At 67.0% G+C, this 56265-nt stretch carries 55 protein-coding genes (1 of these 55 only partly in view); 29 read left to right on the top strand and 26 right to left on the bottom strand.

All coding sequences use genetic code 11. The features are described 5' to 3' along the window. Positions 1-103: 103 nt before the first annotated feature. Positions 104-535, top strand: coding sequence for an RrF2 family transcriptional regulator (locus tag FHY50_RS12090; RefSeq protein WP_140231191.1), 432 nt, complete (start codon positions 104-106; stop codon positions 533-535). Between the two features lie 6 nt (positions 536-541). Here the strand turns inward: FHY50_RS12090 and mscL are convergent, their stop codons facing one another. Continuing rightward, on the bottom strand, positions 542-1009 hold the full coding sequence (mscL, locus tag FHY50_RS12095) for a large conductance mechanosensitive channel protein MscL (RefSeq protein ID WP_140231192.1): 468 nt from the start codon (positions 1007-1009) through the stop codon (positions 542-544). A 90-nt stretch (positions 1010-1099) separates the two neighbouring features. On the opposite strand from mscL, the gene FHY50_RS12100 reads away from it, so the two are divergent. The 5 genes from FHY50_RS12100 to FHY50_RS12120 are packed head-to-tail and all read left to right on the top strand — an operon-like array spanning position 1100 to position 5147. Next, positions 1100-1690 (top strand): LemA family protein, encoded by a 591-nt coding sequence (locus tag FHY50_RS12100; protein ID WP_140231193.1) that lies wholly within the window; start codon positions 1100-1102, stop codon positions 1688-1690. 1 nt (position 1691) lies between these two features. Beyond that, complete coding sequence (locus FHY50_RS12105) at positions 1692-2498, top strand: TPM domain-containing protein (protein WP_140231194.1); 807 nt, start codon at positions 1692-1694, stop codon at positions 2496-2498. Continuing rightward, the gene (locus FHY50_RS12110) at positions 2498-3169 is read left to right on the top strand and encodes a TPM domain-containing protein (protein ID WP_140231195.1); all 672 of its coding nucleotides are present in this window, start codon (positions 2498-2500) and stop codon (positions 3167-3169) included. The genes FHY50_RS12105 and FHY50_RS12110 overlap by 1 nt, the downstream gene beginning before the upstream one ends. 29 nt (positions 3170-3198) lie before the next feature. Then, positions 3199-3696, top strand: a complete 498-nt coding sequence (locus tag FHY50_RS12115; protein WP_140231441.1) for an NUDIX hydrolase — start codon at positions 3199-3201, stop codon at positions 3694-3696. Next, positions 3696-5147: a UdgX family uracil-DNA binding protein gene (locus FHY50_RS12120; protein WP_140231196.1), complete on the top strand. Its 1452-nt coding sequence runs from the start codon at positions 3696-3698 to the stop codon at positions 5145-5147. The genes FHY50_RS12115 and FHY50_RS12120 overlap by 1 nt, the downstream gene beginning before the upstream one ends. Before the next feature lie 94 nt (positions 5148-5241). On the opposite strand, the gene FHY50_RS12125 is transcribed toward FHY50_RS12120, so the two are convergent. The 5 genes from FHY50_RS12125 to FHY50_RS12145 form a co-directional block, all read right to left on the bottom strand. Continuing rightward, a complete protein-coding gene (locus FHY50_RS12125; RefSeq protein ID WP_140231197.1) occupies positions 5242-6048 on the bottom strand; it encodes an aldo/keto reductase in 807 nt (268 codons plus the stop codon). Between the two features lie 95 nt (positions 6049-6143). Then, on the bottom strand, positions 6144-7766 hold the full coding sequence (locus FHY50_RS12130; protein ID WP_140231198.1) for an alpha-amylase family glycosyl hydrolase: 1623 nt from the start codon (positions 7764-7766) through the stop codon (positions 6144-6146). Further along, on the bottom strand, positions 7763-9568 hold the full coding sequence (locus FHY50_RS12135) for an alpha-amylase family glycosyl hydrolase (RefSeq protein ID WP_140231199.1): 1806 nt from the start codon (positions 9566-9568) through the stop codon (positions 7763-7765). The genes FHY50_RS12130 and FHY50_RS12135 overlap by 4 nt, the downstream gene beginning before the upstream one ends. After that, positions 9565-11061: a tryptophan halogenase family protein gene (locus tag FHY50_RS12140; RefSeq protein ID WP_337250279.1), complete on the bottom strand. Its 1497-nt coding sequence runs from the start codon at positions 11059-11061 to the stop codon at positions 9565-9567. Before FHY50_RS12140 ends, FHY50_RS12135 begins: the two co-directional genes overlap by 4 nt. Before the next feature lie 67 nt (positions 11062-11128). Next, positions 11129-13852 carry a TonB-dependent receptor gene (locus tag FHY50_RS12145; RefSeq protein ID WP_243846639.1) on the bottom strand — a complete coding sequence of 908 codons (2724 nt, stop codon included), beginning with the start codon at positions 13850-13852 and terminating at the stop codon, positions 11129-11131. Between the two features lie 289 nt (positions 13853-14141). Here FHY50_RS12145 and FHY50_RS12150 point away from each other — a divergent pair, with 289 nt between their 5' ends. The 5 genes from FHY50_RS12150 to FHY50_RS12170 all read left to right on the top strand — a co-directional run bounded on the left by FHY50_RS12150 (position 14142) and on the right by FHY50_RS12170 (position 20659). Continuing rightward, the gene (locus FHY50_RS12150; RefSeq protein WP_140231201.1) at positions 14142-15188 is read left to right on the top strand and encodes a LacI family DNA-binding transcriptional regulator; all 1047 of its coding nucleotides are present in this window, start codon (positions 14142-14144) and stop codon (positions 15186-15188) included. 82 nt (positions 15189-15270) lie between these two features. Next, positions 15271-16752, top strand: a complete 1482-nt coding sequence (locus FHY50_RS12155; RefSeq protein ID WP_140231202.1) for an MFS transporter — start codon at positions 15271-15273, stop codon at positions 16750-16752. A gap of 439 nt (positions 16753-17191) precedes the next feature. Continuing rightward, entirely contained in the window at positions 17192-18175 is a 984-nt protein-coding gene (gene araD1 / locus FHY50_RS14295) for an AraD1 family protein (protein ID WP_140231203.1), read from the top strand. Next, on the top strand, positions 18172-19095 hold the full coding sequence (locus FHY50_RS12165; RefSeq protein ID WP_140231204.1) for a Gfo/Idh/MocA family protein: 924 nt from the start codon (positions 18172-18174) through the stop codon (positions 19093-19095). Before araD1 ends, FHY50_RS12165 begins: the two co-directional genes overlap by 4 nt. A 19-nt stretch (positions 19096-19114) precedes the next feature. Further along, complete coding sequence (locus tag FHY50_RS12170) at positions 19115-20659, top strand: alpha-N-arabinofuranosidase (protein WP_140231205.1); 1545 nt, start codon at positions 19115-19117, stop codon at positions 20657-20659. A 159-nt stretch (positions 20660-20818) separates the two neighbouring features. On the opposite strand, the gene era is transcribed toward FHY50_RS12170, so the two are convergent. The 3 genes from era to lepB are packed head-to-tail and all read right to left on the bottom strand — an operon-like array spanning position 20819 to position 23186. Further along, on the bottom strand, positions 20819-21721 hold the full coding sequence (gene era / locus FHY50_RS12175) for a GTPase Era (RefSeq protein ID WP_140231206.1): 903 nt from the start codon (positions 21719-21721) through the stop codon (positions 20819-20821). Next, positions 21718-22419 (bottom strand): ribonuclease III, encoded by a 702-nt coding sequence (gene rnc, locus FHY50_RS12180; protein ID WP_243846640.1) that lies wholly within the window; start codon positions 22417-22419, stop codon positions 21718-21720. The genes era and rnc overlap by 4 nt, the downstream gene beginning before the upstream one ends. Continuing rightward, positions 22392-23186 (bottom strand): signal peptidase I, encoded by a 795-nt coding sequence (lepB, locus tag FHY50_RS12185; RefSeq protein WP_140231207.1) that lies wholly within the window; start codon positions 23184-23186, stop codon positions 22392-22394. Before lepB ends, rnc begins: the two co-directional genes overlap by 28 nt. A 147-nt stretch (positions 23187-23333) precedes the next feature. Here lepB and pgi point away from each other — a divergent pair, with 147 nt between their 5' ends. Next, a complete protein-coding gene (gene pgi, locus FHY50_RS12190; protein WP_140231208.1) occupies positions 23334-24833 on the top strand; it encodes a glucose-6-phosphate isomerase in 1500 nt (499 codons plus the stop codon). 19 nt (positions 24834-24852) lie between these two features. Further along, a complete protein-coding gene (gorA, locus tag FHY50_RS12195) occupies positions 24853-26202 on the top strand; it encodes a glutathione-disulfide reductase (protein WP_140231209.1) in 1350 nt (449 codons plus the stop codon). A gap of 18 nt (positions 26203-26220) precedes the next feature. On the opposite strand, the gene FHY50_RS12200 is transcribed toward gorA, so the two are convergent. After that, entirely contained in the window at positions 26221-27486 is a 1266-nt protein-coding gene (locus FHY50_RS12200; protein WP_140231210.1) for a dicarboxylate/amino acid:cation symporter, read from the bottom strand. A gap of 72 nt (positions 27487-27558) precedes the next feature. Between FHY50_RS12200 and glmM the strand changes: the two genes are divergently transcribed. From glmM to FHY50_RS12215, 3 genes are all read left to right on the top strand, one after another. Then, positions 27559-28899, top strand: coding sequence for a phosphoglucosamine mutase (gene glmM, locus FHY50_RS12205; RefSeq protein ID WP_140231211.1), 1341 nt, complete (start codon positions 27559-27561; stop codon positions 28897-28899). Between the two features lie 383 nt (positions 28900-29282). Further along, positions 29283-30050 (top strand): bifunctional hydroxymethylpyrimidine kinase/phosphomethylpyrimidine kinase, encoded by a 768-nt coding sequence (thiD, locus tag FHY50_RS12210; protein WP_140231212.1) that lies wholly within the window; start codon positions 29283-29285, stop codon positions 30048-30050. Further along, a complete protein-coding gene (locus FHY50_RS12215) occupies positions 30043-30639 on the top strand; it encodes a ribonuclease HII (RefSeq protein ID WP_140231213.1) in 597 nt (198 codons plus the stop codon). Before thiD ends, FHY50_RS12215 begins: the two co-directional genes overlap by 8 nt. A gap of 1 nt (position 30640) precedes the next feature. Here FHY50_RS12215 and FHY50_RS12220 read toward each other — a convergent pair whose 3' ends face one another. Together FHY50_RS12220 and FHY50_RS12225 are read right to left on the bottom strand one after the other, a co-directional pair. Next, positions 30641-31330 carry an NnrU family protein gene (locus FHY50_RS12220; protein WP_140231214.1) on the bottom strand — a complete coding sequence of 230 codons (690 nt, stop codon included), beginning with the start codon at positions 31328-31330 and terminating at the stop codon, positions 30641-30643. Positions 31331-31344: 14 nt separating this feature from the next. Then, the gene (locus FHY50_RS12225; RefSeq protein ID WP_140231215.1) at positions 31345-32955 is read right to left on the bottom strand and encodes a peptide MFS transporter; all 1611 of its coding nucleotides are present in this window, start codon (positions 32953-32955) and stop codon (positions 31345-31347) included. A gap of 125 nt (positions 32956-33080) precedes the next feature. Here FHY50_RS12225 and FHY50_RS12230 point away from each other — a divergent pair, with 125 nt between their 5' ends. The 3 genes from FHY50_RS12230 (at position 33081) to FHY50_RS12240 (ending at position 34377) form a co-directional block, all read left to right on the top strand. Then, positions 33081-33662: a nitroreductase family protein gene (locus FHY50_RS12230; RefSeq protein WP_140231216.1), complete on the top strand. Its 582-nt coding sequence runs from the start codon at positions 33081-33083 to the stop codon at positions 33660-33662. A 35-nt stretch (positions 33663-33697) separates the two neighbouring features. Continuing rightward, positions 33698-34057, top strand: a complete 360-nt coding sequence (locus FHY50_RS12235; RefSeq protein ID WP_140231217.1) for a GntR family transcriptional regulator — start codon at positions 33698-33700, stop codon at positions 34055-34057. A gap of 92 nt (positions 34058-34149) precedes the next feature. Then, positions 34150-34377 (top strand): hypothetical protein, encoded by a 228-nt coding sequence (locus FHY50_RS12240; RefSeq protein ID WP_140231218.1) that lies wholly within the window; start codon positions 34150-34152, stop codon positions 34375-34377. A 120-nt stretch (positions 34378-34497) separates the two neighbouring features. Here the strand turns inward: FHY50_RS12240 and FHY50_RS12245 are convergent, their stop codons facing one another. Then, entirely contained in the window at positions 34498-36222 is a 1725-nt protein-coding gene (locus tag FHY50_RS12245; protein WP_140231219.1) for an acyl-CoA dehydrogenase family protein, read from the bottom strand. Between the two features lie 47 nt (positions 36223-36269). Here FHY50_RS12245 and FHY50_RS12250 point away from each other — a divergent pair, with 47 nt between their 5' ends. Beyond that, the gene (locus FHY50_RS12250; protein WP_140231220.1) at positions 36270-37205 is read left to right on the top strand and encodes an L-threonylcarbamoyladenylate synthase; all 936 of its coding nucleotides are present in this window, start codon (positions 36270-36272) and stop codon (positions 37203-37205) included. Here FHY50_RS12250 and FHY50_RS12255 read toward each other — a convergent pair. The 5 genes from FHY50_RS12255 to glyA form a co-directional block, all read right to left on the bottom strand. Then, positions 37202-37468 (bottom strand): hypothetical protein, encoded by a 267-nt coding sequence (locus tag FHY50_RS12255; RefSeq protein ID WP_140231221.1) that lies wholly within the window; start codon positions 37466-37468, stop codon positions 37202-37204. The genes FHY50_RS12250 and FHY50_RS12255 overlap by 4 nt on opposite strands. A 71-nt stretch (positions 37469-37539) precedes the next feature. After that, positions 37540-38616, bottom strand: coding sequence for a TrmH family RNA methyltransferase (locus FHY50_RS12260; RefSeq protein WP_140231444.1), 1077 nt, complete (start codon positions 38614-38616; stop codon positions 37540-37542). Positions 38617-38695: 79 nt separating this feature from the next. Beyond that, a complete protein-coding gene (nrdR, locus tag FHY50_RS12265) occupies positions 38696-39157 on the bottom strand; it encodes a transcriptional regulator NrdR (RefSeq protein ID WP_140231222.1) in 462 nt (153 codons plus the stop codon). Then, positions 39158-39331 (bottom strand): hypothetical protein, encoded by a 174-nt coding sequence (locus FHY50_RS14245; protein ID WP_166745438.1) that lies wholly within the window; start codon positions 39329-39331, stop codon positions 39158-39160. Positions 39332-39342: 11 nt separating this feature from the next. Then, on the bottom strand, positions 39343-40656 hold the full coding sequence (gene glyA, locus FHY50_RS12270; protein ID WP_140231223.1) for a serine hydroxymethyltransferase: 1314 nt from the start codon (positions 40654-40656) through the stop codon (positions 39343-39345). Positions 40657-40795: 139 nt separating this feature from the next. Between glyA and FHY50_RS12275 the strand changes: the two genes are divergently transcribed. Beyond that, the gene (locus tag FHY50_RS12275) at positions 40796-41245 is read left to right on the top strand and encodes a DUF3429 domain-containing protein (RefSeq protein ID WP_140231224.1); all 450 of its coding nucleotides are present in this window, start codon (positions 40796-40798) and stop codon (positions 41243-41245) included. 14 nt (positions 41246-41259) lie between these two features. Here the strand turns inward: FHY50_RS12275 and rpiB are convergent, their stop codons facing one another. Further along, positions 41260-41703, bottom strand: coding sequence for a ribose 5-phosphate isomerase B (rpiB, locus tag FHY50_RS12280; RefSeq protein WP_140231225.1), 444 nt, complete (start codon positions 41701-41703; stop codon positions 41260-41262). Between the two features lie 93 nt (positions 41704-41796). Here rpiB and FHY50_RS12285 point away from each other — a divergent pair, with 93 nt between their 5' ends. From FHY50_RS12285 to FHY50_RS12295, 3 genes are all read left to right on the top strand, one after another. Then, a complete protein-coding gene (locus tag FHY50_RS12285; protein WP_140231226.1) occupies positions 41797-42282 on the top strand; it encodes a hypothetical protein in 486 nt (161 codons plus the stop codon). A 102-nt stretch (positions 42283-42384) separates the two neighbouring features. Further along, positions 42385-43623 carry a BtaA family protein gene (locus FHY50_RS12290; RefSeq protein WP_180345148.1) on the top strand — a complete coding sequence of 413 codons (1239 nt, stop codon included), beginning with the start codon at positions 42385-42387 and terminating at the stop codon, positions 43621-43623. Next, the gene (locus FHY50_RS12295; RefSeq protein ID WP_243846641.1) at positions 43620-44273 is read left to right on the top strand and encodes a class I SAM-dependent methyltransferase; all 654 of its coding nucleotides are present in this window, start codon (positions 43620-43622) and stop codon (positions 44271-44273) included. Before FHY50_RS12290 ends, FHY50_RS12295 begins: the two co-directional genes overlap by 4 nt. Here FHY50_RS12295 and FHY50_RS12300 read toward each other — a convergent pair. Further along, entirely contained in the window at positions 44240-46090 is a 1851-nt protein-coding gene (locus FHY50_RS12300; protein ID WP_140231228.1) for a PDZ domain-containing protein, read from the bottom strand. The two genes, FHY50_RS12295 and FHY50_RS12300, sit on opposite strands and share 34 nt — an antisense overlap. Before the next feature lie 72 nt (positions 46091-46162). Beyond that, on the bottom strand, positions 46163-47407 hold the full coding sequence (hemA, locus tag FHY50_RS12305) for a 5-aminolevulinate synthase (protein ID WP_140231229.1): 1245 nt from the start codon (positions 47405-47407) through the stop codon (positions 46163-46165). A gap of 216 nt (positions 47408-47623) precedes the next feature. Here hemA and FHY50_RS14250 point away from each other — a divergent pair, with 216 nt between their 5' ends. Continuing rightward, complete coding sequence (locus FHY50_RS14250; protein ID WP_166745439.1) at positions 47624-47788, top strand: hypothetical protein; 165 nt, start codon at positions 47624-47626, stop codon at positions 47786-47788. A gap of 4 nt (positions 47789-47792) precedes the next feature. On the opposite strand, the gene murI is transcribed toward FHY50_RS14250, so the two are convergent. Continuing rightward, a complete protein-coding gene (gene murI, locus FHY50_RS12310; RefSeq protein ID WP_140231230.1) occupies positions 47793-48587 on the bottom strand; it encodes a glutamate racemase in 795 nt (264 codons plus the stop codon). A 96-nt stretch (positions 48588-48683) separates the two neighbouring features. Between murI and plsY the strand changes: the two genes are divergently transcribed. The 3 genes from plsY to FHY50_RS12325 are packed head-to-tail and all read left to right on the top strand — an operon-like array spanning position 48684 to position 50687. Beyond that, entirely contained in the window at positions 48684-49268 is a 585-nt protein-coding gene (plsY, locus tag FHY50_RS12315; RefSeq protein ID WP_243846642.1) for a glycerol-3-phosphate 1-O-acyltransferase PlsY, read from the top strand. A gap of 8 nt (positions 49269-49276) precedes the next feature. After that, a complete protein-coding gene (gene dprA / locus FHY50_RS12320; protein WP_140231232.1) occupies positions 49277-50359 on the top strand; it encodes a DNA-processing protein DprA in 1083 nt (360 codons plus the stop codon). Between the two features lie 49 nt (positions 50360-50408). Then, positions 50409-50687: a hypothetical protein gene (locus FHY50_RS12325; protein ID WP_140231233.1), complete on the top strand. Its 279-nt coding sequence runs from the start codon at positions 50409-50411 to the stop codon at positions 50685-50687. Here FHY50_RS12325 and FHY50_RS12330 read toward each other — a convergent pair. Both FHY50_RS12330 and FHY50_RS12335 read right to left on the bottom strand, forming a co-directional pair. Next, positions 50671-51435, bottom strand: coding sequence for an energy transducer TonB (locus FHY50_RS12330; protein ID WP_140231234.1), 765 nt, complete (start codon positions 51433-51435; stop codon positions 50671-50673). The two genes, FHY50_RS12325 and FHY50_RS12330, sit on opposite strands and share 17 nt — an antisense overlap. 39 nt (positions 51436-51474) lie before the next feature. Further along, positions 51475-51900 carry a hemerythrin domain-containing protein gene (locus FHY50_RS12335; protein WP_166745440.1) on the bottom strand — a complete coding sequence of 142 codons (426 nt, stop codon included), beginning with the start codon at positions 51898-51900 and terminating at the stop codon, positions 51475-51477. A 195-nt stretch (positions 51901-52095) separates the two neighbouring features. Here FHY50_RS12335 and topA point away from each other — a divergent pair, with 195 nt between their 5' ends. Continuing rightward, entirely contained in the window at positions 52096-54672 is a 2577-nt protein-coding gene (gene topA / locus FHY50_RS12340; RefSeq protein WP_140231236.1) for a type I DNA topoisomerase, read from the top strand. A gap of 25 nt (positions 54673-54697) precedes the next feature. Here the strand turns inward: topA and alr are convergent, their stop codons facing one another. Together alr and FHY50_RS12350 are read right to left on the bottom strand one after the other, a co-directional pair. Beyond that, entirely contained in the window at positions 54698-55735 is a 1038-nt protein-coding gene (gene alr, locus FHY50_RS12345) for an alanine racemase (protein WP_140231446.1), read from the bottom strand. Between the two features lie 47 nt (positions 55736-55782). Beyond that, positions 55783-56265, bottom strand: partial view of an MFS transporter gene (locus FHY50_RS12350; RefSeq protein ID WP_243846643.1) — the 3' portion only. Its footprint extends 1134 nt past the window's final position; 483 of the gene's 1617 nt are visible here — the last part of the coding sequence; its start codon lies off the right edge, out of view — the gene reads right to left on this strand; its stop codon occupies positions 55783-55785.

The raw sequence follows: 56265 nt of genomic DNA on the forward strand, positions 1-56265 counted from the left end.
GATATAGCGATCGTGCGGCGAAAGAAAAGGTGGGAGTCTTTGTAGAGAGCGGCACAAACACGCCTTTCCAGCGCCACAATGTCCCGCTAGGGACTAGGATATCATGTTGACGCAGCGTTCCCGTTACGCCCTTCGCGCGATGTTGTTTCTCGCCGAACATCCCGCTGGCGGCCCGCCGATCCCGATGAACCGGATCGCCGAGGCGGCGAACGTGCCGCGCAAGTTCCTCGAACTCATCCTGGCCGACCTGCGCGAAGCGATGCTGCTGCACAGTCATCGCGGCAAGATGGGGGGATATTGCCTGTCGAGGCCGACGCATCTGATCTCGCTCGGCGAGATCGTCCGCGTGATCGAGGGGCCGCTGGCGCTGGTGCCATGCGTCAGCCGCACCGCGTATCGCCCGTGCAAGGATTGCAAGGACGAGGCGAGCTGCGCGATCCGCATCGCGATGGCGCGGGTGCGCGACGAGACCGCCCGCATCCTCGACGGCACCAGCCTTGCCGACGCTGTAGCCGAGGATCTGGCTGCGGCCTGAATTGGTTCAAAGGGGTGGGTTCGTGCCCGGCCTCGCCTTCAGTTCGTCGCGGATCTCGCGCAGCAGCACAATGTCGGCGGCTTCGGCAGCCGGCGGCGCGGTGCCTTCGGCCTTTTCCTTTTCCATCTTCGCCAGCATGCGATTGACGCTGCGCACGAGCAGGAAGACGATGAAGGCGAGGATGACGAAATTGATCACGACCGTCAGGAACGCCCCGTATCCGAACAGCGGTACCCCGGCCTCCTTGAGCGCGGCATAGTTTTCCGGCGATCCCGTGTAGGTCGCCGGGATCGGCCCCAATCGCACGAAATAGCTGGTGAAATCGAACCCGCCGAAGATCGCGCCGATCACCGGCATGATGACGTCGTCGGTCAGCGATTTGGTGATCGTCCCGAACGCAGCGCCGATGATCACCCCAACTGCCAGGTCGAGGACATTGCCGCGGGCAATGAATGTCTTGAACTCGTTCAGCATGTCTCAAATGCTCCCATTGCTCGTACCGATTTCCCTTCGCACTGGCTTCGCTGCGTCTTATATACACCACACACCGAGGGGAGACCGATCATGTCGCTTCGTTCCAGCCTGTTGTTCGTGGCCGCATTGGCGCTGTCGGCGTGCGGCCTCAACAGCGTGCCGACCGCCGAGGAAAATGCCAAGGCCAAATGGGCCGAGGTGCAGAACCAGTATCAGCGGCGCGCTGACCTGATCCCCAACCTCGTCAATACCGTGAAGGGATTTGCCGGGCAGGAAGAGCGGGTGCTGACGCAGGTCACCGAAGCGCGATCGCGCGCGACCTCGATCAACGTCACCACCGACGACCTGTCCGATCCGGCGACGTTCGAACGCTTCAGCCAGGCGCAGAACCAGCTGACCCAGGCGCTCGGCCAGCTGCGCACCGTCGTCGAGAATTACCCAGAGCTGACGTCGAACCAGAATTTCCTGACGCTGCAGTCGCAGCTAGAGGGGACCGAGAACCGCATCGGTATCGCCCGTCGCGATTACAACGAGGCGGTGCAGGCTTACAACACGCGCATCCGGACCTTCCCCGACGCGATCGGCGCGCGCATCTTCCACGGTGCCGAGCCGATGACGCCGTTCGCCGCGCAGGCGGGAGCGGATACCGCGCCGACGGTCAATTTCGGTAATTCCAACTAAGGTGATCGCACGCCTGTTTCTCGCTCTGGCGCTGCTGCTCGCCCCCGGCGCGGCGGCGGCGCAGAGCTTTCCGCCGCTGTCGGGTCGGGTGGTCGATGCCGCCAACCTGCTCGATCCTGCGCAAGAGGCTCAGCTTTCGCGACTGAGCCAGGAGATCGAGGCGGCTTCGACGCGACAGTTCGTCGTTGCCACCGTCCCCGACCTGCAAGGCTATGAGATCGAGGAGTATGGCTATCGCCTCGGGCGCGAATGGAAGATCGGGCAGGGCGAGGCGAACAACGGCGTCATCCTGCTGGTCGCACCCAACGAACGCAAGGTACGGATCGAGGTCGGCTATGGCCTCGAGCCGATCATGACCGACGCATTGTCGAGCGTGATCGTCAACCAGACCATCCTGCCCGCGTTTCGTGACGGCGACATGGGCGGCGGCATCGTCGCCGGGGCCGTCCAGATCGGCGAGCAGCTGCGCCTGCCGCTCGAAGCCGCGGAGGAGCGCGCCCGCACCGTGGTCGCGGAAAATGCCGACCGCGGCGATGGAGCAGGAGTCGGCATCGCGATCTTCTGGGTAATCGTGATGCTGGTGATCTTCATCGCGTTGTTCGCCAACCGTGCCAAGGGCAAGCGTTATCGCGGCGGCCGCGGGCCGGTCATCCTGTGGGGTCCGGGGTTCGGGTCGGGCTGGGGCGGCGGCAGCAGCGGCGGATCGTCCTGGGGCGGCGGTGGCGGCGGTGGCGGCTGGGGGGGAGGCGGCGGCTTTTCGGGCGGCGGCGGATCGTTCGGCGGCGGCGGCGCGTCGGGGGGCTGGTGATGCACCTCACCCCACAGGATCATGGCCGCGTCACCGCAGCGGTGGCGCAGGCCGAACGCACGACCGATGCCGAGATCGTGACGATCGTCGCTGATCGGTCCGATGCCTATCATGATGTCGGGCTGCACTATGCCGTACTGGCGATGCTGCTGTTGCTCGGGCTGGCGGCATTGGTGCCCGGCGTGATCGAGGCCAAGCTGGCGCTGCTGAATCGCGGCTGGACCGGCGAGGTGTCGCCGCGCGCGGTGCTGCTGGTGGTGCTGGTGGCGCAGGCCACGTTGTTCCTCGTGGTGCGCTATGCGCTCGCATGGTTTCCGCTGCGCATGGCGGTGACGCCGCGGGCGACCAAGACCAGGCGGGTGCGGCGGCGCGCGGTGCAGCTGTTCCGGGCAAGTGCCGAGAAGCGCACGGCGACGCGCATCGGCGTGCTGCTGTATCTGAGCCTGTCCGAGCATGTCGCCGAGATCGTCGCCGACGAGGCGATCCACGCCAAGGTCCCTCCCGAGCGTTGGGGCGAGGCGATGGCGGCGCTGGTCGACCGGGTCAAGGCGGGCGACGTCGCGGGCGGGATGGTCGCCGCGGTCGAGGCGATCGGCGCGATCGTGGCGGAGCATTTCCCCAAGAGCGAGGGCGATCCCAACGAGCTGCCCGACCGGCTGATCGAACTGTGATCCCCGACCACGACGCTCCGGTCGAGACGATGTGGGCGGGAAACTACATTACCGCCAAGCGCCAGGGACGCTGGGAATATGTGTCGCGGGCACGCGGTATTCGCGCGGCCGTGATCGTCGCGATCGACGACGGCCATGTCCTACTGGTCGATCAGTATCGCGTCCCGCTCGGCCGCCGCTGCCTTGAGCTGCCGGCCGGGCTGGTCGGGGACGAGAATGCTGACGAGGCGCCCGAGCAGGCCGCTGCGCGCGAACTGGAGGAGGAAACCGGTTACCGCGCTGCGCGCATCGTCAATTGCGGCGATTTCTTCTCGTCGCCGGGCATGGTCAGCGAGAGTTTCACTCTGGTGCGCGCCTCCGGGCTGATGCGCGTGGGCACAGGCGGCGGCGTCGATAGTGAGGACATCGCGGTCCACCGCGTCGCGATCGGCGACGTGGCGACATTCGTCGCGCAGCAACGCGCCGCGGGCATGGCGATCGACGTCAAGTTGCTGCTGTTGCTCGGGTCGGGGATCCTGGCCAGCTGATGCGCGTCGCGGTGCTGGCGAGCGAGGATGATTTCGACGGCTGGCGCGACGCGGCGCGTACGCTCGCCGGTGCTCGGGTGCCGCCGGGCGAGATCGTCTGGCAGGTCGGCGACATGCCGGGCGATCTGTTCGGCGACGAAGCGGTGCGCGCCGCTGCGGCACCGGTCGCCTTCTCGGTCCCGCGCGGCTTCCTCGATCTTGCCAAGACGGTGGTACTCCACGCCGACCCGCAGCGGTTCGCGCTGCTCTATGCGCTGCTCGTCCGCCTGATCGATCAACCGCGGCTGATCGACGACCGTGCCGATCCGGCGCTGCGTGCGCTGGAGGAAATGGCCAAGGCCGTCCGCCGCGATATTCACAAGATGCGCGCGTTCCTGCGCTTCCGCGAACTGCCGCACCAGCCCGCTCCCCCACCCGGCCACCCACAAGATGATATGGGCGGTCGGGTGGAGGAGCGGGCTAATACGGTCGACCCCGAATATGTCGCCTGGTTCGAGCCCGAGCATCACATCGTCCGCGCCAACGCCCAGTTCTTCGTCAACCGTTTCACCGCGATGCGCTGGTCGATCCTGACACCCGCGCTGTCGATCCACTGGGACGGGGAGGTGGTCAGCGAAGCGCCGGGTGCGGTCAAGGCCGATGCGCCCGACGGCGATCCGACCGAGGAGGTGTGGAAGACCTACTACGCCTCGATCTTCAACCCCGCGCGGGTCAAGATCGGCGCGATGCTCAAGGAAATGCCGCGCAAATATTGGAAAAACATGCCCGAAACGGCGTTGGTACCGGGGCTGATCGCACAAGCGCAGCGGCGGGAGAGCGGCATGATCGAAACGGCACGGACCGCGCAGGGGGGCAATGTCACCGGGGCATGGGAGGCGCTGCGCGACGAGGCGATGGGGTGCCAGCGCTGCCCCTTGTGGAAGCCCGCGACGCAGACGGTATTCGGGGAAGGGCCGGTCGATGCGCGGATGATGTTCGTCGGCGAACAGCCCGGCGATCAGGAGGATCTCGCTGGGCGCCCGTTCGTCGGCCCGGCGGGACAGGTGTTCGACGCCGCGCTTGGCGAGGCGGGGATCGACCGCGCCACGGTGTACGTCACCAATGCGGTCAAGCATTTCAAATTCGAGCCGCGCGGCAAGCGTCGCATCCATTCCAAGCCGAATGCTGGCGAGATCGACGCCTGCCGCTGGTGGGTCGAGCAGGAGACGATGCTGGTCCAGCCCCGGCTGACCGTGGCGCTGGGGGCGACCGCCGCGCGTTCGCTGACCGGACGCACAGTGACGATCGGGCGCGAACGCGGGCGCGGGTTCGAGCTCCCCGGCGGCGGCACCGGCTTCATCACCGTCCACCCCAGCTTCCTGCTGCGCATCGACGACCCCGCCCGCGCCGAGGACGAGCGCGGGCGTTTCGTCGTGGATTTACGCGCAGCCGCGGCGTTGGTGGTGGAGTAGAGCTGCCCGTTCGTTTCGAGCGAAGTCGAGAAACTGGTCTTGGCACGTCAGGCACGTTCTCGACGACGCTCGAAACGAACGGCAACCAAGTGGTCTATATCTCCAGCGGGTCGGGACCGATCCGGCCGCTCGGCGTGTCGAGTGCGTCGATCGCCGCGATGTCAGCTTCGCCCAGCGACAGATCCTTGGCGGCGAAATTGTCGGCCATGTGCGCATGGCCCGACGCCTTGGGTATCGCCGAAAAACCGTGGTGCAGATGCCAGGCGAGGATGACTTGCGCCGGGGTGGCGCCATGCTCGCCCGCGATGCGTGCGATCACCGGGTCCTCGATGGTCTTGCCCTGTCCCAGCGGACTCCAGCTCTGGGTGACGATATCGTGCCGCGCATGAAATTCGCGCAGGCGGCGCTGCTGGAAGTGAGGGTGCAGTTCGATCTGGTTGAGCACCGGCAGCACCCCGGTCGCGTCGGCCAGCGCCTCGATATGTTCGGGCAGGAAGTTGGCGACGCCGATCGACCTGGTCTTGCCCGCGGCGCGCAGTTCGATCAGCGTGCGCCACGCTTGGACGAACTGGCCCCCCGACGGATGCGGCCAGTGGATCAGATAGCAATCGACCGAATCGCGGCCCAGCAGCGCCAAGCTCTCGTCGAGCGCCGCCTCGGCATCGTCGTGGCGATCGTGCCACAGCTTGGTGGTCAGGAAGACATCGGGCTGGTTGATCAGCCCCGATCCGGCGCCGCGCTCATTGTCGTACAGCGCCGCGGTATCGACCAGGCGATACCCGATATCGACGGCATCGCGCACCGCGCTCGGCGCATGCGTATCAGGAATCTTGTAGGTGCCGAGCCCGAGCGCCGGGATCGAGCGCCCGTCGTTGAGCGCGAGCGTGGGGATGTCGGTCATGCAAAACTCCGGTTGGTTCGCCAGCACAACCGCCCGAAGCCGCCAAGGGTTCATTCATTGCCGAGCAGATCATTGTGGGGCCGCGATGGCCTCGTTCAGGCGCGAAAGACCAGTGCCGCGAAGGGGCCGAGGCGGCCGGATGCGATATCGCCGGTCTGGAGCAGAATTTCACGTCCGGCCGGAAGCTGCGGCACCGTGACCGGTTCGGAGGCGAAGTTGAACGCGCAGACCACGATATCGCCTGCGTCGCTGCGACGTTCGAACACGAGCAATTGCGCATCGGCATGGGTCACGGTGATACTGCCCGAGCGCAGCGCGGGCTGGGCATGCCGCAGCGCGATGACGCGGCGAGTCCAGTGCAGCAGCGAATCGGGATCGTCGCCCTGCACATCGACCGCGAGCGCGTCATGCTCGCTGCCGTGCGGCAGCCACGGGTCGGTCGATCCAAATGCGCGGTCGTCCGCATCGGCGACCCACGGCATCGGCGTGCGGGCGCCGTCGCGCGACAGGGTCAGCGGCCAGTTGGCGATGGCCTCGGGATCGACCAGCCGGTCGAACGGGATATCGACCTGGGTCAGGCCAAGCTCCTCGCCCTGATAGAGGATGGCGTTGCCGCGCAGGCACAGCAGCAGCAGCATCTTGAGCCGTGCGAACGGTTCGCGATGCTCGGGCGCCGCCCAGCGCGACAGCGCGCGCGGCGCATCGTGGTTCTCGAACGCCCAGCTCGGCCAGCCGTGCCCCGGCGCATCGGGCCATGCCGCCACCGCCGCCGCGACGAGGCTGGGGGTCAGCGCATCGGCATAGAGGAAGTCGAAGCCATAGGCGCTGTCGAGCCGCTCGGAACCTTGCGTATAGAGCGCCATCTCGCGCGCCGAATGGTCGCCGCCGACTTCGGCCATCGCAAAGATCGCGCCGCGCGAATGGAGTTCGGCCGACAGCCGCTCGATGAAGCCGACAATGTCGGGGTGGCTCTGGTTATGGATCTTGTCCTGGAAATCGAACGGCCGCGTGCGCGGGCGGTTCGACGGCGGCAGCGGCGGATTGTCGCGCAATTGCGGATCATGCATCGCGAAATTGAGCGCGTCGAAGCGGAACCCGTCGACGCCGCGATCGAGCCAGAAGCGCGCGGTGGAAATCATCGCGTCCTGCACCGCTGGATGATGCAGGTTGAGGTCGGGCTGTTCCTCGAGGAAATTGTGGAGATAATATTGACTGCGGCGTGCGTCCCATTTCCACGCCGGCCCCCCGAACACCGATTGCCAGTTCGACGGCGGCGATCCGTCGGACTTGGCATCGGCCCAGACATACCAGTCGGCTTTGGCATTGTCGCGCGACGACCGGCTTTCGGTGAACCACGGATGCTGGTCCGACGAATGCGAATAGACCTGGTCGATCATCACCTTGAGCCCGAGCGCGTGCGCGCGCGCGACCAGCGCATCGAAATCGGCGAGCGTGCCGAACACCGGATCCACTCCGCAGAAATCGGCGACGTCATAGCCGAAGTCGCGCATCGGCGAGGTGAAGAACGGCGACACCCAGATCGCGTCGACGCCGAGGTCGGCGATATGCCCCAGTCGCGCGGTGATACCCGGCAGGTCGCCGATACCGTCGCCATTGGCATCGGCAAAGCTGCGCGGATAGATTTGATAGATCACCGCTCCCTTCCACCAGGGGTCGGCAACCTGCGCGGCGTGGCGGGGATGCGCGGCGAGGTTCATCGGGCTTGCGCGGCGCACACGATCGAGCCGAACGGGGCGATCCGTACCCGCACGCTGCCGGGCACGCTGACTGCTTCGGGGCAGTTGCCATGCAGGCGCTCGAACCGCGTCACGCCCGTTTCGACGACGACGTTGGCGGTGATTGCCTCCGGGCTGGTATTGAACGCGATCAGATATTCGCGATCGGTTTCCGGATCGAAGCGGCTGACCGCGAACAGCCCCGGGCCGTCGTCGCGATAGGCACGCGTGACCTGACGCCCGCGCGTCAGTGCCGGATGCTGCGTGCGCAGCCGGGCGAGCGCGGCGATCGAGCGGAACAGCGGATGACCCGGATCGAACTGGTCGGCGTCGTGGCCGCGCGTCGTTCCCACCAGATCGTCCTCGAGATAGGTCGCTGTCTTGCTGGCGAACATCGTCTGGCGTGCATCCTGATCGTTGCCCTTGCCCGCGAACCCCTGTTCGTCGCCGTAATAGATGGTCGGCACGCCGCGCAGCGTCAGCAGCATCTCGTGCCCCAGCCGGGTCCGCGCCAGCAGTTCGGCATCGTCCGCCTGCGGGTTGGCGCGCCTGACGAACATCGCGAACCGGCCCTGGTCGTGGTTGCCGATGAACGTCGGCAATTGCAGCGCGGTCGCCTCCCCCCCGGCATAGACGGCGTCGCCCCAGAACAGCTTGGCGAGCGCGGCGGTCGGCTTGCCCTCGGCGACGGTCTGCTGGACCGCGGTGGCGAAGGCGAAGTCGAGCACGCTCGGCAGCTTATCGACGATGGTGTGGCGCTGGAGCAGGCCGATCTCGAGTTCGCTCCATGCCGCTTCGCCGAAGATGTGGAAATTGGGGATGCCCTTCGCCTTGGCGCGCGCCAGCATCGCCGGGGTGAACGCGGCCCAGAATTCAGGGTTTACGTGCCGTGCGGTATCGATGCGAAAGCCGTCGATGCCGTAGCGGTCGATCCAGTCGCCATAGATATCGATCATCCCTGCGACCACTTCCGGGCTTTCGGTCGCCAGGTCGTCGAGCCCGACAAAATCGCCCATCGTCGAGCTTTCGTTGGAAAAGGTGGTGTTGCCGCGATTGTGATAATGGATCGGGTCGTTGAGCCACGCCGGCACCTTGATGTCGCGCTCCTCGGGCCGGACCTTGACCGTATAGGCGAAATTGGGATCGGTGAGCCTCGCGAAATTGTCCTCGGTCATCACCTGGTCGCCCGCAAAGCCGCGGTTGATCCGCCGTCCCTCGATGCCGCCGCGGGTCGCATAGGGAAAATCGGCGACGCTGCGATAGGGGCAGGCGTCCTTGCCTTCGCACTCCTCGAAATACAGCACGTCGGCGGTGTGGTTGGCGATGATGTCCATATAGACCTTCATGCCCCGGGCGTGCGCCGCGTCGACCAGCGCCTTGAAGTCCGCCTCGGTGCCCAGGTGCGGATCGACGGTGGTGAAGTCGGTGATCCAATAGCCGTGATAGCCCGCCGATTCCTGCCCCGTCCCGCCCTGCACCGCCTTGTTCTTGAACACCGGCGTCAGCCAGATCGCGGTCATGCCAAGCGACTGGATATAGGGGAGCTGCGCGATCAGTCCCTTCAAGTCGCCGCCCTGGAAGAAGCCCTTGTGCGCCGGATCGAAGCCGTGGGTGAGGCGATCGCCAGCGATGCCGCCGCGATCGTTCGCGCGATCGCCATTCTCGAACCGGTCGGGCAGCACGAAATAGATCACTTCGTCCTGCGGCAGACGCTGGCGCAGGTCCTGCGCGGCGGCGGGGGCGCTCGCGAGGGCCGCGGCGAGAAGGATGAGCGGTCGGATCATGCGAATACCCGTTGTGCGAGGGAGTCGAGAAAGGCGCGGTGCGGCGGCAGCGCGGCGGCTGTGCGCTGCGCGACGGAATGCGCGGCGCCCAGGAAGCCGGCGAGGTCATCGCGCGGCAGCGCGTCGGCGCTCGGGTGCCACGCCTGCGGGACGATCCCCTGGCCCAGCATCACCTGCAGCCAGCCGGGTTCGGCGAACAGCTCGTCGTCGCGCCGCGACAGCCGGGCGGAGCTTTTGAACAGCGCGATCTTGCGCGCCAGTTCGTCGGGCAGCGCCATGCTGCGTACCGCGTCCCATAGCGGTTCGCCGACCCGCTGGTTGGCGTGGTAATGCAGCATTAGGAAATCGCGGACCCGGTCATATTCGACATGCGTCAGCCGGTTATATTCGGCGCGATCGGCCTCGTGCATAGCCCCGCGCGGCAGGAACTGCAGGATGCGTGCGATCGCGGTCTGGACGAGGTGGATGCTGGTCGATTCGAGCGGCTCGAGGAATCCCGACGCGAGCCCGATCGCGACGCAGTTGCGGTCCCAGAACGCGTCGCGCTTGCCGGTGGCGAAGCGCAGCGGCTTGGGATCGGCAAGTGGCGCGCCGTCCAGATTGGCGAGCAAGGTCACCGCCGCTTCGTCGTCTGACAGATGCGCGCTGGAATAGACATAGCCGTTGCCGATGCGGTGCTGCAGCGGGATGCGCCATTGCCAGCCCGCCGAGCGTGCCGTGGCGCGGGTATAGGGCAATGGATTGCCCGCCCCCTCGCACGGCACCGCCAGTGCGCGGTCGCATGGCAGCCATTGCGTCCAGTCCTGATAGCCGACGCCAAGCGCGTCGCCGATCAGCAGCGCAGCGAAGCCGGTGGCATCGACGAACCAGTCGGCGGCGATGCGGCGCTCGCCGTCGAGCAGCAGCGCGGCGATGTCGCCGGTGTCGCTGCGTTCGACCGAGACGATCCGCCCCTCGTGCCGCACCGCACCATGCGCTTCGGAAAACCGGCGCAGGAAAGCGGCATAGAGCGCGGCGTCGAAGTGATAGGCATAGGGCATTGGCGGGATCGGCCCGCGCGGTTCGACCTGCGCGAAGCTGCCTGCCAGCGCGGCGGCGTTGTTGAGCGAATGGTCGTGATAGGGCGCGGCGATCCCCTCGGCTTGCCCGCGCAGCCAGTAATGATGGAAATCGACCAGCCCCATGCCGCGCCCGACACTGCCGAAGCCGTGAAGATAGCGTTCGCCCGGACGCGTCCAGCCGTCGAATTCGATGCCGAGCTTGATCGTGCCCTGCACCGCGCGCAGAAATTCGGCTTCGTCGATGCCGAGTGCCTGATTGAACAGGCGGATTTGCGGGATCGTCGCCTCGCCGACGCCGACCGTGCCGATCGCATCGGATTCGACGATCTGAATATTCCATCCGGGCAGCAGTTTCGAAAACGCCGCCGCGGCCATCCAGCCGGCGGTGCCGCCGCCGGCAATCAGGATGGTTCGGGGTAGAGGCGTGATCACCCGTTTGTCCTTTAGCGGGGAACCCGTGCCGGACGTCCCGGCAACGGGTTCCTGCGCCCCCTTTTTGCTAGAAGCGGAACGCTGCCCCGGCGAGGAAGCGGCGGCCATAGGTCTGGTAATCGATGATCGCCAGTTCGCCGCGCGGATCGACGGTCGCGAACGGCTCGTCGGTCAGGTTCTGGCCCTGGACGAAGATGGAGAAGCCCTGGAGCGCGCTGCCTTCCTGAAACTCATAGCCGATCTGCGCGTCGATGATCGTCTCGTCGAGGGCCCGGCGCCGGACGCGGTTGGCGCCAAAGCCCGACAGTTCGCCGACGAAGGTCGAGCGATAGCGCACCGACCCGCGCAGGTTGAACCCCCATTTCTCGAAATAGCCGGTGCCGTTGGCGACCCATTTCGAGTAGCCGGGAATGTCCTCCGGCGCCTGTCCCGGCGTCGGTGCGATCTCGGTCTCGGTATAGGACAGGCCGCCCGTCACGCCGAACCCGTCGAGCGCGCCGACGAATTCGCCGAACGGCAAGGTCCCGGCCAGTTCGACGCCATAGATGCTGCCCCCCGAACCGTTGATCGGAATGGTGGCAAGTCCGATCGCGGGGACGTCGACACCCGCAGGGATGTTCGACGGCGGCGGATAGCCGGTGTAATCGAACGGCTGTTCGAGGTTGTAGACGTAGCTCTTGAGGTCCTTGTAGAAACCCTGGACCGCGAGATAGCCGGCATTGCCGAAATATTTCTCGACCGTCAGGTCATAGCTGTTCGACCGGATCGGCCGCAGGAAGGGGTTGCCGCCACTGCCGTTGATCAGGCCCGCCGCGGTGTCGAAGCCATAGGACAGGGCGACGCGCATGTCGTCGAGGCGCGGCCGCTGCACCTGGCGCGCTGCCGCCGCGCGGATGACGAAATCGTTGGCAGTGCGAAGCGACAGGTTGATCGCCGGCATCACGTCCCAGTAATCGTCGCCCGTCGTGGTCGGCACCAGCGAACCGTTGGCAGTGACGAAACCCGACGAATGCTGTTCGGTCCAGATCGCCTGGACGCCGAAATTGCCGGTCAGCGTCGCGCTGCCCACTTCCTGCTCGATGTCCGCCTGTGCGTACATCGTCATCAAGTCCTCGGCGATGGTAAATGCCTTGGCCGGGATGTCGAGGCTGGTGTTGAACACCTGCGTGTAGATGCCCGCATCGAGCAACTCGCGCGGATCATAGCTCAGGATCGATCCCAGCCCGAGAAAGCCCTGATCGGTCGAACCGAGGATGAACTCGTCCGGGATGACCGCCTCAGTCGCACCGTTCGGGAGGACCAGCAGATACTCGTCGGGGACCAGCGACTTGTCGCGGTCGGTATAGTTCAACCCGACTTTGACGCCTTTCAGGAAGCCATCGAGTTCCTTCTCGATCTCGACGCGGTACTGCCAGATGCGATCCTCGACCTGCCGATCGTTGAGATAGCCGGCCTGGACATTGGCGCCGCCCCAACCGAGCGGATCGGTCAGGCGGATCAGGTCGGGATCGGAATAATCGAGCGTCGGCGAAAAGATCGTGCCCGTGTCGGTCGACACGAAGTCGATCGTGTCGGTGGCGCCGTTGCCCGCGCCATAGCCGGTGCCGGCATAGGTTTCGATGACGATTTCATTGCGGTCGGTCTTGGAATAGCTGACGTCGAGCATGGCGTTCCAGCCGTCGTCACCTTCCCACTTGTTGTTCCACCCAAACGAATACAACTTTGCCTTGCGCTGGAAGGAATCGTTGCGGATCACGCCTTCGACATTGGCGAAGCTGCCCGCGGTGACGAACCCGTTCTCACTAGCGGAGACGGTCAGCGGGCTGGCGCTGAACGCCAGCGGCAGTTCGATGCCGCGCTTGATCTGGTCGTCGTCGAAGTCCGAGAAGAACCCGTCGAACGTCGAGGTGAAATTGGGCGTGGGGCGCCACTGCAAGGTGCCCGACAGCCCGAGCCGCTTGAGCTGGGTCGAGGTGACATAGGATTTCGACCCGCCGATCACCCCGCCTTCGCCGCCGGGCGCATCGGCATAGCCCCAGGCATTGAACTCCTGGATTTGGTACGGTTCGTCGAGATAGTTGGCCGACAGCGCGATGCCGATCGTGTCGTTCGCGAACTGGTCGATATAGGTGCCCGACACGCGATAGCCGTACTCGGTCGATCCGGCGTTGAGCGCGCCTAGGTCGGCATAGGTGCCGCGTCCACCGATCGCGATCGCGCGGCGGCCGTAATCGAGCGGGCGCACCGTGCGCAGATCGACGGTGCCCGACAGACCCTGGCCGATCAGGCTGGGCTGCGCGGTCTTGTAGACCAGCACCTGGCTCATGATCTCGGCGGGATATTGGTCATATTCGACCGCGCGGTTGTCGCCGGTAGAGGTCTGTTCGCGACCGTTGAGCAATGTCGTCGAGAAATCGGGCGCGAAGCCGCGAATCGAGATGCTGTTCGACCGCCCAGAGACGCGTTGCGAGGTCAGTCCGGGCAGCCGCGCGATCGACTCGGCGATCGAAGCGTCGGGCAGCTTGCCGATATCCTCAGCCGAGATCGACTCGGCGACGATGTCCGATTCGCGCTTGGTCGCGACCGCGCTTTCCAGGGCCGCGCGAAATCCGGTGACGACGATTTCCTCGCCGGCATCGTCGGCAACCGGCTCGCTGGGCTCGGCGGTCTGGCCGGCAGGTGGCAGCGTCTGCTGGGCGTGGGCGGTTCCCGCCACGGCAAGTGCGGCGGCCATCGCCGCCAGGCTGGTGCCGCTGCGTCGCGCATCGGCAAAGGTCATCCGGATCATCATATTCCCCTCCTGAAAGGCTGACGCCGTCCCCGCGTCTCACCCTGGTGCTCGTCGAACATCTTCCCGCATCAGCCGTGCGGTGTTGCTGCTGTGACGCGATGTACCGCGCCCGGGCATCCGCCGAATAGAGCGCATACGTATGTCGCTGCGCGCGCGAACACGCCGCGATCGTTGCAGATCGGCCACAGTCGCTGTCGGCGCGACGCTTTACCGGCCGCGACGCGCACGATAGCATCGCGCAACTGCGGCCGCTGCCGGACCGCATGGCGTGGAGAGAGGTTGTGGAGGCGTGACCCGGACGGTGTCGCAACGGCCGACTTCCTTCGACATCGCCTATCTTGCGGGCGTGTCGCAGCCCACCGTGTCGCGTGCGCTGCGCGGCAGTGCTTCGGTCAGCAAGGCGACGCGCGAGCGGATCGAGCGGATCGCGCGCGAACTCAACTACAGCGTCGACAAGAACGCATCCAACCTGCGTTCGCAAAGCGCCAACACGCTGGCGCTGCTGTTCTTCGAAGACCCGACCGCCGACAGCTCGCTGATCAACCCGTTCTTCCTGTCGATCCTCGGTGCGATCACGCGCAGCGCCGCCAGGGCGGGGTACGACCTGCTGATCTCGTTCCAGCAGCTATCGGGCGACTGGCACACCAGTTACGAGGACAGCCGCAAGGCCGACGGCATCATCCTGCTCGGCTATGGCGATTACGAACTCTATCGCCCGCGGCTCGAACAACTGGTGCGTCAAGGCACGCATTTCGTGCGCTGGGGATCGCCCGGCGACGACGCCAACGGCACCACCATCGGCTGCGACAATCGCGCCGGGGGGCGGCTCGCGACCGAGCATCTGATCGCGCACGGGCGGCGCCGTGTTGCCTATCTCGGCGCAAGCGACGACCATTATCCCGAGTTCCGCGACCGCTGGCTCGGTTATCGCGAGGCGCTCGACGCGGCGGGCCTCCGCTACGATTCGGCGTTGCAATGCGATGCGATCACGCTGGAGGCGGCAGGCTATGACGCGGTGCGCGGCTTGCTTGCGCGCGGTGTTTCCTTTGATGCGATCTTCGCGGCCAGCGACCTCATCGCGATCGGCGCGATGCGTGCGCTGAACGACGCGGGCATCGCCGTGCCAGGTACCGTCGCCGTGATCGGCTATGACGACATCCCCGCAGCGCAGCAGGCGAGCCCGCCGCTGACGACGGTGCAGCAGGACGCGACGCTCGCGGGACAGGCGCTGGTTGCCGCGCTGCTCGCGCGGCTGGAAGATCGCGATCCGGCCAGCCGGTTGCTGCCGGTCAGCCTGCAGGTGCGGGCAAGCTGCGGGGCGCATACGAATGCATGAGCGCACCCTGCTTTCGCGGTCCCCGCTTCGCGCCTAGCATCGCGGCCAAGGATCGGGATGCACCCGGGGCAAGGGGACGAGGATGGACGAAGGCAAGCCGCGCCAGGGCTTTGGCGGTCTGTGGACGATCTCGTTCGGTTTCTTCGGCGTCCAGATCGGCTTTGCGCTGCAGAACGCTAATGCTAGCCGCATCTTCCAGGCGCTCGGCACGCCGATCGACGACCTTGCGATCATGTGGATGGCGGCGCCGCTGACCGGGCTGCTGGTGCAGCCGATCATCGGCCATTATTCGGATCGCACCTGGACGCGGCTGGGGCGGCGGCGGCCCTATTTCCTGGTCGGCGCGATCCTGTGCACGATCGCCTTGTGCTTCATGCCCAATTCCCCGGCAATCTGGGCAGCGGCGATCACCTTGTGGATCCTCGACGCGTCGCTCAACGTCACGATGGAACCGTTCCGCGCCTTCGTCGGCGACATGCTGCGCCGCGCCCAGCGCCCCGCGGGATATGCATTTCAGACCGCGTTCATCGGTGCGGGCGCGGTCGCCGCCAGCCTCGCGCCTGCGATCCTGACCTGGGCCGGCGTCTCCAACGTCGCTCCGCTGGGCAGCGTGCCCGACACGGTGCGGTACAGCTTCTACATCGGCGCCGCCGCACTGCTCGCGGCGGTGCTGTGGACCGTGCTCGGTACGCGTGAATATGCACCCGAGGAGATGGCCCGTTTCGCCGCGGCCGATGGCGAAGCGCCGCCGCCGCTCGACCGCGCGCCGCTGGTCGCGCCAGCCACCGGACCGTGGTGGTTGGTGGCGGGCGCGATCGCCGCGGCGGTGGCTTGGGCGCTCGGCCTGGCTAACGAAGCCTATCTGGTGGCGGGCGGGCTCGCCGCGTTCGGTATCGCGCAGATCGCGGCGCGGCGCATCGTCGCGCGCGGCGCCACCGACAATGTCCTCGCGCATGTCGTCAGCGACCTGGCGACCATGCCCGAGACGATGCGGCGGCTGGCGCTGGTCCAGTTCTTCACCTGGGGCGCGCTCATCATCATGTGGATCTACACCACGCCGGTGGTCGCACTGCAGGCGTTCGGGGCGAGCGATCCGGCATCCGCAGCCTATAACGAAGCAGGCAATTGGGTCGGCGTGCTGTTCGCGATCTATTCGGGCGTGGCGACGCTGGGTGCCTTTTTGCTGCCGAAACTGTCGCAGGCGATCGGCAAGGCGCGCACGCATATATTAGGCCTGCTGTGCGGCGCGGCCGGCTTTGTCGGGCTGTATGCGATCCACGATGCGAGCCTGCTGATCGCGCCGATGATCGGTATCGGCATCGCCTGGGCGTCGATCCTGACGATGCCGTACGTGATCCTCGCCGACGCGCTGCCGCAGCACAAGCTGGGCGTGTATATGGGCATCTTCAATTTTTTCGTGGTGCTGCCGCAATTGATCGTCGCCGCGCTGATGGGTGCGGCGATCACCGCGCTGTTTCCCGCCACGCCGCAAGTGACGATGCTGATTGCCGCCACGGTGATGACGATCGCTGCCGCCGCGATGCTGAGGGTCAAGGCGGAGTAGATCCTGTCCACGCAGGCGGATGCGGCACCGGCAAGCCTCGCAAGGGCTGCCGTTTCGTCACGGACCGGCCATCGTTTTCCGGCATATCTGCCCGGGAATGCGCATTTTCGCGCCGAGCGGCCAGACCCGCTGCATCCTGCGGGATTGAAAACCTAATTCGCCTTCGATATGTCTGAGTTAACGGCGCAGAGCAGGGGATGGTGTTGACGTTCGAGCCTTTCGTCGGTGCGCGGTGTGGCGGCGCTGCGGCATCCGGTTCAGGCGTGATCGCTGCGGCGTGCGCTGTCGTTCGCAAGGCCGAGCCGCCGACGATCTGGATAGCCCGTGCGCTGCCGACGCCGCATGCCTGGCTCCGCCATCGCCGCGACCGAAGATATCGCATCTGACAAATGGTACCGCCAGCGACCTGGCACACCGGGCGGCGACGAAGGGACGAGGAATGAAACTGGTACAGCTACGCGACGGTCGCGGCGGGCGATTCGTCGCCGGGGTGGACGATGCCGGGTCGGCAAGGCGCGTCGCTGCGGCCGACACCGTCTATGCGCTTGCGACGGAGGCGATCGCGCAGGGCGTCTCGCTCGCCGATCTCGCGCGAGATCGGCTTAACGAGACGATCGACCTCGCCGCCGCCTGTGCGGAGGGGCGCATGCTCGCCCCGATCGACCATCCCGATCCGGCGCATTTGTATCTCACCGGAACCGGTCTGACCCATCTCGGTTCGGCGGAGGGGCGCGACAAGATGCACCAGCCCGCCGCGGGCGACACGCCGACCGATTCGATGCGGATGTTTCGCATGGGCGTCGAGGGCGGCAAGCCAAGCGGCAGCGAACCGGGCGTTCAGCCCGAATGGTTCTACAAGGGCGACGGGTCATGTCTCGTCACCCCGGGCGCACCGCTCGCTTCGCCCGATTTCGCGCTCGACGGCAGCGAGGAGCCGGAGATCGCGGGCATCTACCTGATTGATGGCGACGGCAATCCGCGCCGCCTGGGCTTCGCGCTCGGCAACGAGTTCTCCGACCATGTCGTCGAACGCGGCAATTATCTGTGGCTGGCACATTCCAAACTGCGCCCCGCCAGCCTGGGCCCGGAACTGCTGACCGGCGAATTGCCCCGGGACGTGCGCGGCACCAGCCGTATCGTGCGGGGCGGCGAAACCCTATGGGAAAAGCCGTTCCTGTCGGGAGAAGCCAATATGTCGCACAGCATCGCCAACCTCGAGCATCACCACTTCAAATATGCGCTGTTCCGCCGTCCCGGCGACGTCCACGTCCATTTCTTTGGCACTGCCACGCTGTCGTTCGCCGACGGCATCGAGACGCGCGAAGGCGATGTGTTCGAAGTCGAGGCCGCGCCGTTCACGCTGCCGGTGCGCAATCCGCTCGCCAAGGCCGATGCGGCCCCGGTCGCGGTGCGGCCGCTGTGAGCGCGACGCGTATCGCGCTGGTCGGGATCGGCAAGATCGCCCGCGACCAGCATGTCCCGCACATCGCCGCCTCGCCCCATTTCGAACTGGCCGCGACCGTCAGCCGCAGTAACGGCATCGACGGCGTTCCCGGCTTCACCTCGATCGCCGAGATGATGGCGGCGGTCCCCGACGTGCAGGCGGTGTCGATCTGCACCCCGCCGCGCGGACGCCTCGCCATCGTCGAGGAAGCCGTCGCGCACGGCCTCGACGTCATGCTCGAAAAGCCGCCCGCCGCGACCTTCAGCGAGGCGCAGGCGATCGTCCGTACCGTCGCCGAAGCGGGGCGCGTGCTGCATGTCACCTGGCATTCGCGCGAGGCCGCCGCGGTGGAACCTGCGCGGCAATGGCTTGCCACGCGGACGATCGAGCGAGTCGAGGTCAACTGGAAGGAAGACGTGCGCGTCTGGCATCCCGGACAGGAATGGATCTGGGAGCCGGGCATCGGCGTGTTCGATCCCGGCATCAACGCCCTGTCGGTCCTCACACAGATTCTGCCGCGCCCGCTGCTGCTCGGGGCCGCGCAACTGCGCTTTCCGTCGAACCGCGCCGCGCCGATCGCCGCCGATCTGACGTTCGCGGACACGCAGGGCGTCCCCGTCTCGGTCGCCTTCGACTTCGACCAGCGCGGTCCGCAGCGGTGGGACATCGACGTCGAGACCGATGCCGGCCACCTCACGCTCGGCATGGGCGCATCGCAGATGGCGATCGACGGCGCGCCGGTCGATGTCGGAGACGAAGCCGAATATGCGCGCCTGTACAGACGCTTTGCCGAATGCCTGGCGACCCGCACCAGCGACACCGATCTGACTCCGTTCGCGCATGTCGCCGATGCCTATCTGCTCGGTCGCCGCGCGGTGGTCGGCGCATTCGAAGAATAGGCACAAGAGGGAGAGAGAGATGAGATTGCTGACCCGAATGATCGGTGCCGCCGCGACGCTATCGCTGGCGCTGCCCGCCGCGGCGCAACAGATACCGGTCGCGGTGACCGTCACCGTCGATACGTCGAAGCCGGGGCCAAGGATCGAGCGCGACGTGTATGGCCAGTTCGCCGAGCATCTCGGCCGCGGCATCTATGAGGGCATCTGGGTCGGCAGCAACTCGCGCATCCCCAACACCAAAGGCTATCGCACCGACGTCGTCGAAGCGCTTCGCAGGATCAAGGTGCCGTCGGTGCGCTGGCCCGGCGGCTGCTTCGCCGACGAATATGACTGGCGCGACGGCATCGGCGCGCGCGCGCAGCGGCCGACCCGCGTCAACACCCATTGGGGCGGCGTGACCGAGGACAATGCGTTCGGCACCCACGAGTTCATGAACTTCGCCGAACTGATCGGGGCGCAGGCCTATATCGCCGGCAACATGGGATCGATGGGCCCGCGCGAGATGGGGCAGTGGGTCGAATACATGACCAGCGACAGCCGGTCGACGCTCGCCAACGAGCGCCGCAGGAACGGCCGCGACAAGCCCTGGAAGGTCGCCTATTTCGGCGTCGGCAACGAAAGCTGGGGCTGCGGCGGCAATATGCGCCCCGAATATTCGGCCGATCTCCACAAGCGCTATTCGACCTTCGTCAAGGCGCCTCCCGAAATGGGCATGAAAAAGGTCGCGAGCGGTGCCAGCGTCGACGACTATGCGTTCACCGAAATGCTGATGGACCGCGCGCGCGCGCAGATGGATGCGGTCAGCATGCACCATTACACCTTCACCAATTCCTGGGAGGAAAAGGGAAATGCCACCGGCTTCAGCGAAGCCGACTGGGCATCGGTGATGGTCAACGCGCTCAGGATGGACGAGCTCGTCACCAGGCATTCGGCGATCATGGACAAATACGATCCCGAAAAGCGCGTCGGGCTGTACGTCGACGAATGGGGCACCTGGTATAATCCCGAGCCGGGCTCGACGCCGGGCTTTCTGTACCAGCAGAACACGCTGCGCGATGCGCAGGTCGCCGCGCTGACGCTCAACATCTTCCATCGCCACACCGACCGGGTGAAGCTCGCCGCGATCGCGCAGATGGTCAACGTGCTGCAGGCGATGATCCTGACCGATGGCGCCAAGATGGTGCTGACGCCGACCTATCATCTGTTCGACATGTACGTGCCGTTCCAGGGCGCGACGCCGTACGCGGCGTTCGTCACCAACGCGCGCTATACCAGCGGCGGCAAGGATCTGCCGATGATTGATACGTCGGTGGCGCGCGCGACCGACGGGACGTTATGGATGGCGCTGGTCAATCTCGATCCCAATCGGCCGGCACGGATCGCCACAAACCTGACCGGCACCGCCATCGGCCGCATCCTGACGGCGGCCGCGATGGACGCGCACAACAGCTTCGAAAACCCGAACGCGATTGCGCCTGCCGCTTATTCGGGCACGGTCATCGACGGCAAGCTCGGCTTCGACTTGCCGGCCAAGGCGATCGCGATGGTGCAGATCGCCGAATGATCGGACGCCGCGCCTTTCTGACCTCGGCAAGGCGCGGCCGGGCAAGACCACCGGGCGGATCAAGGTCCGCCCGGGGCGGCTGTCGGCGGTGCGGCTGACCCGATCAATCCCGGCCGGCGCGGTCGAGGCCGATCGCAGGGCGCTGCTGATCGGGCTGCGTCACTCGACCCAGTCGAGCCCGATCTCGCGATAGATGTCGCGGTCGTCTTCCCAGTTCGGGCGGACCTTGACGTGCAGGTACAGATGCACCGGCACCCCGGTTATGCGCGCCAGCTCGGCGCGCGCGCGCGCGCCGATCTCCTTGATGCGCTGCCCGCCCTTGCCCAGCACGATCGCGCGCTGGGTATCGCGCTCGACCAGCACCTGCTGGTGGATTTCGAGCGAGCCATCGTCGCGCTCGTCATATTTCTCGGTCTCGACTGCGCTGGCGTAAGGCAGTTCGGCGTGGAGCTGGAGGTAGAGCTGTTCGCGCGTGACTTCGGCGGCGAGCATGCGGTCGGTCGCGTCGGACACCTGGTCGGCGGGGAAATGCCACGGTCCTTCGGGCATGCGGTTGGCCAGCGCAGCCTTGAGCTCGGCGATGCCGTCACCGGTGGTGGCCGACACGAAGAAGATCTCGTCGAACGCCAACAGATCGTTCAGCCGCTGCGCATGGCTCAGCAGCCGCGGCTTGTCGGCGATGTCGACCTTGTTGAGGATCAGCAGCTTGGGTTCCTTGCGGTGCGCCAGCCGCTCGGCGATCGCGGTGACCTTTTCGGGCAGGCCGCCCTTGGCATCGACCACGAACGCGATCGCATCGGCGCCTTCCGCACCTTCCCACGCCGCAGACACCATCGCGCGGTCGAGGCGACGCTTGGGATCGAAGATGCCGGGCGTATCGACCAGCAGCAGCTGCGTCTCGCCCTCGATCGCGAGACCCATCAGCCGAGTACGCGTGGTCTGTGCCTTGGGACTGACGATCGCGATCTTCTGCCCGACCAGCGCGTTGACGAGGGTGGATTTGCCCGCATTGGGCGCGCCGACGACGGCGACGAGGCCGCAATGGGGGATTGGGGTGGTCATGAGCGGGTTTCCAATTGGGTGAGCAGCGCCTCCGCCGCGGCGGTTTCGGCTTCCTGCTTCGATGCGCCCGTCGCGGTCGCATCCGCCAGCTTGCCGATGCTCACCCGCACCGTGAAGCGCGGGGCGTGCTGTGGGCCGGAGCGTTCGACGACCAGATATTCGGGCGGGCGACGCTGGTGCGCCGCGGCCCATTCCTGAAGCGCGGATTTGGGATGGCGCGGTGCGCGGGTCTGGGTTTCGATGCGGTCGGCCCATGCAGCGCGGATGAAACCGCGCGCGGCGTCCTGCCCGGCGTCGAGATAGAGCGCGCCGATCAGCGCCTCGAGCACGTCGCCCAGCACATTGTCGCTGTCGGCGGCGCCATCGTCGCGCGCCTGCTTGCCGAGTTTGAGATGCGGGACGACGCCGATCGTGCGCGCCACATCGGCGCAGACCGCGCCGGTCACCAGCGCATTGAGCCGCCGCGACAAGGCGCCTTCGGGTTCGTTGGGAAAGCGCTCGTACAGCCATTCGGCAATGCTGAGCCCCAGCACGCGGTCGCCCAGAAATTCGAGCCGTTCGTAATTGGCCGAATCGCGGCTGCCATGCGTCAGCGCGCGCAGATAGGGCAGCGGATCCCCTGGATCATGCCCCAGCGCAGTGGCGATCCAGGCGACGGCGTCGGCGTCGGTCAAAAACCGTCCCCGATGCGCTCCCATCGCGCCGCCGAGAACCATGTCCACGGCAGCAGCCACGACGCGGTGCCGTCGGTCGACCAGAAGTTGACGACTGCCCGCCCTTCGAGATTTTCGAGCGGGACATAACTGATCGAATCGAAGAAGCGACTGTCCTTCGAATCGTCGCGATTGTCGCCCATCAGGAAGACGTGGCCCGCCGGCACGGTGAACACCTCGGTATCGTCGGCGATCGTCATGCCCTGGTCGAGCACGCGATAGGTCTTGCCGTTGGGCAGCGTTTCCTCGAACTGCGGAAAGCGGCAGATCGGCGTCCCGTCGTTCAGCGCGTCCTGAAAGTACGGCGCACATTGCGCGTTCGGGGTCACCGGCTCGACGAAATCGGCGATGCGGTTCTTCGGGATCGGTTTTCCATTCAGGACGAGCGTACCGCCGCGCATCTGGATGGTGTCGCCGGGCAGGCCGATGACGCGCTTGATCCAGTCCTCGCGCGCGGTCGGCGGCGCCTTGAACACCACCACGTCGCCGCGTTCGGGGGTGTCGGCAAGGATGCGGCCGGGGATCAGCGGCAGGCTGAACGGCAGCGAGTGCCGCGAATAGCCATAATCCCATTTGGTGATGAAGATATAATCGCCGACCAGCAGCCGCGGCAGCATCGATCCCGACGGGATGACGAAGGGCGAGAACAGGAAGCTGCGCACCACGAACACGACGATCGCGAGCTTGAGCAGGAAGCTCAGCGTCTCGCGCCATTCGGACTGGGCGGGCTTGGGCGTCGACTTGGTGGCCATGCCGCAAGCTCTGCGGGGCGCCGGGCCAAGCGTCAAGATGATGCGCGTTTTGGGGCTGACCCGCTGCCCGCGCGGAGCTAGGGCGCTCTACGACACGAACTACCCTTGGAGGTGGCGTGATTGATGCCCAATGCTGCGGAGGTGAATATGGCGACGAACCCCTGGGAAGCGATCGAAGCCCTCGAACCGGCCCGGCTCGAAGCACTGTTCACGGCTGACGCGGACCGGCTCGCGCTGCTGACCGCCGATGTCGCAGGCATCCATTTCGACTGGTCGAAGACGCATCTCACGCAAGCGGCGATCGATGCGTTCGCCGCGCTTGCCGAGGCGCAGGGGCTGGCAGCCAAGCGCGACGCGCTGTTCGGTGGCCAAGCGATCAACGTCACCGAGGGTCGCGCGGTCGAGCATGGTGCCGAGCGCGGTGAGGGCTCGCCCGAAAGCGTCGCGCGGGCGCGGGGTTTCCAGCACCGCATGCGCGCGCTGATCGACGCGATCGAAGCCGATGCACTGGGGCCAGTGCGCCACATCCTGCACCTCGGCATCGGTGGATCGGCGCTCGGCCCCGACCTGATCGTCGACGCACTGGGGCGGGATGGCACCCGCTACGACGTGGCGATCGTCTCGAACGTCGACGGCGTCGCGCTCGAAGAGGCGTTGGCGCGGTTCGATCCCGCCGCCACGCTGATCGCCGTGGCATCGAAGACCTTCACCACCACCGAGACCTTGCTCAACGCCGAAAGCGCGCTGGGCTGGATGGCCGAGCACGGCGTCGAGGATCCCTATGGCCGGGTGATCGCGCTGACCGCCAATCCCGATGCCGCCACCGCATGGGGTGTCGACGAGACGCGGGTGCTGCCTTTTTCCGAAAGCGTCGGCGGGCGTTATTCGCTGTGGTCGTCGATCGGCTTTCCCGCGGCGGTCGCGCTCGGCTGGGACGCCTATGCCGAACTGCTCGAAGGCGCAGCCGAGATGGACCGACATTTCCGCCTGACCGAGCCTGCCCGAAACGCGCCGATGCTCGCCGCGTTCGCCGATCTCTATTACACGCAGGTCCGCGGCTGCGAGACGCGTGCGGTGTTCGCCTATGACGAGCGGCTGCGCCTGCTGCCGAGCTATCTTCAGCAGCTCGAGATGGAATCGAACGGCAAGTCGGTGACTGCCGACGGCCAGCCGGTCGGGCGCGCGACCGCGCCGATCACCTGGGGCGGGGTCGGCACCGACGCGCAGCATGCGGTGTTCCAGCTGCTCCACCAGGGCACGCACCTCGTGCCCGTCGAATTCATCGGCGCGATCGAGGGCGGCGACACGCTGGCGGAGGCGCATCACCGCCAGCTGCTGCTCAACATGTTCGCGCAAGGCGCCGCGCTGATGCAGGGCAAGGCGAACGAAGATGCCGCCCGCGCCTATCCCGGCGACCGTCCTTCGTCGACGCTGCTGCTGGACGAGGTCAGCCCGCGCATCCTGGGCGCGCTGATCGCGTTCTACGAACATCGTACCTTCGTGAATGCGGTGCTGCTCGGCATCAATGCCTTCGACCAGTTCGGGGTCGAGCTGGGCAAGGAGATGGCCAAGGCGGCAGATGCGGGCGATTTGGATTTCGATGCTTCGACCAACGACCTGATCCGGCGCGCGCTCGGCCCGGCCTGACCAACCTGAGGAAGCTGACTTGGCTACATATGACTATGACCTGTTCGTCATCGGCGCCGGTTCGGGCGGTACCCGCGCCGCGCGTGTGGCCGCCGCGCATGGCGCCAAGGTGGCGATCGCCGAGGAATATCGCATCGGCGGCACCTGCGTCATCCGTGGCTGCGTGCCCAAGAAGCTGCTCGTCTATGGCGCGCATTTCGCCGAGGATTTGAAGGACGCCAAGCATTTCGGCTGGGACGTACCCGATGAATGCGCGTTCGACTGGACCCGGCTTCGCGACAATGTCTTTGCCGAGGTCGATCGGATCAACCAGGCCTACACCGCCACGCTCGAGAGCCACGGCGTCGAGATCATCGCCGAACGCGCGGTCGTTACCGGGCCGCACGACGTCCGGCTGACCGGCGGGCGGACGGTGACCGCCGAGCGCATCCTGGTCGCGGTCGGGGCCCGCCCGCACGTTCCGTCCTGCCCGGGGCATGAACACGGCATCACCTCGAACGAGGCGTTCCACCTCGACGCCGTGCCCAAGCGCATCCTGATCGCCGGCGCTGGCTATATCGCCAACGAGTTCGCCGGCATCTTCAACGAGTTCAAGGCAAGGGTGACGCTGATCAACCGCAGCGACGTGATCCTGCGCGGCTATGATGAATCGATCCGTGACCGGCTGTTGCAGATTTCGATGACCAAGGGGCTCGACTTCCGCTTCAACGCCGAGTTTCGCGGCATCGACAAGCAGGCGGACGGCTCGCTCAAGGTGGCGATGACCAACCACGAGCCGATCGAGGTCGATTGCGTGCTGTTCGCAACCGGGCGCGTGCCGAATACCGACGACCTCGGCCTCGACGCCGCGGGGGTCGAACTCGACGACAAGGGAGCGATCAAGGTCGACGACGATAACCGCTCGAGCTGCGACAGCATCTTTGCCGTCGGCGACGTCACCAATCGCGTCCAGCTGACCCCGGTGGCGATACGCGAGGGGCAGGCGTTCGCCGACAGCTTCTATGGCGGCAAGCCGACCAAGGTCGATTATGGCTGCATCCCCAGCGCGGTGTTCAGCCATCCGCCGATGGCGTCGGTCGGCATGACCGAGGGCGAGGCCAAATCCAAGCTGGGAGCGGTCAAGGTGTACCTGTCCGACTTCCGCGCGATGAAGAATGTGCTGGCGGGGCGTAACGAGCGCGCGCTCTACAAGATGATCTGCGACGGCGACACGGGAAAGATCGTCGGACTGCACATGATCGGGCCGGACGCCCCCGAAATCCTCCAGGCGGCCGCGATCGCCGTGAAGGCAGGACTGACCAAGGACGATTTCGATGCGACCGTCGCGCTGCACCCGACGATGGCGGAGGAACTGGTGCTGATGAAGTAGAGCGCGCGCCGATGCGGGCTATTCCCGGGCGAGCAGCGCATCACCCTCGGTGATCGGTCCCTTGCCGCCACGCTCGGCGACGATGCCGGTCACGGCGATGTTCATCGTCACGTTGCCGATCGTGCGCCAGATGTCGGGCAGTGTCTCGACGGCGACGAGCAGCGCCAGGGGTTCGATCGGCACCCCCATCGCCAGCGCGATCGGCGCGATCGACGAGACGAAGCTGATCTGCCCGGGCAGGCTGACCGCCCCCATCGTCGTGATCGCCGCCGCCGCGATCCCGGCGGCGATCTGCGCCGGACCGAGGGTGATGCCGAACACATGCGCGACGTATAGCGCGACCGCCAGGTTCATCGGCGGGCCGGTGAAGCGGAAGATCGCGACCGCGAGCGGCAGTACCACGCCCGACGTCGCCACCGGCACGCCCAGCGCTTCGCTCCCGCGCAGCATTGCGGGCAGCGAGGCGAGCGAGGACTGGGTGGAGATCGCGACCGCCTGCGACGGCCCCGCCGCGCGGGCGAAGCGGGCAAGCGGCATGCGCGCGCCGAACATCGCTGCCGGATAGGCAAGCAGCGTCATGACGACGCCGACGCTCACCAGGATCAGGACATAATGGACCAGCGCACCGAACGCCGCCGTCCCGGCGCGCGCGCCGACGACGTAGGCGAGCGCGGCGACCCCGATCGGGGCGAGCCACAGCACCCAGCCGATGACGATCAGCATCGTATCGGCGATTGCCTGGAAGAAACCGGTGAGAAGCTGTCGCGGCGCATCCGGCAGACGGGTGACGGCAAAGGCGAATACGGTCGTGAACACGATCAGAGGCAGGAACGCGTCCTCGGCCGCGGCCGATACCGGGTTGGTCGGGATCATCCCGACCAGGAACTCGCCGAAGCCGGGCACGTCTCCCACCGGCGCGGCGGTGTCGAACGTCGCGCGCAATGCCGCCGCGGCGCCTGTGCCCAGCGGGAACCAGTCGAGCAGTCCCAGCGTCACCGCCGCGCCGGTCGCCGAGGATGCCCACAGGCAGGCGACAAACAGGACGATCGACTGCGTCGCCAGCCTGCTCGCCTGCGCGGCCTCGGCCGTCGCGGCGATGCCGGTGACGAGCAGCGCGACCACCAGCGGCACGATCGTCATGCGCAGTGCATTGAGCCACGCCGTGCCGATCGGCTGGACATAGTCGGTCGCCGCCAGGGCACCGGCCGGATTGGCCGACGCCGCGAAGATGCCGATGGCGAGGCCGACGAACAATGCCAGGAGGATACGGATCGGCTGCGACATGCTCGCTCTTCTCGAAAACGGGCGCTATCACCCCGGGCCAGGCTCCAAGGCAAGGTGACGGCGGGACGCGCGATGGCAAGAAAATATTTCGGCACCGATGGGATCCGCGGCAAGACCAACGCGATGCCAATGACTGCGGCGATGGCGATGCAGGTCGGCATGGCGGCGGGGGCGCATTTCCGCCGGGGGGACCATCGCCACCGCGTCGTGATCGGCAAGGATACGCGATTGTCGGGCTATATGCTCGAAACCGCGATGGTCGCGGGATTCACCAGCGTCGGCATGGACGTGGTCCTGGTCGGGCCGATGCCGACGCCTGCGGTGGCGATGCTGGTCCATTCGATGCGCGCCGATCTCGGCGTGATGATCTCGGCCAGCCACAATCCCTATCACGACAACGGCATCAAGCTGTTCGGACCCGATGGCTACAAACTGTCCGATGCCGACGAGCTCGCGATCGAGGCGCTGATCGACGGCGAGATTCCGCTGGCCGCATCGCAGGACATTGGCCGCGCCAAGCGTATCGAGGACGCGCGGGGCCGGTACATCCACTTCGCCAAGACCACCTTTCCCAGTGACCTGCGGCTCGACGGGCTCAAGATCGTCGTCGATTGCGCGAACGGAGCGGCGTATCAGGTCGCGCCTTCAGCGCTGTGGGAGCTGGGCGCCGAAGTCGTGGCGATCGGGGTCGCGCCCAACGGCCGGAACGTCAATGACGGGGTCGGATCGACCGCGCCCGAAGCGCTGTGCGAAACGGTGGTCGCGAGCGGCGCGCAGATCGGCATCGCGCTCGACGGCGATGCCGACCGCCTGATCGTCGCCGACGAACAGGGCCGGATCGTCGATGGCGACCAGTTGATGGCGACGATTGCGGGCGGCTGGGCACGAAGCGGTCGGCTGCGCGGCGGCGGGCTGGTGGCGACGGTCATGTCGAACCTGGGGCTGGAGCGGCATTTGCGGGGGCAGGGCCTCGACCTGATCCGGACCGCGGTCGGCGATCGCTACGTGCTGGAGGCGATGCGCGCGCGCGGGCACAATGTCGGCGGCGAGCAGTCGGGGCACATCATCCTGTCGGACTATGCGACGACCGGCGACGGCCTGGTCGCGGGACTGCAGGTACTGGCCGAACTGGTGCGCGCAGGTGCGCCGGCGAGCGAGGTGCTGCATCGCTTCGATCCGGTACCGCAAGTGCTCAAGAATGTGCGGTTCGGCGGCGGGCGCCCGCTCGACCACAGTGACGTCGTCGCAACGATCGCACGGGTCGAGGAAGAACTCGCCGGCAGCGGCCGGCTGGTGATCCGCCCGTCAGGCACCGAGCCGGTGATCCGGGTAATGGCCGAGGGCGACGACGCCGGCCAGGTCGCGGCAGCGGTCGATCGCATCTGCGACGCGGTGCGCAAGGCGGCGGCGTAACCCGCTTCGCGCTCGGTTCATCCTGGTTTCATGCCCGCAAATTTGCAGGCGCCGCCGGATTTTGTCAGAAAAATGGCAATTGCCGGGGTGGTCGCTATCACGTTGCCGTTCCCGCACATTTTTGTGAGGATGAAATGGTCACGATCAAACCAGCGCAGCACCACGGAATGGTGGCGAGCGGAATCATAGCTGCCATTATAGCAGTCCTGTTGTTGGCCCGACTGGTTGCAGAGCTTGTTCTTTATTGTGCCGGCCTGTGCTTCGGCTGAATTGCAATTTGTCAGGTTGCGACTGCATCATCGACGCCGCCCGGCGGGCGACTGGTGCTTCCCACAAAGCCGGATAACCGGTACGCGCGGAGCTGACCGCAACCTTGGCAGTTCATGACACCGCGCATTCTCATCATCGCCGGATCGGATTCGGGTGGCGGCGCGGGGATCCAGGCCGATATCAAGACGGTGACAATGCTCGGCGGCCACGCCATGACTGCGATCACCGCGATCACCGCGCAGAATACGCTGGGGGTGCAGGCGGTGCATTCCGTCCCCACCGCTATGGTGGTGGCGCAAATGCGGTCGGTGCTCGAGGATATCGGCGCCGATGGCGTCAAGATCGGCATGATCGGATCGGCGCAGACCGCGCATGCCGTGGCGGACATTCTTGAGGAACTAGACGTGCCGATCGTGTTCGATCCGGTGATGGTGGCGACGTCGGGCGCAGTGCTGGCCGATGCCGGGACGATCGCGGCGTTCGAGCGGCTGATCGCGCTCTCGGCGCTGGTCACGCCCAACCTGCCAGAACTCGACATGCTCGGCGGAAGTGCGGCCATGCTGGCGGGCGGGCATACCCTGCTGATCAAGGGTGGTCACGGGGAGGGCGACCGCGTCGTCGATCGCCTCGTCGGTCAGGCCGGCGAGCGAAACTGGGACCATCCGCGCATCGTCACGCGGCACAGTCATGGCACGGGATGCACGCTGGCGAGTGCGATCGCGACCGGGCTGGGCGCGCAGCTGACACTGATCGACGCTATCACCCGGGCGATCGCCTATGTCCGTGCCAGCCTTGCGGCGGCACCGGGCCTGGGGCAGGGGCATGGGCCGATGGGTCATGCCCTTGGCCGAAACCCGTTCGACGAGTTGCACGATGCCTGATTATTCGCACGAAACGCTGCACCTCGCTCCGGTGGCCGGTGTCGACGAGGCCGGACGCGGGCCACTGGCCGGGCCGGTGGTTGCCGCCGCAGTGGTGCTCAGCCCGGATTGCATTCCGGACGGAATCGATGATTCCAAGGCACTGACCGCCGCCAAGCGCGCCGAATTATGCGCTGCGCTGATGCAGTGTGCGCGGGTAGGCGTCGGGATCGCCAGCACCGAGGAGATCGATCGGCTCAACATCCTGTGGGCGACGATGCTGGCGATGGAGCGCGCGGTGGCGGCGCTGGGCATTGCACCCGGCATGGTGCTGGTCGACGGCAATCGCAGCCCGAAATGGGCGCATCCCAGCACCGCGATCATCGGTGGCGATGCGCGGTGCGTGTCGATCGCGGCCGCATCGATCGTCGCCAAGCACCGCCGCGACCAAATGATGATCGAGGCCGATGCGCTGCATCCCGGCTATGGCTGGGCGTCGAACAAGGGCTATGCCAGCCGCGCGCACCAGGCGGCATTGCGCAGCTTGGGGCCGACGCCGCTCCACCGCCGCAGCTTCGCGCCGGTCGCGCAGGCATGGCTGGCGCTGTGATCTAGAGCCAGCGCCAGATTCCCGCGGCGATCCCGGCAAACGGCAGATGCGCCCAGCTCGCCGCCAGCCACAGCAACACTCCGCCGACCAGCACGCCAATGCCCGGCATCGCCGCCGACCAGCGTGTCCGCCCCGACAGCAGGTTGGCGAACGGCACGAACGCGGTCTCGCGCTGCCATTGCGGCCAGAAGCCAGGCTCGAGCCGCCGTTTCTTGGCATCCTGAAGCGCTGCACCGACCAGTGCGAGCACCAGGATCGCGCCCGTCAGCACCAGATTGGCGGGCGTCGGATAGACGGCGATATGGGCAAGGCTCCACAGCGCAAAGCTCCACATCATCGGGTGACGGGTGACCGCGAACACGCCGCGCGGTTGCTTTTCGGGGCGTGCCGCGGCGGTCGGATCGGGCAGCGCCGGATTGCCGATCAGCGATCCCACGAACAGCACGCTCGCGACCAGCATCGCCGCGCTCGCCAACGCCCACAGCGCGTCGCTGATGCCCCACATCGGCGGCTGGGGCGGCAAAGCGAGATAGGCCGATATCATCCACCCTAGCGTCGCGAACGCCACCAGCGAGTAGAGGCCGAGAAACCCCATGCCGCCGATCGCCCCGACCAGTGGCGCGCGCAGCGGATGCGACAACAGGAAATGGGTGCCGACGAACGCCGCGCTGGCAAGGATCAGCTGGTCCATTCCTCGTTCTCCCGTCAGCGCGGCGGCAGCGTCTCTCCGCGCGTGTCGAACCCGGCTGCCTTGGGCTCACCGATCTCGCGCTCGCCCGCCATCGCGTGGTCGGGATCGTCGGTGAGCGTGTCGAGATGCATCAGCCGCTTGACGAACGGTGCCACCACCAGCACCGCGACGCCGACACCGACCGCGATCCACCCGACATTGGTCCAGATATCGAGGAACAGCTGCTTGGCGCTTTCGCCCTCGGTGGCATTCTCGGCGCCGGTCGCCTTCGAAATCTGTCCGGCGATGAAGTTGCCGCCGGCGGTGGCGAAGAACCACGCGCCCATGATCAGTCCGGCCATATGGCTCGGCGCGAGGCGGTTCATCGCCGAAAGCCCGACTGGAGACAGACACAGCTCGCCCATCGTGTGCAGCAGGTAGAGCAGGATGATGAGGTAGAAGGGCGTCGCATTCTCGACGCCGAACGCCTGCGCGCCCCATACCAGCAGCAGGAAGCCCAGCCCCACGAACACGATCGCATAGCCGAACTTGGCCGGCGTCGATGGTTCGATCCCGCGCCGCCCCATCTTGGTCCACAAGGTGGCGAACACCGGCCCCAGTAGCAGGATGAAGGCGGCGTTGACCGACTGGAACCACGTCGTCGGGATCGTCCAGCCGAGGAATTCGCGATCGACATGGCGGTCGGTGAACAGGCTGATCCCGGCGCCCGCCTGTTCGAACAGTCCCCAGAACACCGGTTGCAGCATCAACAGGAAGATGATGACGAAGATGCGGTCGCGTGCATCCTTGGGCAGCTGCGTCGCGGCGATGTAGAGGATGTAGCCGAGCAGCGCGAGGCCGGAGACCAGCAGCAGCGTGCCGACCACCGACTGATACTGGATCAGCACCCAGATCACCCCGATCGAGGCGATGCCGATTCCGTAGAGCAGCCATTCGAGCGGAATGCCCGCAACGGGTTTCTTGAGCAGCGCCGGATCGCGCGGCTCCGCTTTGCCGAGCAGCAGGGGCTTGCCGATCACGAACACGATCAGGCCGAGCAGCATGCCGACCCCGGCCGCGCCGAACCCGTAGCTCCAGCCGATATTCTCGCCGAGATAGCCCGCGATCGCCACGCCCAGCAGCGATCCCAGGTTAATCCCCATGTAGAAGATCGTATACGCGCCGTCGCGCCGCACGTCGGTGCGCGGATAGAGCTGGCCGACGATGGTCGAGATGTTCCCCTTGAGGAATCCAGACCCGACGATGATGAAGGCGAGCGCGAGCCAGAAGATGTTGATGGTCGGGTCGCCTTGCCCGCCGGTCCCCTCAAACGCCATCAGCCCGTGACCGATGGTCAGTATGATGCCGCCGAACAGCACCGCCTTTCGCTGGCCGAGATATTTGTCGGCCAGATAGCCGCCGAGCACCGGGGTGATGTAGACCAGTGCGGTATAGGCGCCGTAGATCACCGACGCGTCGCCGTCGGAAAACAGCCAGTGCTTCGTCAGGTAGAAGATCAGCAGCGCGCGCATTCCGTAATAGGAAAAGCGCTCCCACATCTCCGCGAAAAACAGGATGAACAGCCCGCGCGGGTGCCCCAGAAACTCTTTGCCGCCATCGCTGGCCGACGGAACCGCACTCGCCATCCGGCTGAAACTCCCCGATACTGGTCGCCGCGCATGCTCGCGGCTGGATGGGCAGGCAACCTAACCGCTAAATGCGCGCTGCCAAGCCGGTTGTTGCCCCGCAGGCCTGTCGCTACGTGGCGGGCATGGCTTTCAACGATCTCACGACGCCGTGGACGATGCTGGCGACACGGCGCTCGGGCAAGCCGCGCGACATGGTCGCGCCCGGGCCCGATGCTACCGAACTTGCCGCGATCCTCGCCGTCGCGGCGCGCACGCCCGATCACGGAAAGCTCGCGCCGTGGCGGTTCGTGATCGTGCTTCCACCGGCGCGCGATGCGTTCGAGGCATTGTTGGTGAGAGCCTATCGCGCCGACAAGCCGGACGCCGGGCGGCTCGAGATCGAGGCGATCACGAGCTTCGCGCATCAGGCTCCCGCGCTGGTAGTGGCGCTGCATCGCCCGCGTCCCGACAGTCACATTCCGGCATGGGAGCAGGAACTGTCGACCGGCGCCGCGATCATGAATCTGGAACATGCCGCGCATGCTCGCGGCTATGTCGCGGGCTGGCTGACCGGCTGGGCGACCTATTCGGACCGGGTGCGCGACGCATTCGGCGCGGCACCCGAACGGATCGCCGGATTCGTGTTCATCGGCACCCCGTCGCGTCCGCTCGACGAGCGGCCGCGTCCCGATTCTGCCGATGTCGTGTCGGTATGGGCGCCGTGACTTTACGCCGCTGCCAATCGGTGTATTAAGGCAGCATGGCAGTTGTTTCCGAACAGGATGACGTTCCGGTCTATCTCCGGCTCCGTGCGACCATCGTCGCGGCGATCCTGCGCGGCGATTTTCGCGCGGGCGATCAGCTGCCGTCGGTTCGGGCGTTCGCTGCCGAGGTCGGCGCCAATCCGCTGACCGTCGCCAAGGCGTATCAGACATTTCAGGACGACGGCTATGTCGAGGTGCGCCGCGGCGTCGGCATGTTCGTACTGGCGGGCGCTGCCGAAGCGCTGCGGGCTGCGGAACGCGCGCGCTTCCTGACCGGGAACTGGCCGCGCATCCGCGACCATATCGCGTTGCTCGGCCTGTCGCCGTCCGACCTGTTCGACCGCATCGACGCCTGAGCGTTCTCGACTCGTTTCGCCGCATTTTCAGTTCGTCGCTGGAACTAACCGGTTCATCGTGCGATAATGCAGGTGGACAGGGAGTGACGACGATGACGACGGTGCCATTCGCGAGCAATCGAGGCAGCTATCGCCCGGTATACCGTGCGCAGGAAATCAACCATTGCCCCGGGTGCGGCAAGTCGCAATGGATGGTCGGCCGCATTACTGCCGAATGCGCCTTCTGTGCGACCGCGCTGCCGCTCAACGAAGGTGGCATGATCGGCGGCGGCATGTGGCGGGTCCATCCGCGCGGGTTGGAGACGGTGCTGGCGGCTTGAACGGCCTCGCATCCTCCATTTGTTTCGAGCGAAGTCGAGCAACCGCCACGTAGCGCTCGATCACGTCTCTCCGTTACGCTCGAAACGGACGGGTAGAGAGCTATCGAACGCACACAATGCCTAAGCCGCAAACGCTTCCGCATCGACAGCATACAGCACCTCCGCCTGCGCCAGCGCCGCCGCCTTCAGCCCCAGCGCTTCCGGCACGAGTTGCTCGACATAGAAACGCGCTGCAGCGGCCTTCATCGCCAGGAACGCCGGGTCACCCTGCGCGCCGCTCGCGATCCGACCCGATCGCTCCATCAGCCAGCCGCACACCCCAACCGACAGCATCGTCAGGAACGGATAGCTCCCGGCCAGCCGGTCGTCGATCTCGGCAGCCAGCATGTGCCGCGCCACGTCTTCGCACGCATCGATCAGCGCGATCAGCCCGGCGTCTTGCGCCTCGCCGCGCATCTCGGCGATGAGCGCCGCCAGCGTGCCGCCATTATCCCCCGATAATTTGCGCCCGACCAGATCGGCTGCCTGGATGCCGTTGGTGCCTTCGTAGATCGGGGTGATACGCGCATCGCGGAAATGCTGGGCAGCACCGGTCTCTTCGATATAGCCCATCCCGCCATGCACCTGAATGCCGATGCTGGCGACTTCGTTGCCAAGGTCGGTGCCATGCGCCTTGGCCAGCGGCGTCAGCAGGTCGAGGCGCTTCTTGGCATCGCTGTCGCCCAGCGCCGCGCGATCGACCTGCCCTGCGGCATAATAGACCAGGGCGCGGGCAGCCTGGGTCTGCGCCTTCATCCGCATCAGCATCCGGCGCACGTCGGGATGCTCGATGATCGCGACGGGGTCGCGGCTCGCCGAGCCTGCGCGGGCCGACTGGATGCGATCGCGGGCATAGGCGACTGCCTTCTGCGTCGCGGCTTCCGCGACCTGCACGCCTTGCAGACCGACGTTGAGCCGCGCATTGTTCATCATCGTGAACATCGCAGCGATGCCGCCGCCCTCGGCCCCGACCAGCTCGCCGATGCAGTCGCCATTGTCGCCGAAGCTCAATACGCAGGTCGGCGACGCGTGCAGCCCCATCTTGTGCTCGATCGACACCACGCGGACATCATTGAAATCGCCGGGCTGGCCATCCGTATCGAGCCGATATTTCGGCACCAGGAACAAGCTCAGCCCCTTGGTCCCCTGTGGCGCGCCAGGCGTGCGTGCGAGCACGAGGTGGACGATATTGTCGGTCAAGTTGTGATCGCCGAACGAGATGTAGATCTTGGTGCCGGTGATCGCCCAGCGGTCCTTCCCCAGCGGCTCGGCCCTGGTGCGCAGCGCGCCGACATCGCTCCCTGCCTGCGGCTCGGTCAGGTTCATCGTGCCGGTCCATTCGCCGGTCGCCAGCCGCGGCAGGTACTGCGCCTGCTGCTCGGGGGTGCCGTGATGGACCAGGGCCTCGATCGCACCGACGGTCAGCGTCGGGCACAATGCGAACCCCATATTCGCCGCGCCCAGCGTATCGAGCACCGCTGCCGCCAGCACGAACGGCAGCCCCTGACCCCCGAAGTCGACCGGAGAGCCGATCGTCCCCCAGCCGCCCTCGACATAGGCGCGGTAGGCCGCGCGAAAGCCGTCGGGCATTACCACGCCGCCCTCGGTCCATTTGGCCCCCACCGTATCGCCTGCACGATCGAGCGGCGCCCATTCGCCCGCCGCGAATTGCCCGGCCCCCTCGAGCACCGCCTCGACCAGATCGGGCGTGGCGTCGGCGAAGCGGTCGCTGGCGGCGAGGTCGCCGATCCGCACGACATGCTCGAGCACGAATCGCTGGTCGGCAGTGGGGGCGGTGAACGGCATCCGGTCCTCTCTTGTCGCTTTTGTGTGCGCGCTATAGCGCCATCTGAGTGACCCCGCCAAACGCCTCGATCCCGACGCGGACCTTACGCTACGGCCCCGCCGCGATCGCCGAGGCGGCCAGGGTCATCCGGCAGGGCGGCTGCGTCGCGGTGCCGACCGAGACGGTGTATGGCCTTGCCGCCGACGCGACCGATTCGCGCGCTGTCGCGGGCATCTACGCGGCCAAGGGACGGCCCAGCTTCAACCCGTTGATCGTGCATGTCGCCGATCTCGACGCGGCACGTGCAATTGCCGTGTTCGATGCGGAAGCCGAACGTCTCGCCGCCCGCTATTGGCCGGGTCCGTTGACCCTGGTGCTACCGATCGCCCCGGACAGCCCTGTAGCCAGTCTGGTGACGGCGGGGCTGACGACGGTCGCCGTGCGTATTCCGGCCCACCGGGCAATGCGGGCGTTGCTGGCAGCGACCGGCAAGCCGCTTGCCGCGCCGTCGGCAAATGCCAGCGGGGGGATCAGCCCGACCTGTGCCGGGCATGTGCTGGCGAGCCTGAGCGGACGCATTGCGTTGATCCTGGACGATGGTGCAACGGCGGAGGGGTTGGAGTCGACCATCGTCGATCCGGCGAACCGCACGGTTCTGCGGCCGGGGCCGATACCACGCGCCGAGCTGGGCTATGAGATTGCGGCCAGCGGCGGCACGATTTCCGCCCCCGGGCAGCTGGCGAGCCATTACGCGCCGACCAAGCCGCTCCGACTGGGTGCCACCACGGCCGGGCCGGACGAGTGGCTGATCGGCTATGGCGCCATCACCGGCGACGACACGCTGTCCGGCCAAGGCGACCCGATCGGGGCCGCCGCCCGACTGTTCGCCGCGCTCCACCGCGCCGATGCCAGCGACCGCGGCGCTATCGCCGTCGCGCCGATCCCGGACGACGGCATCGGCGAGGCGATCAACGATCGCCTCGCCCGCGCCGCGGCACGTTAGTTGCCGTTGACCATGGCGTCCTGCTGGCCCTTGGTCAGATCGTCGGTATCGACATCCGAATCGTCGATCGCATCGGCGCGATCCTCGCCATCTTCCTCGATCTGGTCCACCACCGCATCGTTGGCGCCCATCGCTTCAGCCTGATCGGCCTGCACTTCGGCCTGATCCTCGGCGCGGTCGGCTAGAGCATCGTCGCCGTCGCCACCGCAGGCAGCGAGCGGAAGGGCGAGCGCGGCCAGCGCCGCAACGATATGGAGCTTCATGCAATTTCCCCTGTCGTGCGACCGGATTTGAGCCGCGGGAGTGCCAACCCGCTGCGATGCCGCAGGTTCCGTCAGACACCGCCGCCGCTGCGTGGCCGTGCCAGCGTCGACAGGATACCGCGCACCGTGCGCACTTCCTGCGCCGACCAGCCGGGCTTGGTCAGCAAGGTGCGCAGCATGCGCCGCGTCGTCGGCGCGCGATCGGCGGAATGGAAATAGCCGCCGTCGACGAGCATGGCGTCGAGCTGCGCCAGCATCTGGTCGAGCTCGTCCTGTGGCGCGGGTGGGTCGAGGTCGACCGCGGGCGGCTGTGCCAGTGCGATGCCCTTCGACCATTCATAGGCGACGAGGATCACCGCCTGCGCCAGGTTGAGCGATCCGAATTCGGGATTGATCGGCACGGTGATGATCGTCCGCGCGACCGCCACGTCGTCGCTGTCGAGCCCCGAGCGCTCCGGGCCGAACAGGATCGCCGATCGCCCCGGTGCCTCGTGCATGGCCCGCGCGGCGGCTTCAGGCGTGACCACCGGCTTGGTCACGCCGCGCTTGCGCACGGTGGTGGCGTAGACATGCGCGCAATCGGCGGTGGCGGCAGCGACGCTGTCGAACACGGTGGCCTGATCGATGACGCGGTCGGCGCCCGATGCGGCCGGGCCGGCCTGCGGGTTGGGCCAGCCGTCGCGCGGGGTGACGAGCCGCAATTCGGTCAATCCGAAATTGAGCATGGCCCGCGCCGCCTTGCCGATATTCTCGCCGAGTTGCGGGCGCACGAGGACGATGACGGGGGGTGCGACATCCACTTCCGTTCGTCCCGAGCGTAGTCGAGGGACATTGCTGAGCGAAGTCGAGGCAGCTCGAGCCGCGCACTCACTGGGAGGTGCCGAAACGCGCTTCAGCCGATCCCAATCCTCCGAAATCAGCGATTCCTTTTTCGCTCGCGACCACGACTTGATCCGCAATTCGGCAGCCAAGGCTTCCTGCCGCGTCGGAAACTCCGCGCTCCACACGAATTCGAGCGGGCGGCGGTCATATGTATAGCCCTGATACGCGCCTGAATGATGCTGGCCGATCCGGCGTTCGAGGTTGTCGGTATGGCCGGTGTAGTAAGTGCCGTCATTGCAGCGCAGGATGTAGGTCCAGAAGGTCACGGAGAGATTCTCGCTTCGCTCGAGCAAGTCCCTCGACTTTGCTCGGGACGAACGGTTCTGGGGGAGATAGCTGATTTGCCTATCCCCGCGCCACCTCGCTGACGCTTCCAGCGAATTCCTCGAAATCGCGCGCTTCGGTGAAATCCTTGTAGACGCTGGCGAAACGGATGTACGCGACCGAATCGACGCCCTTCAGCGCTTCCATCACCAGCTCGCCGATCCGCACCGAGGCGACTTCGCTTTCGCCCGACGTCTCGATCTGGCGCTGGATGCTCGACACCAGCTGTTCGATCTGCGCGGGCTCGATCGGGCGCTTCGAACAGGCGATCGACACCGATCGCACCAGCTTGTCGCGGTCGAAAGGCTGGCGGCGGTCGGCACTTTTGAGCACGGTCAGCTCGCGCAGCTGGATGCGCTCGAAGGTGGTGAAGCGCGCGCCGCACGCACCGCATTGCCGCCGCCTGCGGATCGCCGCGCCGTCTTCGGACGGGCGGCTGTCCTTTACCTGACTGTCCTCATGAAAACAGAAGGGGCAGCGCATTCAAACGACCGGCCGGCCTTTCTTGCCCTTGTAATAGGCATAACCGGCGCCCGCCGCGGCCCCGAGGATCGGGCCGATGAACGGCACCGGAATCGCGACCACCGCGCCAAGTGCGCCCCATTTGGCCATGCTCTTGCCCAGGCGGCGGTCTTCGGGGTTGTTCTTCATGTCCATGACTTGGCCTTTCAGAGTTCGGGATAGATTGGAAAGCGCTCGCACAAGCTGCGCACGCGTCCCCGAACGTCCGCCTCGACCGATGGGTCCCCGTGCTCGCCCTTGGCGGCGAGGCCGTCGAGCACATCGGCGATCATGTTGCCGATCTCGCGGAACTCTGCCGATCCGAAGCCGCGCGTGGTGCCCGCGGGCGATCCAACGCGAATGCCGCTGGTCTTGACCGGGGGCAGCGGATCGAACGGCACGCCGTTCTTGTTGCAAGTGATCGCCGCGCGCTCGAGCGCCTCGTCGGCATCGCGGCCGGTGACGCCCAGCGGGGTTAGATCGACCAGCGCGAGGTGCGTGTCGGTGCCGCCCGAGACCAGGTCGGCGCCGCGCTCCTTCAGCGTCGCCGCCAGCACCTTCGCATTCTCGACCACCGCGGCGATATAGCTCTTGTATCCCGGTTGCAGCGCCTCGCCGAACGCGACCGCCTTGGCGGCGATGACGTGCATCAGCGGACCGCCCTGCAGGCCGGGGAACACCGCCGAATTGATCTTCTTCGCGATCGCCTCGTCATTGGTCATCACCATGCCGCCGCGCGGGCCGCGCAGCGTCTTGTGCGTGGTGGTGGTGACGACATGCGCATGCTCGAACGGGCTGGGATGCAGCCCGCCCGCGACGATCCCGGCGAAATGCGCCATGTCGACCATGAACAACGCCCCGACCTCGTCGGCGATCGCGCGGAACCTGGCGAAGTCGATCTGGCGCGGATAGGCCGATCCGCCGGCGATGATCAGCTTGGGGCGACGTTCTTTGGCGAGCGCTTCGACCTGATCGAAGTCGATCCGGTGATCGTCGCGGCGCACGCCATATTGGACCGCGTCGAACCACTTGCCCGACTGCGCGGCCTTGGCACCGTGGGTGAGGTGCCCGCCCGCGTCGAGGCTCATCCCCAGGATCGTGTCCCCCGGCTTGGTCAGCGCCAGCATCACCGCACCATTGGCCTGTGCCCCCGAATGCGGCTGGACATTGACGAAGCCGCAGCCGAACAGCGCCTTGGCGCGGTCGATCGCCAGCTTCTCGACGACGTCGGACGGTGCGCAGCCCTGATAATAGCGCTTGCCGGGATAGCCCTCGGCATATTTGTTGGTGAAGACCGAGCCTTGCGCCTCGAGCACCGCCTTCGAGACGATGTTCTCCGACGCGATCAATTCGATCTGATGGCGCTCGCGGTCCAGTTCCTGCGTGACGCCCGCGAAAACCTCGGCGTCGGTATCGGCAAGGCTACGCGTGAAGAAGCCATCGGGCTGGACGTCTGACAGCGTCTGAGGATTGGTGCTCATCGGCGGGGCCTTTCGTGGACCAGGGCTGCGCATCGCCGCGCATCGACGCGGCTGCGGGTTCGGTTGCGCTCATACCGGGTGGCGGGCGTGAACGCTACTGCCCATCTAGCCCCAGACGCCGACATATTGGAGCACGCGCATGACCCGATCGATCCCATCACCGGCGCGCCTGCTCGGTTTCGCCGGGCTGCTGCCGCAAGTTGCAGCGGTCGTGGTTCAGGCGATCGGCGAGCCGGGGACGCTGTTCACCGCCCAGGCGTTCGCCTTTGCCTATGCGGCGCTGATCTTCAGCTTTCTGGGCGGCATGTGGTGGGGCATCGCGGCGATGGCCGATCGCGCCCCGGGATGGCTGTGGATCGCGGCGGTCGCGCCCAGTCTGATCGCCCTTGCTGCCTGCGCGCCGTGGATGACCGGCGGGACATGGCCCGGCCCGTCGTCGGCGCTGCTCGGAATCGCGATCGTCGCTACTTTATGGGTCGACCGCCGCCTTGCCGCAGATCGCCTTGTGCCGCCATGGTGGATAAAGCTGCGGGTGCCGTTGTCGCTGGGGCTGGGCGGGTTGACCTTGGTGTCGGGCCTGCTGGCGTGACGGCGGCGATGCGCTCACTCGACCTTGGGGCGAGACAATTTCTCGACGCGGCGCAGGTGGCGCTCGCCGGCGAACGGGGTTTCGAGAAACGCCTCGACGCACGCCTTGGCCATTTCGGGTCCGATCAGCCGCGCGCCCAAGGCGATGACATTGGCATCGTTATGTTCGCGTGCGAGCCGGGCCGACAGCGGCTCTCCGACCAATGCGGCGCGGCAGCCGGGATGGCGATTGGCGGCGATCGAGATGCCGATCCCCGATCCGCAGATCGCGATCCCCATCTCGGCATCGCCGCGCGCCACCGCATTCGCCAGCTTGTAGCCGAAATCGGGATAATCGACGCTGGCGACGCCATCGGTACCGAGATCGATCACATCGTGCCCCAGTTCGACCAGCCATCCGGCCAGTTCGGCCTTGAGATCGAACGCGGCGTGGTCGGAAGCGATCGCGATGCGGCGCATGGGCAATTCCGGAAGTTGGAGCGAACCGCCCCGCTCTAGGCGCATCGATCTGGCCGCGCTAGGCTCGTGCGACCCCTGACAGGAGACATGCCGATGATGCTACGCCTCGCGCCCTTTGCCTGCCTGCTGGCGCTTGCCGCCTGCAACGGCGGTGCCGACACCTCCGAACAGGCCAATATCGCCGCGATCGAGAACCAGGCGGGGCTGGACGGCCCGATCGTCGAACTGCCCGAAGAAGGCGGCAGCGAAGCCGAGCTTGTCGGCGAGAATGCGGAAGCTCCAACCAGCGCGGCGACCGACAAATGGGTCGGCAAATGGGTCGGCGTCGAAGGGCTGGTGCTCGACATCGCGCCCGATGCGGCCAAGGGGCCGGGCGCATACCGGCTGACGATGCAATATACGCTCGATGACAAGGGCGTGTTCGAGGGAACCGCCACGCCCGAGGGCATCGCCTTCAGCCGCCCCGACGGCGACCATGTCCTGCGCGCCACCGATGGCGATGCCACCGGCCTCAAATATCTCGCCGGAAAGACCGACTGCCTGACGGTGATGCAGGGCGAGGGCTATTGCCGCGGGTGACGCGATAGTGTCACGGCCGGGCAACGCAACCGTCACATGGCGCGCCTAGGGGATCGGCAAGCTGCCCAGGGTTGGCCGCTTCCCTCAGGACGGGACATCGCAATGGCCAGCTTGCCCAGGATTCCAGCCAATCGCGCGGTGCGCGGGGCGGTGCACCGGCACGAACATCTGACCCGGCAGGGGCTGCTGGAACGCGCATTCACCTTCGCGTTTCGCGGCCTCGTCTATGCGCAGATCTGGGAGGATCCGGAGGTCGATCTCGAAGCGCTGGCGATCACGCCGACGTCGCGGATCGTCACCATCGCCAGCGGCGGCTGCAATGTGCTCAGCTATCTGACCGCGAACCCGGCGGCGATCACCGCGGTCGATCTCAATACCGCGCATGTCGCGCTGGGTCGGCTCAAGATCGCGGCGGCACGGCATCTGCCCGACCATGCCGCGTTCCACCGCTTCTTCGCGCAGGCCAATCGCGCCGACAATATCGATGCCTATCGCCGCTATGTCGCGCCGCACCTCGACGACGTCTCGCGGCGCTATTGGGAGGGCCGCGACCTGATCGGGCGGCGCCGGATCACCGGGTTTGCCAAGGGCTTCTATCGCACCGGGCTGCTCGGCGGGTTCATCGGTGCCGCGCATCTGGTGGCAAGGCTCTACCGCGTCGATCCGCGCGTGCTGCTGGCGGCGCGGACGATCGAGGAACAACGCGCGATCTTCGAGGACAAGCTCGCGCCGGTGTTCGACAAGCGCTTCGTTCGCTGGCTAACCGACCAGCCCGCATCGCTGTTCGGACTCGGCATCCCGCCCGCGCAATATGAAGCGCTGGCCGGCGCCGATCCCGAGGGTAGCATGGCGGCGGTGCTCAAGGCGCGGCTCGAAAAGCTCGCTTGCCACTTCGCGCTGTCCGACAATTATTTCGCGTGGCAGGCGTTCGGGCGCGGCTATGGCGAAGGTCCGGCGGCGCCGCTGCCGCCCTATCTGCGCCGCGAGCATTATGCCGCGGTGACCGATCGCATCGATCGCATCGATATCCGCCACGCCAACATGATCGAGTATTTGGACACGATGCCGGACGCCTCGCTCGATCGCTATATCCTGCTCGATGCGCAGGACTGGATGACCGATGCCGTGCTGACGCGGCTATGGAACGCGATTACGCGAACCGCCGCACCCGGAGCGCGCGTGCTGTTCCGGACCGCTGCGGCGCCGAGCCTGCTGCCGGGGCGCGTCGCGCAGGAAACGCTCGATCGCTGGGAATATTGCGCCGAGCAGTCGCTCGACCTGACGCGGCGCGACCGCTCGGCGATCTATGGCGGCGTGCATCTCTATGTGCTGAAGCGATGACCGTCGCCGCGGCGCATGCGCGCCGGATGGACGGCATCTATCGCAGCCAGCGGCATTTCTACGACCTCACGCGCAAATATTATCTGCTCGGGCGCGATCGCCTGATCGCCGACCTCGCCCCGCCACCGGGGGGAAGCGTGCTCGAGATAGGTTGCGGCACCGGGCGCAACCTCATCGTCGCTGCGCGGCGCTGGCCGCACGCGCGCTGGTTCGGGCTCGATATCTCGCACGCCATGCTCGCCACCGCACGCGCCGGTGTCGCCAGGGCAGGGCTCGATCCGCGGATCACGCTCGCACAGGGCGACGCCACCGATTTCGACCCGCAGATACTGTTCGGCGTGTCGGGCTTCGACCGCATCTTCATGAGTTATACGCTGTCGATGATCCCCGACTGGCAGGCGGCCATCGGCGCGGCAGTCGATGCGCTGGCGCCAGGCGGCGCGCTGCACGTCGTCGATTTCGGCCAGCTCGAGCGCCTGCCGTCCCCCCTTCGCGCCGGGCTGTTCGCGTGGCTGCGCCGTTTCGACGTGACGCCGCGCGCCGATCTGGAGCAATGGCTGCGCGTCGCCGCCGACGCCCGCGCCGCTTCGCTGGCGTTCGAGTCGCTCTATCGCGGCTATGCCTGGAGCGGCGTCGTCCGCCGCGACTGAGCGCCGGTCTCGAGCTGTGCCAGCCGCCGATCGAGCGCGCGCAGGCGGTCGCTCAGCGCTGCCTCGCGCCGGTCGTGGCGATACGCATCGCGCAGCGCCGCGGCTACCGGGGTGCGCACGGCGTTGAGCGCGGCGCGTACATCCTTGGCGAGGCCCGCGCCCTGCGGACGCCCGCCGATCAGCAGCAGTCCGACCGGTACGGTCCCGTCGCGCAGCCTGAGCCGGATCGGAAACAGCGGATCGCCCGGCGCGGTTTCGTTGACGTCGCCTTCGTCATCAACCCGCTCGGCAAGCCAGGTTGCCAGCGCGGACGCCTCGACTCCGCGGCAGGCCGCGGTCGTGAACCGGTCGCCGGTCCACACCAGCAGCGCCGCGCGCGATGCCCCGAGCTGCGCGGCGATCGTGTCGGTCACGCGACGTCCGATATCGGCCGGGGTATCGCCCTGCCGCCACAGGCTGATCTGCTCGGGCAGCGCGGCGATTGCGGCGACTTCGCCATTGATGCGATCGTCAATCCATTTCGAGATGCGGGCGCGCGCCGGTCCCACCACCGACCCGGCGATGATCGCGCTGGCCGCGGCGGCCAGCGCCTTGTTCTCGGCGCCGAACAGCGCAGCGGCGGTTTCGTTGGCCAGGATCGTGCATCCCGCCCAGATGCCGCCGAGCGCGACCGTGACCGCGCCGACGCCCGCCGACTTGCCGATCGCGGCGTCGGCGTCCCACAGGCTGATGCGAAGGACCGCGACCGTCGTCCCGACCGCGAGCACGACCAGGCTGAAATTGAGCAGTCCGCCGGTGGCGAGGTTGGCCCCCAGCTCCCACGACGCCGGGAACGCATCGGCGGCGACCGCGACGATCACCATCGCCGCGACCAGCAGCACGATCGCCGCTCCGCAAAATCCGACCGCCGCCCATTTCAGCTGCTGTCTCTCGATCCCCGGCGGGGTGCGACGAAACCGGCGCCATGGGAGCAGTATCACCGCCAGCAGCAGCAGGACGATGACGCCCTCTGCCAGCCCGCTTTCCGATGGAAACGCCATCAGCGCGAGTGCCAGCGGTCCTGCCGCCACGGCGACCCCCGCAGCCCAGCGCGACCGGAACGCGCCGTCAGGAAAGGCGGTGACGACGATGATCAGCAGCGCGAAGAAGCTGAGGCCGGTGCCGCGATCGATTATCTCGAGGTCGCGCGCCAGCCACCATCCGGTGCCGATCAGCGTGCTCGCGCCGCAGAGCAGCGCGAACGACAGCATCAGTGCCACCGGATCACGCCGCCGCTTGCGAAAGATCAGCGCCGCGCACGCCATCATCGCGAGCGTCGCGGCCAGCGGCAATCCGGTCTCCAGCAGGAACAGGGTGACCGGCGAAGTTGTGCCCATCGCCGCGCGCTGGACATCGGGCCCCCGGCGCAGCGTCAGCGTCTGCGGCGGCGACACGTCGTCGTCGACCGTCAGCCGCACGCTTCCCGGGGGACCGGAGAGCGCCCGGGCCAATGCCGCCATGCCCGCAGGCGCCGGCTTTCCGTCGATCGCTACGATATGCGCCGGCCATATCGGCCCGCTGCGCCGCACCTGCGGTGTCAGTGCATCGACCGATACCGAGCCTTCATAATCGTCCGAAAAGCTCAGCCCGAGCTGGTAGAAGGCGGGCGAGATCGCCTGCGCCTGGGTCCATCCGTGCCACGACCCGCCGATCGCCGACAGGACGACGAGGGCCAGCAGCAGCCACCACAGCATATCGGCCAGGGGCTGCATCCGGCGCGGCACGGCGCCCAGCCTGCGCGGCAGGATGCGGCCCGGCGATGCCAGCAATTTCGACACCTGTTCCCCCCGCGATCCGCGCCGCGGCGAACCTTAGCAACGACGCCCGACCACTGCCAAGCGCCCGTCGCGTCACGCCGCCTGGCGCAGCTCCAGACGGGTCCAGATTTCGGCAAGCGCCTGTGTCAGCTCGGCCATCATCGCGGGGGTGTGCGCGGGGCCCGGAGTAAAGCGCAGCCGTTCGGTGCCGCGCGGGACGGTCGGATAATTGATCGGCTGGACGTACACGCCGTATTCGGCGAGCAGGATGTCGCTGATCTTCTTGGCCTTGACGGGATCGCCGACCATCAGCGGGACGATGTGCGTGGTCGATGCCATCACCGGCAGGCCGGCCTGTGCGAACAATGTCTTAAGCTGCTCGGCCGCGGCCTGCTGGCCTTCGCGCTCGGCGCTCGATGCCTTGAGGTGGCGCACGCTCGCCAGCACGCCTGCGACCAGCACCGGGGACAGCGAGGTCGTGAAGATGAAGCCGGGCGCATAGCTGCGGATCACGTCGATGATCGTGCGATCGGCGGCGATATAGCCGCCCATCACGCCGAACGCCTTGCCCAGCGTCCCCTCGATGATCGTCAGCCGGTCGGCGACGGCGTCGCGTTCGGAAATGCCGCCGCCGCGCGCGCCGTACATGCCGACCGCATGGACTTCGTCGCAATAGGTGAGGGCGTTGTAGCGATCGGCGAGGTCGCAGATCGCGGCGATCGGCGCGACATCGCCGTCCATCGAATAGACGCTCTCGAACGCGATCAGCTTGGCCGTGCCCGGCTCCTCGGCGGCGAGGAGTTCTTCGAGATGCGCAAGATCATTGTGGCGGAACACGCGCTTCTCGCATCCCGAATTGCGGATGCCCGCGATCATCGATGCGTGGTTGAGTTCGTCGGAAAAGATCACGCAGCCCGGCAACAGCCGGGCCAGCGTCGCCAGGGTGGCCTCGTTCGAGACATAGCCCGAGGTGAAGAGCAATGCCGCCTGCTTGCCGTGCAGGTCGGCAAGCTCGTTCTCCAGATCGACATGATAGTGCGTATTGCCGCCGATATTTCGGGTGCCGCCCGATCCGGCGCCAACATCATGGAGCGCTTCCTCCATCGCCGCGATCACCTTGGGATGCTGCCCCATCGCCAGATAGTCGTTCGAGCACCACACCGTGATCGGCTTCGGCCCGTTATGCCCGGCAAAGCAGCGCGCATTGGGATAGGCACCCTTGTTGCGCAGGATGTCGATGAAGACGCGATAGCGCCCCTCGGCGTGCAGGCGGTCGATCGCCTGGTTAAACACGCGGTCGTAATCGACTCCGCGCGGTGCGATGGCATCCACGGTCATGCGCGCCCCTTATCGTCCTCGCGCACCGATTTCCAGTGGCCACGCTCACCTGTTGCGATGTCGGGATGGAAACAACCCTCGGAATAGCGACGCTTATCATGGATCAAATCGGAAACATGATCAGTGTGATAGCACCTGTCTATCGCGTGCTCTGATTCGCAGGCTTGCGCGCGACGAGAGTCTTCCGCGCTCCCGCTTGCTTCAAGGAGCCGACCCATGAACCGACCCGATGAACATGATTATTACGCCAGCCGCGCGCAGTCTGCGCGCCGTATGGCGGAAACCGCGAGCGACACCACGGCGCGCCGCGCGCATGAGGAAATGGCCAAGCGCTACACGATGCTGCTCGAGCGCATCCAGGTGCCGCACACCACCAACTGACCGGTCACAACAGTTCGGTGACCGGCAGCCCGCGCCGGGCCAGCGCGGGCGCCAGCGCGGCGATCCGGCCATCGTCGCAGGTGAACACCGCGCGCCCGGCGGCGGCATCGCCCCAATCCTGCCCTTGCGTAAGATAGGCGATCCGGCGCGCGATGCCCTCGCCGCCATCGACGAAGCGTAGCGGCTGAGGTGCGACCGTCGCGAGGCGGTGGGCGACCAGGGGGAAATGCGTGCAGGCGTTGACGACGACGTCGATCGCGTCGCCGCCGGGCTGGCCGAACAACCCGGCGACCGCTGCTGCAAAGGCAGCGTCGGTAGCCGGTTCGCCGCGCAATTCGCGCTCGGCGAGATCCACCAATTCGGCCGAGCCGTGGCGCAGTACGCGGCAGTCGCTCGCAAATCGTGCCGCGAGATCGTCTACATAGGGCTGGCGCACGGTAGCGTCGGTGCCGAGCACGCCGATCGTCCGCGTCCCGCTCAGCGCCGCTGCCGGCTTGATCGCCGGAACCGTGCCGACGATGGGCAGGTCGAGCGCGGCGCGTACCGCTGGCAGCGCGATCGTCGACGCGGTGTTGCACGCAATGACGATCAGCCGCGGGCGATAACGCTCGGCCAGCCGCCCGAGCAGGGCGGGCACCCGCGCCGCGATCTCGGCCTCGCTGCGGGTGCCATAGGGATAGCCTGCCGAATCAGCGGCATAGACATAGCTGGCCTGCGGCAGCAGCGCGCGTGTCGGTGCCAGCACCGACAGTCCGCCGACCCCCGAATCGAAGAAAAGGATTGGCCTCAAATCGCTCATCGATCCTGATTGAGATTGTTGCCGATGCGAAAGCAAGCGCCTAGCTTGCGAGCGTACACAGGCGGCGGGGGTCGATTGGAAACCCAGATACTCTGGTTGGCGCCTACCGGCGCGCTGCTGCTCGGCTATCTGCTCGGGTCGATCCCGTTTGGCGTGCTGCTGACGCGGATCGGCGGTGCGGGCGATCTGCGCGCGATCGGATCGGGCAATATCGGCGCCACCAACGTGCTTCGTACCGGGCGCAAGGGGCTGGCCGCGGCGACGTTGCTGCTCGATCTGCTCAAGGGCGCGGCGGCGGTGTGGATCGTCGATGCGATCTGGCCCGGCCATGGCGTCGTCGCCGGGGCGGGCGCATTCCTCGGTCATTGCTATCCGGTGTGGCTGCGTTTCAAGGGCGGCAAGGGCGTCGCCACGATGATGGGGATCGTTCTTGCGCTCCACCCGGTCTCGGCGCTGGCCTATGCCGTGGTCTGGCTGGGGCTGCTCGGCCTGATCAGGATTTCCTCGGTCGCCGGGATGGTTGCGGCGATCAGCGCCCCGGTCAGCGCCGCGGCGTTCGGCGCATTCGACGTGGTATTGCTGTTCCTTGCACTCGCGCTGATCGTCCTGTGGAAGCACCGCGCAAATATCGACCGGTTGATGAGCGGGGAGGAACCGCGGATCGGCGGCGATCGTGGCTGACCCACGGCATGGCTGATGCCCGGCTGGCAAGGCTGCGGTTGATCCGGTCGGCCAATGTCGGGCCGGTCACCTATGCCCAGCTGCTCGGCCGCTTCGGATCGGCCGAGACCGCGCTCGAGGCGCTGCCGATGCTGGCCGCGCGCGGCGGCGGCCGCGCCCCGGTGATTGCCGACGAGCGGCTGGTCCGACGGGAGATCGCGCGCGTCGAAGCGCTCGGCGCGACCTATGTATTCCGCGGCGATTCGGGCTATCCGGCGCTGCTCGCCGAGATCGAGAATCCGCCGCCGGCACTGATCGTTCGCGGCGACCTCGCGCTGCTCGATCGGCCGAGCGTTGCGATGGTCGGCGCGCGCAATTGCTCCGCCGCCGCGGTCCGCTTCGCGCGAAGCCTCGCGGCAGGGTTGGGAGAGGAGGGGATTACGGTGGTCTCCGGGCTGGCGCGCGGCATCGATACCGCCGCGCACGTCGCCTCGCTCGATCGCGGCACCGTCGGCGTGATCGCCAGCGGCATCGATGTGGTGTTCCCGCCCGAAAATGCGCAGCTTCAGGAAGCGATCGCCGAGCGCGGGCTGCTGATCGCCGAACAGCCACCGGGTACCGAGCCGCGCGCACGGCACTTCCCGTATCGCAACCGCATCATCGCCGGCGTCGCGATCGGCACCGTGGTGGTGGAGGCGGCACCCAAATCGGGCTCGCTGATCACCGCGCGGCTGGCGGCCGAGGCAGGGCGCGAGGTGATGGCGGTGCCGGGCAGCCCGCTCGACCCGCGCGCGCAGGGGTGCAACCTGCTGATCCGCGAAGGCGCCACGCTGGTCCAGTCGGTCGCCGACATTGCCGAGATGCTGCGCCCGATCGACCCGCGCAATGTCCGCGCCCCGACCAGCGACTTCGCCGCGCAGCCCCCCGGCGATCCGAGCGATGCCGAGCGCCATGTCGTCGGCGACCTGCTCGGCCCGGTGCCGGTGCCGGTCGACGAGCTGATCCGCCAGTCCGGGCTGGCGCCCGCAACCGTCGCCTTCGTGCTGCTCGAACTCGAGCTTGCCGGGCGCATCGAACGGCATGCGGGAGGCCGCGTCAGCGCCTTCGACTGAGCGTGCACGGCGCCTTGTTTGCGCCATCAACCCGCGCAAGATTGCGGCGATGCTCGCGCTGTTGCTTGTCCAGGCGATAGCCACGCCGCAGTCAGCGCAGCAGCGCGACTGCCCCGAACGATCGCGCAGCGCCGAAGACGGCGAAATCGTGGTCTGTGCGCGTACCGATCGCAACGAACGCTATCGCCTGCACCCCCTCCCCGAACGCTATGTCGAGCGCCGCCAGGTCCGCCTACGCCTGCCCGGTGGCGGCACCGTCGAACCGCATGTCGATCAGGGACGACTGGGCGATCCGCAGATCAAGGCGACGCTCAAGATCCCGTTCTGACGTCCGGAGGCGCGAACCACCAGCGCTGGCGCCATCCGCGTGCTTCGGGCACCGCCGCGCCGCTGGCGTCGCGGGCCGGGGCATACCGGAAGCGCGCCTCGATCAGGCGGCAGGTCGCGGCGTCCAGCGCGGCGTTCCCGCTCGATGCCGTCACGCTGCAGCCGCCCGGTCGGCCGCCGGCATCGACGGTGAAGCGCACCGTGACGCTGCCCATCGCCCCCGACCGGCGCGCCGCGGCGGGATAGTCGCGGTCGCCGATCGCCCCGCGCAGCAGCCGCGCGCGGGTCCCGCCGCCACCGCCGCCACCGCCGCCGCCCGGTCCGCTGCCCTCTGCGCCGCTTCCCGACCCCGCTCCGATCCCGCCGGCACCGCTGCCACTGTCCTTTGGAGCCGCTCCCGCATCGGGCGCATCACCGCTGCCTGCGACTGGCGCGATGTTCAACACCGGCGGCAACGGTAGCGGCACGATCGGCGGCGGCATGACCAGTGGCGGCGGCGTCGCACGTACGCCTGCCGGGGCAGTCGCGCCTTCTGCCAGCGGGGCCGCCGCGATCGCGGCAGGCGGCGGCAGCGGAGATGGCGGCGGCGGATCCGGCACGTCGAACAGCGCGATCGGCTCGGCCTCGATCGTGACGGTTGGCCGCACCGCGATACCGAGCAACAGCAGCGCGAGCGCGGCATGCAGCGCCAGCGCGGCGACGGCCGCACCGATTCGTCGGCGCCGGGAAAGGACAGGGGCGATCGTCATCGGGGGCGATGCTCTATCAGCCCCGGCATCGATGCAATGCTATGCGCGCAACCGGATATGCGCCGCGCGCAATGCCAGCGGATAGAGCAGGTCGTTCTCGGTCCGGATGCGCTGAGCCAACCGGTCGAGCAGTTCGGCATTGTCGGCGACGAATGTTTCCCAGTCGGCACGGATCGCGCATTGCGTCCAGCGCGCCTGATGGACGGTCCAGTCGGCTGCCAGCGTTTCGAACTGGCGGATCGCGCGCCGCGCCGCGTCGGCGGCGCCTTCGTCGTTGCTGAGCATCAGCCGGGGATAGATGTCGCGATCCTCGGTCGCCAGATGCTCGGCCAGATCGGCCCCCAGCGCCGTGAGGGCGCGATGGGCAGCGGCGGGATCGGCCGGCGCTGCGCAAATCCCGCTCAGTTGCTTGGCATGCTCCAGAATCGCCTGATGCTCCGCGATAAGACGCTCGAACGAATGCATCTGCCGATTTCCCATACGCCGCACGACTCGCAGTCTGAGCAAATATCAGGGGCCGGTTAACAAAGCTCGACGCTCGCGGGATGCCGCACGGACTTTCCCCTTACCGCGCCACGCCCTATGCGGCATCCTCGCTTGACGGCGGGCGTGACGGCTCTCCATCCTCGCGCGTACACGTAAGGGATTGATTGCCGCCTCATGCAGCTTGTCATCGTCGAATCGCCCGCCAAGGCGAAAACCATCGAGAAATATCTGGGCAAGGACTATCGCGTCCTGGCGTCCTACGGCCATGTCCGCGACCTGCCGCCCAAGGACGGATCGGTGAACCCCGACGACGGTTTCGCGATGGAGTGGGAGAATTACGCCGACAAGGCCAAGCAGCTGAAAGCGATCACCGACGAGGCGAAAAAGGCCGATCGCCTGATCCTCGCCACCGATCCCGATCGCGAGGGCGAGGCGATTTCGTGGCATGTCCAGGAAGTGCTCGCCAAGCGCAAGGCGCTGCCCAAGGACGTCGAGCGAGTCACCTTCAACGCGATCACCAAGGCGGCGGTGCTGTCGGCGATGGCGGCGCCGCGCCAGCTCGACACCGACCTGATCGACGCGTACCGGGCGCGCCGCGCGCTCGATTACCTCGTCGGCTTCACGCTGTCGCCGGTGCTATGGCGCAAGCTGCCCGGCGCGAAGTCGGCGGGGCGCGTGCAGTCGGTGGCGCTGCGCCTGATCGTCGAGCGCGAGCGCGAGATCGAGGCGTTCGTGCCGCAGGAATATTGGTCGGTGGCAGCGACGCTCGAACAGGACGGGCAGAGCTTTATCGCGCGGCTGTCGCGCTTCGACGGGCAAAAGGTCGATCGGCTGACGATCGGCGAGGAAGGCACCGCGCTGCGTGCCAAGGCCGCGGTCGAGGCCGGACGCTTCACCGTCGCCTCGGTCGAGACCAAGCCTGCCACCCGCAACCCGCCGCCGCCGTTCACCACCTCGACGCTGCAGCAGGAGGCCGCGCGCAAGCTCGGCTTTTCGGCCAGCCATACGATGCGGATCGCGCAGGCGCTCTACGAGGACGGCGCGATTACCTATATGCGCACCGACGGCGTCCAGATGGACCATTCCGCAATCAGCGACGCGCGCAAGGCGATCGCCGACCGCTATGACGGCGGCTATGTCCCCGACAAGCCGCGCCAGTACCAGACCAAGGCCAAGAATGCGCAGGAAGCGCACGAGGCGATCCGCCCGACCGATTTCACCCGGGACCGCGCCGGTTCCGGCGATCACGCGCGCCTCTACGACCTGGTGTTCAAGCGTGCGCTCGCCAGCCAGATGGCCTCGGCGCGGATGGAGCGGACTGCGGTCGAACTGGAAGACGGCACCGGCCAGCATGCGCTGCGTGCAACCGGTCAGGTGGTGCTGTTTCCCGGCTATCTGGCACTTTACGAGGAGGGGCGCGACGAAGAGGGCGACGAGGACAGCCGCCGCCTGCCGCTGCTGCGCGAGGGCGACGCGCCCGCCAAGCAGGGCGTTGCCGCCGAACAGCATTTCACGCAGCCGCCGCCGCGCTTTTCCGAGGCGTCGCTGGTCAAGCGGATGGAGGAATTGGGCATCGGCCGTCCGTCGACCTATGCGTCGATCATCCAGGTCATCAAGGACCGCGCCTATGTCCGCGTCGAAAAGAACCGCTTCTTTGCCGAGGAGAGCGGCCGGCTGCTGACCGCGTTTCTCGAGCGCTTCTTCCAGAAATACGTCAATTACGACTTCACCGCGGGCCTCGAAGAGGAGCTTGACGACGTGTCGGGCGGTCGCGCGCAGTGGCAGGGCGTGCTCGACCAGTTCTGGCGCGATTTCAAGCCGCGCACGACCGAGGTGATGGACTTTAAGCCCAGCGAGGTGACCGCCGAGCTCGACCAGTTCCTTGAACCCTATCTGTTTCCGGCCAGGGCCGATGGTTCCGACCCGCGGCTGTGTCCGAATTGCGGCGAAGGGCGGCTGGCACTGCGCGGCGGGCGTTTCGGCGCGTTCGTCGCGTGCTCCAACTATCCCGAATGCAAATACACCCGTCGCTTCGCGCAGCCCGGCGGCGGGGACGGCGACGATGCCGGGCCCGAGACGCTGGGCACCGACCCCGACACCGGGCTGCCGGTCGAGCGCAAGTCGGGACGCTTTGGGCCGTATATCCAGCTCGGCGACGGCAAGGACGCCAAGCGCGCTTCGATCCCCAAGGACTTGCCGGGCGATCTCGACCTCGAATGGGCGCTGAAGCTGCTCTCGCTACCACGCACGATCGGCACGCATCCGGAAAGCGGCGAGCCGATCACCGCGTCGATCGGCCGCTATGGCCCCTATCTCCAGCACGCCGGTAAATATGCCCGGCTGCAAGGCACTGCCGATGTGTTCGAAACCGGCATGAATGCAGCCGTGGTCAAGCTGGCCGAGGCTGCCGCCAATGGTGGGCGCCCGGCGCGCGGGGCGGCCCGCGAGCCGTTGAAGGTGTTCGGTGCGCATCCCGTCAGCGGCGCGGAGCTGAAGCTGATGGAGGGCCGCTACGGACCCTATATCACCGACGGCGAAACCAACGCGACCTTACCCAAGACCAGCGATCCGGCGACGCTGACGCTCGACGAGGCGGTCGCGCTGGTCGATGCCAAGGCGGCGGCGGGGCCGGCCAAGGGCAAGAAGAAGGTCGCGGCGAAGAAAAAGGCACCGGCCAAGAAGGCCGCTGCGAAGAAGGCGCCAGCGAAGAAAGCGGCGGCGAAAAAGCCGGCAGCGACAAAAACAGGCTGAACGCCCCACATCCGTCCGGCCGCCGCTAGATCCATTGCCGATCGTAGCGCGCGCCCATGCCGGTGAGCAGTTCGTACTGCGACATCCCGCTGGCTGCGGACGCATCGGGCAAGGCGAAGTCGATCGCGACCCAGTCGCCTTCGCCTATGGCGGGCGCCGCAGTGACGTCGATCGCCAGCAGGTCCATCGATACCCGTCCGATCACCGGCAGGCGGAGGTCGCTGATGCGCGCGGCACCGCGGTCGGAAAAACCCCGGAAATACCCGTCGGCATAGCCCAGGTTGAGGATCGCCACCGCGGTGTCGCGAGGCGCCGTCCAGGTCGCGCTATAGCCAACGGTCGCGCCTGCGGGCACCGTGCGGCGCTGGAGAACTTGCGCGTGCGGCGTCACCACCTGCCGGATCACACCCTCCAGCGCCGCGACCTGGACGCCGCCATAGAGCGACAGCCCCGGCCGCGTCAGATCGAACGCATAATGGTGGCCCAACGCAATTCCCGCCGAATTGGCGAGGCTGAGCCGGCGTGCACCAGTCTTGCCCGCGAGCCCCGCCAGAGCATCGCGCTGCCGTGCATTCATCGCGCGGTCCTCGTCGGCGCAGGCGAGGTGGCTCATCAGCGTCTCGATCGCCAGCCCGTCGAGCAGTCCGCTCGCGACATCCTCGATGCCGATGCCGAGCCGGTTCATGCCGGTATCGACCATCACGTCGCACGCGCCGCCATTGCCTCCGCGCCAGCGGGCGACCTGCGCGGGCGTGCTCAGCACCGGTCGTGCGGCGGGGTGCCTGGTCGCCATCGGCATGTCTTCGGCGCGCACGCCGTGCAGCACCGATATCGGCACGCCCAGATCGGCGATCGCCGCCGCCTCGGCCCAGGTTGCGACGAAGAAGTCGCTGCACCCGGCGTCGGCCAATGCCGCGACCACGGCGCGGGCGCCCAGCCCGTAGCCATCGGCCTTGACCGCCGCCCCGCACGCCGCGCGCCCGCTCAGCGCCGACAGCGCGCGCCAGTTGGCGACCAGCGCGGATCGATCGATGTGCAGGCGAAGCGGGGCAGGGACGGTCATCGCCGCGACCGGTAGCGATCCCGATGCGGCTGCGCCACCCCGGCGCGTCACTGCAGCTCCGGTGCCCCGCGCGTTTCCTTCAGGCCGATCAGGCACACCGCCAGCGCCAGCGCGACGACGGCCATCGTGTACCACAATCCGGCATAGGGATCGCCGGTCGACGCCACGATATACTGGCTGATGAAAGGCAGGAACCCGCCGAAATAGCCGGTGCCGACATGATAGGGGATCGACATCGAGCTGTAGCGGATGCGCGCCGGGAACATCTCGGTCAGCACGGCGGCGACCGGGCCATAGGTCATTCCCGACAGCAGGCTGAGCCCGACCACGGCGATCAGGATCAGCGCGATATTGCCCGGCGAGGGGATCACGCGGTCGAGCTTCCACCCCGCCGCCTCCAGCGCTGCGTCGAGCCCCTCCGGGCTCGGGTCCGCGACCGGGATGCCGCCGATCGACACCGCGACCGACGGCGCCTTGACCGTGGTGTACGCCACGCCCTTGCGCGAGAAGTGATCGAGCACCTGCCCGCA

This window comes from Sphingomonas japonica (assembly GCF_006346325.1).
Classification (GTDB): Bacteria; Pseudomonadota; Alphaproteobacteria; order Sphingomonadales; family Sphingomonadaceae; genus Sphingomonas; species Sphingomonas japonica.

Coding starts and splice junctions, on each gene's coding strand:
- FHY50_RS12090 (WP_140231191.1), top strand. CDS start 104: ATGTTGACGCAGCGTTCCCGTTACGCCCTTCGCGCGATGTTGTTTCTC.
- mscL (WP_140231192.1), bottom strand. CDS start 1,009: ATGCTGAACGAGTTCAAGACATTCATTGCCCGCGGCAATGTCCTCGAC.
- FHY50_RS12100 (WP_140231193.1), top strand. CDS start 1,100: ATGTCGCTTCGTTCCAGCCTGTTGTTCGTGGCCGCATTGGCGCTGTCG.
- FHY50_RS12110 (WP_140231195.1), top strand. CDS start 2,498: ATGCACCTCACCCCACAGGATCATGGCCGCGTCACCGCAGCGGTGGCG.
- FHY50_RS12115 (WP_140231441.1), top strand. CDS start 3,199: ATGTGGGCGGGAAACTACATTACCGCCAAGCGCCAGGGACGCTGGGAA.
- FHY50_RS12120 (WP_140231196.1), top strand. CDS start 3,696: ATGCGCGTCGCGGTGCTGGCGAGCGAGGATGATTTCGACGGCTGGCGC.
- FHY50_RS12125 (WP_140231197.1), bottom strand. CDS start 6,048: ATGACCGACATCCCCACGCTCGCGCTCAACGACGGGCGCTCGATCCCG.
- FHY50_RS12130 (WP_140231198.1), bottom strand. CDS start 7,766: ATGAACCTCGCCGCGCATCCCCGCCACGCCGCGCAGGTTGCCGACCCC.
- FHY50_RS12135 (WP_140231199.1), bottom strand. CDS start 9,568: ATGATCCGACCGCTCATCCTTCTCGCCGCGGCCCTCGCGAGCGCCCCC.
- FHY50_RS12145 (WP_243846639.1), bottom strand. CDS start 13,852: ATGATGATCCGGATGACCTTTGCCGATGCGCGACGCAGCGGCACCAGC.
- FHY50_RS12155 (WP_140231202.1), top strand. CDS start 15,271: ATGGACGAAGGCAAGCCGCGCCAGGGCTTTGGCGGTCTGTGGACGATC.
- araD1 (WP_140231203.1), top strand. CDS start 17,192: ATGAAACTGGTACAGCTACGCGACGGTCGCGGCGGGCGATTCGTCGCC.
- FHY50_RS12170 (WP_140231205.1), top strand. CDS start 19,115: ATGAGATTGCTGACCCGAATGATCGGTGCCGCCGCGACGCTATCGCTG.
- era (WP_140231206.1), bottom strand. CDS start 21,721: ATGACCACCCCAATCCCCCATTGCGGCCTCGTCGCCGTCGTCGGCGCG.
- rnc (WP_243846640.1), bottom strand. CDS start 22,419: ATGGGAGCGCATCGGGGACGGTTTTTGACCGACGCCGACGCCGTCGCC.
- lepB (WP_140231207.1), bottom strand. CDS start 23,186: ATGGCCACCAAGTCGACGCCCAAGCCCGCCCAGTCCGAATGGCGCGAG.
- pgi (WP_140231208.1), top strand. CDS start 23,334: ATGGCGACGAACCCCTGGGAAGCGATCGAAGCCCTCGAACCGGCCCGG.
- FHY50_RS12200 (WP_140231210.1), bottom strand. CDS start 27,486: ATGTCGCAGCCGATCCGTATCCTCCTGGCATTGTTCGTCGGCCTCGCC.
- glmM (WP_140231211.1), top strand. CDS start 27,559: ATGGCAAGAAAATATTTCGGCACCGATGGGATCCGCGGCAAGACCAAC.
- thiD (WP_140231212.1), top strand. CDS start 29,283: ATGACACCGCGCATTCTCATCATCGCCGGATCGGATTCGGGTGGCGGC.
- FHY50_RS12215 (WP_140231213.1), top strand. CDS start 30,043: ATGCCTGATTATTCGCACGAAACGCTGCACCTCGCTCCGGTGGCCGGT.
- FHY50_RS12220 (WP_140231214.1), bottom strand. CDS start 31,330: ATGGACCAGCTGATCCTTGCCAGCGCGGCGTTCGTCGGCACCCATTTC.
- FHY50_RS12225 (WP_140231215.1), bottom strand. CDS start 32,955: ATGGCGAGTGCGGTTCCGTCGGCCAGCGATGGCGGCAAAGAGTTTCTG.
- FHY50_RS12230 (WP_140231216.1), top strand. CDS start 33,081: ATGGCTTTCAACGATCTCACGACGCCGTGGACGATGCTGGCGACACGG.
- FHY50_RS12235 (WP_140231217.1), top strand. CDS start 33,698: ATGGCAGTTGTTTCCGAACAGGATGACGTTCCGGTCTATCTCCGGCTC.
- FHY50_RS12240 (WP_140231218.1), top strand. CDS start 34,150: ATGACGACGGTGCCATTCGCGAGCAATCGAGGCAGCTATCGCCCGGTA.
- FHY50_RS12245 (WP_140231219.1), bottom strand. CDS start 36,222: ATGCCGTTCACCGCCCCCACTGCCGACCAGCGATTCGTGCTCGAGCAT.
- FHY50_RS12255 (WP_140231221.1), bottom strand. CDS start 37,468: ATGAAGCTCCATATCGTTGCGGCGCTGGCCGCGCTCGCCCTTCCGCTC.
- nrdR (WP_140231222.1), bottom strand. CDS start 39,157: ATGCGCTGCCCCTTCTGTTTTCATGAGGACAGTCAGGTAAAGGACAGC.
- FHY50_RS14245 (WP_166745438.1), bottom strand. CDS start 39,331: ATGGACATGAAGAACAACCCCGAAGACCGCCGCCTGGGCAAGAGCATG.
- glyA (WP_140231223.1), bottom strand. CDS start 40,656: ATGAGCACCAATCCTCAGACGCTGTCAGACGTCCAGCCCGATGGCTTC.
- FHY50_RS12275 (WP_140231224.1), top strand. CDS start 40,796: ATGACCCGATCGATCCCATCACCGGCGCGCCTGCTCGGTTTCGCCGGG.
- rpiB (WP_140231225.1), bottom strand. CDS start 41,703: ATGCGCCGCATCGCGATCGCTTCCGACCACGCCGCGTTCGATCTCAAG.
- FHY50_RS12285 (WP_140231226.1), top strand. CDS start 41,797: ATGATGCTACGCCTCGCGCCCTTTGCCTGCCTGCTGGCGCTTGCCGCC.
- FHY50_RS12290 (WP_180345148.1), top strand. CDS start 42,385: ATGGCCAGCTTGCCCAGGATTCCAGCCAATCGCGCGGTGCGCGGGGCG.
- FHY50_RS12295 (WP_243846641.1), top strand. CDS start 43,620: ATGACCGTCGCCGCGGCGCATGCGCGCCGGATGGACGGCATCTATCGC.
- hemA (WP_140231229.1), bottom strand. CDS start 47,407: ATGACCGTGGATGCCATCGCACCGCGCGGAGTCGATTACGACCGCGTG.
- FHY50_RS14250 (WP_166745439.1), top strand. CDS start 47,624: ATGAACCGACCCGATGAACATGATTATTACGCCAGCCGCGCGCAGTCT.
- murI (WP_140231230.1), bottom strand. CDS start 48,587: ATGAGCGATTTGAGGCCAATCCTTTTCTTCGATTCGGGGGTCGGCGGA.
- dprA (WP_140231232.1), top strand. CDS start 49,277: ATGGCTGATGCCCGGCTGGCAAGGCTGCGGTTGATCCGGTCGGCCAAT.
- FHY50_RS12325 (WP_140231233.1), top strand. CDS start 50,409: ATGCTCGCGCTGTTGCTTGTCCAGGCGATAGCCACGCCGCAGTCAGCG.
- FHY50_RS12330 (WP_140231234.1), bottom strand. CDS start 51,435: ATGACGATCGCCCCTGTCCTTTCCCGGCGCCGACGAATCGGTGCGGCC.
- FHY50_RS12335 (WP_166745440.1), bottom strand. CDS start 51,900: ATGCATTCGTTCGAGCGTCTTATCGCGGAGCATCAGGCGATTCTGGAG.
- topA (WP_140231236.1), top strand. CDS start 52,096: ATGCAGCTTGTCATCGTCGAATCGCCCGCCAAGGCGAAAACCATCGAG.
- alr (WP_140231446.1), bottom strand. CDS start 55,735: ATGACCGTCCCTGCCCCGCTTCGCCTGCACATCGATCGATCCGCGCTG.